Source organism: Kitasatospora sp. NPDC028961, assembly GCF_055564815.1.
Window position 1 is genome coordinate 43,728 of record NZ_JBVHVO010000008.1, and the last position, 57,671, is coordinate 101,398.

Sequence of the window (57,671 nt, forward strand, 5' to 3'; positions counted from 1 at the left end):
TACCCCCTCCCCCCCCCCCCCCCCCTCCCCCCCCCCCCCCCCCCCCCCCCCCCCCCCCCCCCCCCCCCCCCCCCCCCCCCCCTTCCCCCCCCCCCCCCCCCCCCCCCCCGCCACCGCGCCCGGAGTACACCGTTCGCCGCAGTCCGGCCTCACATCCGCAGGATCCGCAGGTAGCGCTTCAGGTCGGGCAGGCTCTGCCAGACCAGGGTCACGACCACGGCCGCGCCGGCCGCGCACAGCAGGTTCTTCAGCATGGTGATGACGCCTCTCTCTGCGCCTGCGCGTCCGATCCGACGATCCGCAGGACCACTTCGACCGCCTCCTCGACGGCTGCGGCCACCGGGGCACTGAGCCCGATGCCCTCCTCCAGCGACTCCGGCTCGCACCCCACCACGAGCACCCGTTCGGGCGCGGATCCGCCCGTCCCGGCGGCCAGCGTGGCGAGCAGCGCGAGCACGGCGTCCGGCCCCATCCGGTGCCCGTCCATGACGGGCGCCTCCACCGGGCCGGCGTCCGCCTCGATCAGGTACACCGTGCCCGGCTCGCCTCCGCGCGCGGTGGCGTCGACCAGCACGAGCGTCCGGTAGCCGTCCAGCAGCTGGTAGGCCAGGTGCACTCCGCGCACCCCGATGTCCACCAGCTCGACGTCGGCCGGCAGCGGGTGCCCGGCCAGTCGCCGGACCGTCTCCACCCCGAACCCGTCGTCACCGAGGAAGATGTTGCCCACCCCGGCCACCAGCACCCGGCCCGTGCTCACGACTCCTCCAGCGGGGTGACCTCGTCCGGCTGGAAGTACCGGAACCGGCCCTGGGCGCGCCACAGGTCCGCGCCCGGGTCGTCCTCGACCGTGACGGCGAGGTGCACCGAGCCGTCGACGTCGTGCAGCACGGCCTCGACCACGGCGGTCCGCCCGTGCAGGAAGAGGTCCTGGGCGTCGGTGCGCCGCCGGCCGGGCCGGAGCAGGACGCGGCTGCCGGCCCCGACCTCGCGGCCGTCGACCACCACCCGGTCTCGGTCCGGGTCCACCTCCGGGTCGTTGCCCGGGTCCCACCAGGGCTGCTCGGCGGTCGACCCGGTGATCTCGCGCAGGCCCCGGACGGCGCCGTGCAGCCGCTCCAGGACCTCCGGGGGCATCGACTCGGCGAGGTCGATCACGGCGCCCGCCCGCTCGTCCGTGCCCCGGGCCTCGCGCTTCTCGCGCTCGGTCAGCGCCGCCGTCCGCAGGGCGAGGATCTCGTCGATCTCGGTCGCGTCGTAGAGCGCGCCGAGGCTCTCCGGGGCGACCAGCGGATGGTCCTCCAGGATGATCGGCGAGGAGAGCAGCACCTGGTCGCGCCCGGGCGGGCCGGCCAGCACGGGCCAGGTGTGCTCGTTGCGGCATTCGGCCACGGCCGCCTTCGCCCATTCGGGCGGGTCCGTCACCGACAGGAAGGTGCCCCGGTCGAGGCCGAGCAGCAGGTGCGCCGAGACCAGCGCGCGGGGCAGCGCCGCCTCCCGCCGGTCGCCCGGTCCGGGCTGCCACGGCGCGGTGTTCTCCACCACGACCGCGAGCCTGCGCACCTCGTACGGTCCGGGGACGTCCCGGGCGGTCAGCCGCAGGAGGCCGTCGGCCTGTTCGCGCCGGCGCAGCAGCCGGCCGACCGTCACGCCGTCCTCGCGGAGCAGTTCCATCTCCTCGCAGGCCGGCAGCCGGAACGGCCGGACGATCCCGTCGCCGGCCAACTCGTCGACGGGGAGGACGAGTTCCACGCGCTCCTCGACGCCCTCGTCCCACGGGACGAGCACCCGGTCGGCCAGCTCCAGCTCGTCGACCGGCTCGAAGCCGCCGCCGGGGGTGGCGCGCTGGACGGTCCGCCGCTGCGCGCGGAGGAACCGCAGCTCCACCGCCAGCCGGTCGCCGGGGCGCGGCTCGATCAGGCACTCGGTGCGCTGGTGGGAGTGCTCACCGCTGTCCTCGCCGTAGCCGGGCGGGACGAGGACGCCGAACTGCCAGCGCAGCCGGTTCTTGGCCGCCGAGGCCCGGTAGGGGTAGAGCACGTAGCCCTCGAAGAGGACGGCGTCGGCGATCTGCCGGGCCTGCGCGAACCGGCTCTCGGTCTCGGCCGTGAAGGCGTTCGCGTTCACCGGGCGACCTCCTCGGTCCGGACCGCGTCGAGCAGCTCGCGCACGGTCGCGTCCCAGGACGGCAGGGCCCGCCGGGAGCGGTAGGCGAGCAGTTCCGCCATCAGGTCGGCCGGCAGCCGCAGCCACCCGCAGCCCGGGAAGTGCTGCTCGATCATCTCCCGCCACACCCGCACGGGCATCCGCACCGTCGCCTCCCGGTCCCAGGGCACCGGGGCCACCTGGAAGCCGCCCGGGCCGGTGAACGCGGTGCCGGAGAAGAGCAGCAGCAGCGGGACGTCGCCGCCGTCCAGCGCCGCGAGGTAGCGGGCAGAGGCCACGTCCATGTCGTAGGTGCACGGCACGGGCAGGTCCACCTCGGTCTCCCCGGTGAAGCCGGGCACCATCAGCGGCACCTGGGCGAACTGCACCGGGTGCAGCGTGCCGCCCCAGCGGGAGCGCTCGCCGAACAGGTCGGTCAGCCGCTCGCCCTCGGCCTCGCCGTAGGAGCGCCGCGCGGGTTCGATCCGCAGCTGGCAGCGGAGCGCCAGGGCGTGCACCCTGGTCCCTTCGGGGGCGGTGATCCGCAGCCGCAGGACCAGCGTGGGTCCGGCCGCGTGGGGGTCGGGCCGCACGCCGGTGCAGGCGAAGGACAGCGCGGTCACGAGGCCCCCTCCGGTTGGAGCGCGCGGGCCCGGGCGGCCACCCGGGCGAAGAAGGCGTCGAGTTCGGCCCGGGCCTCGGCCCCGCCGTCGAAGCCCTTCCAGCACCGCCGCAGCCGGCCGACCAGCTCGTAGCAGACGTCGATCGGCACCAGGAAGCACTGGACCGGGCTCGCCGCCGGGTGCCGCAGCAGCAACGCCTCGACGTCGGGCTCCAGTTCGGCGGCGAGCCGGCTGGCGCCGAGCGCGGCCCGCCAGTCGGCCTCGTCCGGTTCGCTCTCGGTCGCACCGCCCGGGCCGGGGTAGAGCAGCACCAGCCGGTCCTGCCGGGCGTTGCGGAACAGGAACGCCGTCTCGACCGGGATGCCGAGCGCCGCCCACTGCTCCTCGCCGAACCGGTGGTCCGGCTCGGCGAGGCAGCGGTCGGGCACGCCGCGGTAGCGGCCGCCGGCCGCGCCGGGCTGCTGGAACAGCAGCCCGCAGGCCGTGCAGACACAGGTGAGGGACTGCTCCTCGGTGTCCACCAGGTGCCGGTGCTCCCGCGGGAGCTGCTGGCCGCAGAAGGTGCAGCGCTCCGGCTGCGGGGGTGCGGGCTCGCGCAGCCGGCGCAGCAGGGCGGCGCCGGGGCGGGAGAGCTGACGGGCGCTCACCGCACCTCCGCCGAGGCCGGCGGCCGGATGCCGATCTGCAGCAGCTGCGGCGCGCGTTCCAGCTCCACGGCCGTCACCTCGGGGGCGTGACAGGCCAGCACGGCCTCGACGTCCTGCTCCCCGCAGCCGCAGCCGCTCCTGGTACGGCGCAGCCGCAGCGTGCCGGTCGCGGGGTCGAAGCCGAGCAGTTCGACCGGCTCGGGCAGCGCGGCGAGCGCGCGGGCGATCCGGGCGGTGACGTCCTCGGGGTGCAGGTCGTGCAGGACGAGCAGCCCGGCCACCGCCTGGTCGTCCAGCAGCTGCCGCAGCGTCTGCGGCGGCAGGGCCCGGACGAGCCGGGTGAGGCCGTCCCCGTAGAAGGCCATCAGCTCGCGGACCAGCTGCTCGCCGGCCCCCTGCCCGTCGCCGCCGGCCAGCTGGTCCAGCGCCTCCTGGATCCGCAGCCCGGTCTCCTCCGCCGTCATGCGGTGAGCCCGCTCAGGCCCGTGGGCACGTGCATCTTCTGGACGGTCCGGCCGCCGCCGACGTACATGTGGACGCCGCAGGGCAGACAGGGGTCGAAGCTGCGCACGGCCCGCATGATGTCGATGCCCTTGAAGTTCTCCGGCGAGTTCTCCTCGAAGATCGGCGTGTTCTGCACCGCGTCCTCGTACGGGCCGGGCGTGCCGTAGCTGTCGCGGACGCTGGCGTTCCACGGCGTCGGCGGGTACGGGTGGTAGTTGGCGATCTTGCCGTCGCGGATCACCATGTGGTGCGACAGCACGCCGCGCACGGCCTCGGTGAAGCCGCAGCCGATCGACTCGTCCGGTACCTCGAAGCGCTCCCAGGTCTGGCTGCGCCCGGCCCGGACCTCGGCGAGGGCCTTCTCCGCGAAGTGCAGGGCCGCCGCGGCCGCGTAGGCCTGGAAGTACGTCCGGGCGCGGTTGCGCTCGATGGCGTTGCTCCAGCGCGGGATCTTCCACTCGAAGGTGGTCTCCGGCTTGGTCATCGAGCGCGGCAGGTTGATCTGCACGCTGTGGCCGGTGGCCTTGATGTAGCCGATGTCGACCAGCCCGGAGAGCGCGGTGGACCAGAGGCGGGCAATCGGGCCGCCGCCGGTGTCGAGCGCGAGGTGGTCCTTGCCGTCGAACCAGCGGGGGGACATCACCCAGCTGTACTTGTCGTCGAAGTCGCGCTTCTGCGGCGCGGGGACGGTGTGCTGGTTCCAGGGGTGCCTGGGGTCGACCGGGTTGCCCAGCGGGTCGTGGGTGACGAAGAGCTCCTTGCCCTCCCAGTCCTCGTAGTAGGAGCTGCCGAGCAGGATGCGGATGCCGAGGTTGATCTCGGTCAGGTCGTTGGTGACCAGCTTGCCGTCGACGACCACGCCCGGGGTGACGAACATCTTCCGGCCCCAGTCGGTCATGTTCCGGTACGTGAAGTCGCAGTGGTCCGGGTCGTTGAGGCTCCCCCAGCAGCCGAGCAGGATGCGGCGCCGGCCGACCTCCTCGTAACCGGGCAGCGCCTCGTAGAAGAAGTCGAAGAGGTCGTCGTGGAGCGGCACGACCTTCTTCATGAACTCCACGTACCGCATCAGCCGGGTCAGGTAGTCGGTGAAGAGCTGGACCGTCGCCACCGTGCCGACGCCGCCCGGGTAGAGCGTGGAGGGGTGCACGTGGCGGCCCTCCATCAGGCAGAACATCTCCCGGGTGTAGCGGCTGACCTGCAGCGCCTCGCGGTAGAACTCGCCCTCGATCGGGTTGAGCGAGCGCATGATGTCGGCGATCGTCCGGTACCCGTGGTCGCCGGCGTGCGGGGCCGCGGTGCGCTCGGCCAGCTCCAGGACGCCGGGGTTGGTCTCGCGGACCATCTTCTCGCAGTAGTCGACCCCGACCAGGTTCTCCTGGAAGATGTTGTGGTCGAACATGTACTCGGCGGCCTCGCCGAGGTTGATGATCCACTCACCGAGGTGCGGCGGCTTCACCCCGTACGCCATGTTCTGCGCGTAGACGGAGCAGGTGGCGTGGTTGTCGCCGCAGATGCCGCAGATGCGGCTGGTGATGAAGTGCGCGTCGCGCGGATCCTTGCCCCGCATGAAGACGCTGTAGCCGCGGAAGACCGACGAGGTGCTGTAGCACTCCGCCACCTTCTTCTGCTTGAAGTCGATCTTCGTGTGGATGCCGAGGCTGCCCACGATCCGGGTGATCGGGTCCCAGGACATCTCCACCAGGCCGCTGCCGTCGCCGGCTGCCTTCGTCGTCGGTGCCATCGTGTCTGTCGTGCCCTTCTGGAAGCGGGGAGGGTCAGCGGCGGAGCGGGCCGCCGCACGGGAGTGCGGCGGCCCGCCTGGTCACCGCGGTGTGCGGTAACCGGTCGTCAGCGTGCGCCCCGGGTGGCGCCACTTCGGTTCCTTGTCGAGGGTCTTCATGGTGATCGAGCGCAGTCGCCGGATCACCGCGCCGTACGCGGAGCTGGCGTTGGCCGAGATGTGCGAGCCCGGCGGCGGGTCCATGAAGGGCATGAACTTGTCCGGGAAGCCGGGCATCGTGCAGGCGATGCAGATGCCGCCCACGTTGGGGCAGCCGCCGATGCCGTTGATCCAGCCGCGCTTGGTGACGTTGCACTTGACGACCGGGCCCCAACAGCCCAGCCGCACCAGGCACTCCGGGGTGCCGTACTCGGTGGCGAACTGGCCCTGCTCGTAGTAGCCGCCGCGGTCGCAGCCCTCGTGCACGGTGGCGCCGAACAGCCAGGTCGGGCGCAGCTTGTCGTCCAGCGGGATCATCGGCGCGGAGCCGGCCAGCTGGTAGAGCAGGTAGGTCAGGGTCTCGGAGAAGTTGTCGGGCTGGATGGGGCAGCCCGGCACGCAGACGATGGGCAGGCCGGCCTTGGACTTCCAGTCCCAGCCCAGGTAGTCGGGGACGCCCATGGCACCGGTCGGGTTGCCGGCCATGGCGTGGATGCCACCGTAGGTGGCGCAGGTGCCGATCGCGACGACCGCCGTGGCCTTGGGCGCGAGCCGGTCCAGCCACTCACTGGTGGTGATCGGCTGACCGGTCCGCGGATCGTCGCCGAAACCGCACCAGTAGCCCTCCTCCTTGATGCTCTCGTTCGGGATGGATCCCTCGACGACCAGGACGAACGGGTCGAGTTCCCCGCGGTCCGCCTTGAAGAACCACTCCACGAAGTTGTCCGCGCCCTGGACCGGCCCGCACTCGAAGTCGATCAGCGGCCAGTGGACGGCGATCTTCGGCAGGCCCGGCAGTGCGCCGGTGACGATCTCCTCGATGCTCGGCTGCATGGCCGCGGTCAGGGAGACCGAGTCACCGTCGCAGCTCAGGCCCGCGTTGATCCAGAGAATGTGCACCACGTCAGCGTCGGTGGCGCTCGTTGCTGCAGCACCCATGAGGATGCCTCCTCGGAACTGGGAGCCGGACAAAAAGGCTCAAACCAGTCATAGCAGCGGTTGCGGCGGCCCGCCGGTCCGCAGGGCCGGGCGAGCACCCGGACGGAGCGCAAGCCGGGGCGGCCGTTCGGAGCAGCCGGGCGGTCACCCCTGCGGGCGGCATGGAGGGCGGCGCGGGAGGCGGTGCGGAGCGGGCCGGAGGCCGTCCGGGCGGCCGGGCCCCGACATCGGGGCGGCGCCGGCGAATTTGACATGACTGAACCAGGCCCCGAGCGGGCATACCGTCAGTAGCCCGCCGAAGGGCCCCGGTTGAAGCTCCCCCACGAGCGCAACCGAGGCCCCGGCTGGCGACCGGGCCTGGACGTGACTCCCCCCACGGAGCGGCGGCCAGGCCCGCATGCTGTACAACCAGCGATACGCAGCGTACATGTCATATCCACGTACCGCTACCGGGCGGACGTCCGGAGGTCGACCGACGGCCCGTCAGGGCGCCGCCGCCGCGCCCGGGCGACCGGTCGGCGCCCTGGTCAGCGGCGCCCACCACAGACGGAACGGCCGGTGCACCGGGGATGGTTCCCGGTGCACCGGCCGTTCGGGTCCGTGGCCCCGGGCCGCCGGACTCAGGCGGGGAGCGGACGCTCCACCGGGGCGTGCCAGTCCGGGACGCTCGCGCCCGGCTCGGTGAAGGCGGCGAAGTCCGTGGTGCCGGTGAACGGCTTCCGCTGGTAGAGATCGCGGGCGTAGGCCCACAGGTGCGGGTACGCGGCCAGACCGGGGTTCACCGCGCGCGCGTGGTTGGGCCCGACGTCGTAGCGCACCAGCGTCACCCAGAGCCGCACATCGGCCTCGGTCAGCCGGTCGCCCAGCAGGTAGCGGCTGGTGGCCAGCCGGGCGTCCAGCTCCGCGAAGGTCTCCAGCAGCAGGGCGCGGGCCGCGAGCGCGGCGTCCCCGGTGCCGGCCGCCGCGCCCGCGCCGTGGTTCACGGCCGGGCCCAGCCGGGCGTCCAGCGCGTCGATCTCGGCCCGGAGGTCCTCCGGGTAGGTGTCGGCGCCGTTGCTCCACCGGCCGAACTGGGTCGCCAGGTCGATGCCTATGGTCCGGAAGTCGTTGCTGACCACCCGGCCGGTCCGGCGGTCCCAGAGCGTCGGCACCGAGATGTGCCCGTCGAAACCGGGCTCGGTCCGCTCGTACGCGTCGCGCAGCAGGGTGAACCCGTTCACCGGGTCCGGCCCGTAGGTCTCCCGGAAGGCCCAGCCGCGGCCGTCACGGCGGCCGTCGACGTAGGAGACCGAGACGACGTCCTCCAGCCCGTTGAGCGCGCGCTGGATGGTGGTGCGCTGCGCCCAGGGGCAGAACCAGCCGGCGTAGATGTGGTAGCGGCCGGGCTCGGCGGCGAAGCCGCTGCTCCCGTCGGCGGTGATCCGCCCGGTGAAGCGGTACAGCGGGCGCTCGTCGCCGGGAGCCCTGGTGATCCGGTACTCGCCGTGGACGGCGGTGTCGGCGGGGCTGGCGTAGGGCACGTTCTGACTCACATCGAACTCCTCGGACTCCTCGGAAGGGTGGAACGGTGCGGCTCGGCGGGTGGTCTCGGTGCGGAGGCGGGGCGCCGGGGCTTCGTCACGCGCCCGGGCCCCCGCCGGGCGTCCGCAGGCCCAGGAAGGTGACGTGCCGGCGCAGCCGGAACCCCAGCGACTCGTAGAGCCGGATCGCGGTGGTGTTCTCGGCGGAGGTGTGCAGGAACGGCGTGTCGCCCCGCTCACGGATCCCGGCCGCGACCGCCCGGACCAGCCGGGAGCCGAGCCCCCGGCCCCGGTGGGACTCGGCCGTGCAGACGGCGCTGATCTCGGTCCAGCCCGGCGGGCGCAGGCGCTCCCCCGCCATCGCGACCAGCGCGCCGCCGCGGCGGATGCCCAGGTAGCCGCCGAGTTCGATGGTCCGGGGCAGGAACGGGCCGGGCCGGGCGTGCTCCACCAGCGCCAGCATCTCCGGTACGTCGGCGGGGCCCAGCCGGACGGCCTCCTCGTCGGGCCGGGCCCGGACGCCGTCGTCCACCAGTTGGACGCCCCGGCCCCGCAGCAGGATCTCCCAGTCGGCCGGTACGGCGTCCGGGGAGCCGGTGGCGGCGACGACGGCGCCCGGGCCGTACAGCGCCGCGACGTCCCGCCAGGTCTCCCGGTCGGGGCGGTCGGGGAGGGCGACGAACGGCGACACGTCGGCCGGGTAGCGCAGCACCTCACCGCTTCGCTCGGCCAGGTGGGCGTGCGGGCCGAGCAGGGCGGCGCGGGCGGGGTTGTCCAAGGGGTGGCGCCGCTCGGCGGTGTCCGGGGCGTCGTCGGGGATGAGCACGGGGTACTGGGGCATGCGGGAGCCGTTCCTCGATCTCGGTCTTCTCGGTCGCTTCGGCCCGGGGCGTCGCCGGCCGGGGGCAGGACCTCGGGCGGCTGCCGGGAGGCCGGGCAGCCGGGACGCGCCACGGCGGAGCGGGGCTGCCGGGCGTAACGGGGCGCCGGGCGTGCGTGACGACGGGCGGTTACGGGCGGTTACGGGCGACAGAGGCCGGTCGGGGAGCCGACCCCGTCGATCCACCGGCGCCGCACCAGCCGGGCACCACCGGTCCGGGTGCCGGGGGTCCGGGTACCGGCGGCCGCGTGGGCTCCGGCCTGCGGGCGGAACGCCGCGCGCGGCCGCAGCGGGTGTCCGAAGACCACCCGCCCGCCCCGCAGTTGGCGTGCGTGCATCGCCCGTCCGTTTCGCGTCCGGCAACCGTGAAGGTCCACAGTACCGCTCGACCGGCCCGGGACCAGGGGCAATCCCGAATCGCCGGACGCCGACGCCGGGCCGAAACAGTGCCGTCGCACCGTGCTCACAGCGCGTTCACTGCAGGATGTTGATCGCCCGGGCGACGACCAGGGCGCCCAGCGCGAGGGAGGTCGCCGCCTGCGCCATCATCAGCAGCTTGGCCCACCGTCTGACGGCCGAGACGTCGGTGGGGCTGAAGGCCGTGGCGGTCCAGAAGGAGAGCGTCAGATAGTCGGCGAACCGCGGCACCCAGGCGGCCGGCGCGTGGTCCGGGTACTGCATCTCGGGGAACACGAACGCCGGGTTCGCGAAGGGCCGGTGGGCGCGGGCGGCGGCGCCGCCGCGGTCCAGGCTCCAGTACCAGAGCGCGAAGGCCACCACGTTCGTCACCCAGACCACGCCGCCGGTCGCCAGCAGCCCGACGGCGTTGTTCGCGAACAGCTTGTTGTCGGTCAGGATGTCCACCACCAGATGGACGCCCGCGAACACGTTGGCCACCGTGATGGCGCCGATCAGCAGCTGGGTGACGACCCGGAGCCAGGCCTTCTGCCGGTCGATCCGGCCCGGGTCGCCGATGATCAGCACCGCCAGCAACGAGCCCACGGCGACCGGCAGCACCCAGGCGGGGTCGACCCGGTAGCGGGCCGGCAGCGTCACGTGGAGCATCGCGACGACCGCGACCGCCAGCACCACCGGCCACCAGTGCTCGCCGCTCACCGCGGCCCGGGCCGGCGTCACCCGCCGCGGATCCGTCGGGTGGGGGCTGGAGGGCATGCCCCATTGTCACCTCGCGGCCCGGATCGCGGCCGCAGGCTCACCAGCCGGGGCCGGGGCGGGGCGGCTCCTACCGGGTGACGGCCGTCGCCGTTCCCTCCAGGCGCCCGACGATCAGCTCGCAGAGCTCATGGGTGCGCAGGGCGTCGTGGGCGTCGATCGTCTTTCCGGTCCGGACGGCGTCGAGGAAGGCGAGGACGACCTGCTCGATGCCGCGCTGGCGGGCCACCGGGACCCAGTCGCCGCGACGGCGGATCGTGGGCTGGCCGCGGTGGTCGATCACGTCGGCGAGGTTGTGGACCTCGCGCTTGGAGTCCCCGCCGGAGACCTGGAGGATCTCCTCGGTGGAGCCGGAGACGCGGTTCATGATGCCCAGGGCGGTGAAGCCCTCACCGGAGAGGGTGAGGACGACGTGCTCGACGAGGCCGTCGCGCACCCGGGAGCGGACGTCGACCTGCTCGATCTCACCGGGCGCCAGGAAGCGCAGCAGGTCCACCACGTGGATGAAGTCGTCGAAGACCATCGAGCGGGGCGCCTCGGGCAGGCCCTCGCGGTTCTTCTGCAGGACGATCAGGTCGCGCGGCCGCTCCTTCGCCTGCACGTAGCCGGGCGCGTAGCGGCGGTTGAAACCGACCATCAACGAGCGGCCCGTGCGGTCGGCGAGGTCGACCAGCCGACGGGACCCGTCCAGGGTCTGGTCGAGCGGCTTGTCCACGTAGACGTCGACCCCGGCCGTCAGCAGCTGCTCGACGATCGGGACGTGCTGGTCGGTGGCGGCGTGCACGAAGGCGGCCCGGATGCCGCTGCCGATCAACGCGCCGAGGTCGGTGAACCGGTGCTCGGGCGCGATCCGGTGGGCCTCGCCGATCCGGTCCAGCTTGGCCCGGTCCCGGGTCATCAGGCGCAGGTCGAGGCCGGGCAGCGTGCCGAGGACCGGGAGGTAGGCCTTCTGGGCGATGTCGCCGAGCCCGATCACCCCGACGGGGAGGAGAGCGTCGGGGGCGGAGGTCAGGCTCATCGGTGCTCCAGTGGTCCGGACGATCATCGGCCCGGCCCACCCTACTCGCCGCTCCCCCGGCGGCCGGCGGGGTGGCCCGGCGCACCCGGCGGACGCGTGCGGCGGTGCCGACGCGGTGGGGCCCCGACCGGTGGCCGGGGCCCCACCGTCCCCCGCTCAGTCGACGTCGAGCGCCCGCGTCAGCGGGCGGTCCGCCCCGTGGCGGCCGGCCGAGACGGTGGACCCGCCGGGGCGGGCCGCCCAGGCGCGCGCGGCGGTGCCCCAGGTCCGCACCGCCCGCAGCGGGGTGCTCACCCGGGCGGTCAGCCGGCCGAGGCCGATCGCCTCGCCGGCGGGCAGCGACCACCGGTCCGCCCCGCTCAGCAGGGCGGCCTCGGCGGTGAGGTCCCGTCGCGCGAGGGCGGCCTCGACGGCGGCCTCGCGCCTGGCGCCGGCGGTCACGGCGAACTCCTCGTCCTCGTCATGGTTCAGATCCAGCCGTCGAGCGCCGCCAGGAAGCCGTCGTGGTCGTCCCGGTGGACGGTGTGGCCGGCGCCGGGCACGGTGCGCACCTCGAAGCCCCGGGCGCGCAGCAGTTCGGCGTCCTCGGCGCTCACCAGGAAGCTCCGGTCGGCCAGGAGCACCAGCGAGGGCACGGCCGGTGCGGCCGGCAGACCGCACTCCTGGCCGGACAGGGCGAGTGCGGACTCCTCGTCCCAGGCCGCGAGGGTGGCGAGTTCGACGTCCACGTCGGCGGCCTCCCAGCGGGGGTTGAACCCGGCGATCTGCTCCCGGGTGGCGTGCCGGAACTCCACGAACATCCGCGGGTCGGCGCCCTCGATCCGGCCGAACTGCCAGGCCGGGTCGACGTACACGGCGCGGGCCGGCTTCAGCCGCTCGACCGCGCCCAGCAGGCTGATGCCGCCGAGCGAGTGGCCGACGGCCAGCTCCGCGCCGGCCGGCAGGGTCTCGACGAGGTCCTCGGCGTAGGCCTCCAGGGCGTACCGCTCCTGGGGGCTCCCGCCGGTACCGCGCGGGCTCCGGCCGTGGCCGCGCTGGTCGACGGCGATGACGCGGTACCCGCGCGCGGCCAGGGCCGGGCCGACCCGCCGCCAGGTGCGGTGGTCGGACATGATGCCGTGCACCAGCAGGGCGACGCGGTCGCCGGAACCCCACTCCTGGGTGTGCAACTTCACGAGATGGAAACCTCTCTGGGAACGCTCGGGTGGGCGGACGTACTCGGTCGGGTGGACGTCGTGGGTGTGCCGGGAGGTACCGGCGTACTCAGCGAACACCGCGGACCGGCTTCAGCGCGAGGGTGCCGAGCCCGGCGAGGGCCGCGCCGAGCAGGAACAGCGCGGTGCGGCCGCCGAGGCCGGGCACGACGGAGGCGACGAAGGGCGCCAGGATCTGCGGGCCGGCGTTGGCGATGTCGAGCCCGCCCATGTCCCGGGCGGCGTCCTCCGCCTTGGGCAGCACCATGGTGACCGGCGCGGTGTCGACGGCCGTGAAGCAGCCCCGAAGACCAGTCCGTTGACCACGGAGAAGACGATCATGCTGGGCCGCCCACCGGTCGGCCGCCCCTGCGGGGCGGGGAGGAACTCGCCGCCCTGGTCGTCCGGTCGGTGAACGAGCCCGACCAGGGCCCGCCACCCGGAACCTGCCGGGCGTGCGCATGGTCGTCCGCGAGTCGGCCTCACTCCGCCCCCGCTCCGGGCCTCCCCGGCGGGAGAATCCGGTTGTGACCGGGACGGCTCGTGGGCGAGGCTCTCGGCATGACCACTCCGCCCGAGTCGATCACGTTGGACGACCTCACGCTGCGCCGCTTCGACGGCGAGGCGGACCTTCCCGAGCTCTTCCGGGTGATCGAGGAGTCCCTGGAGCACCTCCGCCCGTGGATGCCCTGGGTTGCCACGCACAGCCCCGACGCCACCCGTGCCTTCCTGGCCGGCCGCGCCGAGCAGTGGGAGAGCGGCGCCGCGTTCACCTACGCGATGGTGACGGAGCGGGGCATCGTCGGCGCCTGCCAGCTCTTCCGCCGCGAGGGCCTGCCGGGCGACGGTATGGAGATCGGCTACTGGCTGCACCCCGCCGCCACCGGCCGCGGTCTGGCCACCAGAGCCGTCCGGGCCCTGGTCGACGCGGCGTTCCTGCTGCCCGGCGTCGACCACGTCGAGATCGTCCACGACCCGGCGAACCGGGCGAGCGGCGCCGTACCGGCGCGCCTCGGCTTCGCCGAGCACCTCTGCCGGCCCGCCGAGCGCCTGGCGCCCGCGCAGACCGGCGTGGACAAGGTCTGGCGGCTGACCCGGGCGCGGACAGGGCTGTGACGGGCCGCACCGGACGGGCGACCGGGGCGGCAGAGACAGCGCCGCCGGAGCATGGAGGGAGTGCCCGGCGCCGCTAGGGCAGACGGACGGGCCGGCCGCCGGAACTCCACGGCGGCACGGGTACCGGGGTCGGGCCGGTGCGGCGGGACAGCACCGCGCCCCCGGGGCCGCACGGCCCCGGGGCGCCCCGGGTGGAGGTCGAACCGCGGATCAGAGCTTGAACATGGCGGTGTACGGCTGGGTGATCCGTTCCTGCCGTGAACCGAAGTCGACCAGTACCGCGATGTCACCGCCACCCTCGACGGCGATGGCCCGGCCGAGGCCGTACGTGTCGTGGGTGACCCTGTCGCCGACGGCGAACCGTTTGAGAGGAGCTTCGACCCGGGCCTTGAAGGGGCTGGTGGGCAGAGTACGCCGGACTGCTGCTGATTTCGTCATCTCCCCCAGTATGCGCCGGAACTCGCCCCAGCGGGCCCTCCGGAAGGTCTCGAATTCGCACATAACCGGAATCCGTATGGTGCGGTTCACCACCGCGCCGACGGAATCTCGCGGCCGCGGACGGTCGGCCACCGGCGCGAACCGCGTCGGCGGGGGCGGGCAGCGCACCTGTGCCCGCCGCTCTTTCGAGCGATTCGCAGGCCTGGCCGGCCCCGCGCGCTGGGCCACCAACTCCGCCGGGCGGCCAGCCGGTTGGCGCTGCTTCCGCTGCCGCGACAGCCGGCCCCGGGCGGGGCCGCGGAGCCGCCGGGGGTGAATCGCTCCACCACGGAGACCCCCGGCCTGCTAGAGTCGAATGAGTTGCAGTAGTGGTTCCCATGAACTTTGTGTGGGCCTGCTGAGGTCTCGCAGGCGCATTTTTGTTTCCCGGCTCTTCCCCGGGTGGGTCATCATCGCGGCATCTCGGAGCACGCACCGTGCGAGCTCCGGACAGCCCCTTGAAGGAGATTTCTTTATGGCTAATGGCACTGTGAAGTGGTTCAACGCGGAAAAGGGCTTCGGCTTCATCGAGCAGGAGGGTGGCGGCCCCGACGTCTTCGCCCACTACTCGAACATCAACGCCAACGGCTTCCGTGAGCTGCTCGAGGGCCAGAAGGTCGAGTTCGACGTCACGCAGGGCCAGAAGGGCCCGCAGGCCGAGAACATTCGTCCGCTGTAGTTTCTGCCACGGCACCCGCCCGGCAGCGAGGGGCCCGCACCGCGTTCATGCCTGGTGCGGGCCCCTCGGCTTTTCGCAGGACCCACCGCTGCCCGGGCTTCATTCCCGGCTCCGCCACCGGCGGCCTTCCCCACGCGAGCTGCTCCGCGCCGCGTCCGGGTCGGCGCCCCGCCGTGATGATTCACGGTTCGAGGTTCTTCGCTCCCGCCCGCGCGGTGAGCGCCGACCGTAGGTGACGTGCCGCACGGTTTCACCGTCCACGCTCCGCCAGTTCCGGCCCGTTCCTTGCAGCCTCCGCCCGGATTACCCGTGGGCGCGGAGCCTTCCTCGTGACGTGCCACCTTGAGGAAGGTCTCCAGATGAATCGCTCCAGTCGCTCCTCGTACCAGAATTCCGAGTCCCGCTCCGGCGGCGGCTCCTACGGCTCCCGTTCCGGCGGGGGCGGTTCCTCGTACGGCTCCCGCTCGGGTGGTGGCGGCGGCTCCTACGGCTCGCGTTCCGGCGGTGGTGGCTCCTCGTACGGCTCCCGTTCGGGCGGCGGTCCGAGGCGGCGCCAGAGCTCCTCCGTGCAGGGCGAGTTCGCGATGCCGGTCAGCACCACCCCGGCCCTGCCGGCCGTCGAGACCTTCGACCAGCTCGACATGCCGAAGGCCCTGCTCTCGACGCTCACCCGCCAGGGCGTCACCTCGCCGTTCCCGATCCAGGCCGCGACGCTGCCGAACTCGCTGGCGGGCCGGGACGTCCTCGGCCGCGGCCGGACCGGCTCCGGCAAGACCATCGCCTTCGGCCTCGCGCTGCTGGCCCGCATCGCCGGCCGGCAGGCCGAGCCGGGCCGGCCGCTGGCTCTCGTCCTGGTCCCCACCCGTGAGCTCGCGCAGCAGGTCACCGAGGCGCTCACCCCCTACGCCCACTCGGTGCGGCTGCGGCTCGCCACCGTGGTCGGCGGGGTCTCGATCGGCCGCCAGGCCCAGATCCTGGGCCGGGGCGCGGAGGTCGTCGTGGCCACTCCCGGCCGCCTCAAGGACCTGATCCAGCGCGGCGCCTGCCGGCTCGACAGCGTCGGGATCACCGTCCTCGACGAGGCCGACCAGATGGCCGACATGGGCTTCCTGCCGCAGGTCATCGAGCTGCTCGACCAGGTCGAGGCGGACAGCCAGACGATGCTGTTCTCCGCCACCCTGGACCGCAACGTCGACCGCCTGGTGCGCCGGTTCCTCAAGGACCCGGTCACCCACTCGGTGGACCCGTCCGCCGCCGCGGTCAGCACCATGGAGCACCACGTCCTGCACGTACAGAACGGCGACAAGAACGCGACGATCGCCCACATCGCCTCGCGCGAGGGCGGCGTGATCATGTTCACCGACACCAAGCACGGCGCCGACCGGCTGGTGGACGAGCTGCTCGCCAGCGGGGTGAAGGCGGCCGCGCTGCACGGCGGGAAGTCCCAGCCCCAGCGCACCCGCACCCTCCAGCAGTTCCGCAACGGCCAGGTCACCGCACTGATCGCGACCAACGTCGCGGCCCGCGGCATCCACGTCGACGGCCTCGACCTGGTCGTCAACCTGGACCCGCCGACCGACCACAAGGACTACCTGCACCGCGGCGGCCGCACCGCCCGGGCGGGCGAGTCCGGCACCGTCGTGACGCTCGTCCTGCCCAACCAGCGCCGCGAGACGGCCCGGATGATGGCCACCGCCGGCATCACCCCCGAGTCCACCCGGGTCCACTCCACCGATGACGAGCTGGCCCGCATCACCGGCGCCCGCGTGCCCACCGGCGTGCCCGTGGTGATCGCCGACCCCGTGGTCGAGCGGCCCCGGCGCAGCGCCTCGGGCGGTCGCAACCGCCGCAGCCGCCCCACCTCGGCCGGCCGCGGCCAGCAGGGCGGCGGCACCGGCGGCCGCGGCCAGGGCGGCGGCACCGGCGGCGCCCGCCGTGGCGGGCCGCGGCGCGTCGACCTGGCCGCGTAGGCCCCGCGTCCGGTCGGTCCCGCCGCGCGTCGGCGGGACCGGCCGGATCCGGCCGGACACCCGCGGGCCGGGCCCAGCCGCGGCAGCACCGTCGAGCACCTCCCTGATCGCCGCCGTCACCGGTGGACCGACCCGAAGGAGCCCCATGACCATGGCCCTCGAACACCCCGCCGACTTCGCCGCCGACGTCCTGACCACGGTCGGCGACGTGATGACCCGACCCGAGCTGCAGATCAGTGACGACGTCATGGTCGACACCGCGCTGGACATCCTGCTCAGCTCCGGCGCCCCGCACGCCCTGGTCCGCGACGAGGAGGGCCGCTGCGCCGGGCTGCTGACCCGTCTGCACCTCGCGCCGTTCCGGGCCCGCTCCTGGTACACCGAGCGCACCCCGGTGCGGGCGGTGAAGCACGACCGCGCGCCGTTCGCCACCGCCGGGATGCCGGCCGCCACCGCGGCGGCCACCATGCGCGCCCGCGGTCTGGACACCTGGCCGGTCGTGGACGACGACGGGCACGTCATCGGTCTGCTCAGCATCTGAGTCCCACCCGGGACCCCGCCTCCCCCGGCCCACCGGGGGAGGCGGGGTCCTCGTGGTTTCCGGGACCGCCGCCCCGGGCGCGGTCAGCCGGTGGCGGCGGCCACCTCGGTGAGGGCCTCCAGCACCGGGCGGATCAACGGGTGGCCGTCGGCGCCGGCCCGGACGGCGGCGAAGACCCGGCGGGTGGCGAGCGCGCTGTCCACCGGCCGCACCGCGACCCGTCCGAGATCCACCCCGAGCAGGGCGGACCGGGGCACCAGCGCCACCCCCGCACCGGCCGAGGCCAGCGCCACGACGGCGCGGAAGTCGTCCGAGGAGTGCACCAGACGCGGCTGGAACCCGGCGTGCTCGCAGGCCAGCAGCACCACGTCGTGGCACGGATTGCCCGGGTAGGGCCCGATCCACGGCTCGGCGGCCAGGTCGGCGACGGCGATCGGCCCCTCCCCGGCGGCCAGCGGATGGCCGAGCGGCAGCACCGCCTCGAACGGTTCGGCGTACAGCGGCACCCGGGTGAGCCGGGCGTCGTCGGCCCGCGGCGCCCCCCGGTACTCGACGGCCACGGCCAGGTCGGCCCGCCCCTCCAGGACCATCGGCAGGCTGGCGTCGCCCTCCGCGTCCAGCACCTTGAGGCGGACGCCGGGCGCCCGGGCGGCGAGGGTCCCGATGGCGGGCGCCAGCACCAGGGAGATCCCGGTGGCGAAGGAGGCCACGGTGACCTCACCGGCCACACCGGCGCTGTAGGCGGCGAGATCGGCCTCGGCCCGTTCCAGCTGGGCGAGGACGGCGTCGGCGTGGCCGAGCAGGATCTCCCCGGCGGCGGTGAGCCGCACCCCCCGGCCCTCGCGGGCGAGCAGGTGGTGGCCGGTCTCCTGCTCCAGCGCGGCCAGCTGCTGGGACACCGCCGAGGGGGTGAGGTAGAGGGCGGCCGCCGCGGCGGTCACCGTGCGGTGGTCCGCCACGGCCCGCAGGGTCCGCAGCCGTCGTGCGTCGATCACACGCCAATTCTGCCAGCGTGCCGCGGGGTGCCGGAGCCACCGGGGGGACGTCCGGCGGCGCAGTGGGCGGAACAGCGGGCGGCGCCGTGGGCGGGCGGGTCCGCCGAAACCGCGAACGGGAGTGGGGCGTCGGCCGGGCCGACGTCCCACTCCCGGGCGGGAGGGTGGGGCAGTTGGTCTCTGGTGGTGCGCCGCGGCGCACCGTGCGGTGGCGGGGTGCCGAGCGGGCGTGGTGCGCCGCACGGCGGCCCGGGGGTGCCCGTGGCGCGTCCGGTTCCGGGCGGACGGGCCACGGGCGGTCCCGGGAGGTGCCCCGGCCGGGGGCTACTCCCCCAGGGCGGCGCGGGCGTCGACGAAGGCCGCCACCACGCGCTCGACGTCCTCGGTGGAGTGCGCGGCGGACAGCTGCACCCGGATCCGGGCGGCGCCGTGCGGCACGACCGGGAAGGAGAAGCCGATCACGTACACGCCGCGCTCCAGCAGCAGCTCGGCGAGCCGGCCGGCCTCGGCCGCGTCGCCGATCATGACCGGGGCGATCGGGTGGTCGCCGGGCAGGATCTCGAAGCCGGCCTCGGTCATCCGCGAGCGGAACAGCGCCGTGTTGGCGGCCAGCTTCTCGCGCAGCTCGGTCGAGCGCTCGACCAGGTCGAGCACCTTCAGCGAGGCGGCGGCGATCACCGGGGCGAGCGAGTTGGAGAACAGGTACGGCCGCGAGCGCTGGCGCAGCAGGGCGACGATCTCGCGGCGCGCCGCGACGTAGCCGCCGGAGGCGCCGCCGAGGGCCTTGCCGAGGGTGCCGGTGATGATGTCGACGCGGTCCATCACACCGTGCAGCTCGGGGGTGCCGCGCCCGTTCGGGCCGACGAAGCCGACCGCGTGCGAGTCGTCGACCATGACCATGGCGTCGTAGCGCTCGGCCAGGTCGCAGATCTCGCGCAGCGGGGCGACGTAGCCGTCCATCGAGAAGACGCCGTCGGTGACGACCAGCCGGCGGCGGGCGCCCTGGGCCTCCTTGAGCTGCTGCTCCAGGTCGGCCAGGTCGCGGTTGGCGTAGCGCAGCCGGCGGGCCTTGCAGAGGCGGATGCCGTCGATGATGCTCGCGTGGTTCAGCGCGTCGGAGATGACGGCGTCGCGCTCGTCGAGCAGGGTCTCGAAGACGCCGCCGTTGGCGTCGAAGCAGGAGGAGTAGAGGATCGTGTCCTCCTGGCCGAGGAACCCGGAGAGGCGGTCCTCCAGCTCCTTGTGGACGTCCTGGGTGCCGCAGATGAACCGGACCGAGGCCATCCCGTAGCCCCAGCGGTCCAGGGCGTCCTTGGCGGCGGCGAGCACCTCGGGGTGGTCGGCGAGGCCGAGGTAGTTGTTGGCGCAGAAGTTCAGTACCTCGCCGGGCTGCCCGCCGGCGGTGACGGTGACGGCGGCGCTCTGCGGGGTGCCGATCACCCGCTCCGGCTTGAACAGGCCGGCCTCGCGGATCTCGTCGAGGGTGGCGGCCAGGTCGTCGCGCACGTTGTCGAACACGGTGTCTCCCTAGAGGGGGTCAGACGGTCTCAGACGGTCCAGTCGAGGATGATCTTGCCGCAGCGGCCGCTCGCGGCCTCGTCGAAGGCGGCCTCGAAGTCGGCGGCGGCGTAGCGACCGGTGATCACGGGGCTGAGGTCGAGCCCGCCCTCCAGCAGGACGGACATCGCGTACCAGGTCTCGAACATCTCGCGGCCGTAGATGCCCTTGATGGTGATCATCGAGGTGACGACCGAGGCCCAGTCGACCGGGAACTGCTCGGCGGGCAGGCCGAGCATGGCGATCTTCCCGCCGTGGGTCATGTTGGCGATCATCGACTGCATCGCCTCGGGGCGGCCGGACATCTCCAGGCCGACGTCGAAGCCCTCGCGCAGGCCGAGCTTCTGCTGGCCCTCCTCGATGGTGTGCTCGGCCACGTTCAGGGCCAGCGTGACACCGACCTCGCGGGCCAGGTCGAGGCGGTACGGCGAGACGTCGGTGATCATCACGTTGCGCGCACCGGCGTGCTTGGCGACGGCGGCGGCCATGATGCCGATCGGACCGGCACCGGTGATCAGCACGTCCTCGCCGACCAGCGGGAAGGAGAGCGCGGTGTGCACGGCGTTGCCGAAGGGGTCGAAGATCGCCGCGACGTCGAGGTCCACCGGGACCCGGTGCACCCAGACGTTGGAGGCGGGCAGCGCGACGAACTCGGCGAAGGCGCCGTCCCGGCCGACCCCGAGGCCGACGGTGTTGCGGCAGAGGTGACGGCGGCCGGCCAGGCAGTTGCGGCACTTGCCGCAGACCAGGTGGCCCTCGCCGCTGACCAGGTCGCCGACCGAGATGTCCGCGACGGCCGCGCCGATCTCGGCCACCTCGCCGACGAACTCGTGGCCGAGGACGAGCGGGGTCCGGATGGTCTGCTGGGCCCAGCCGTCCCACTTGCGGAGGTGCAGGTCGGTGCCGCAGATCCCGGTGCGCAGCACCTTGATCAGCACCTCGCCGGGGCCGATGGCAGGCTTCGGGACGTCCATCAGCCAGAGTCCGGGCTCTGCCTTCTGCTTGACGAGTGCCTTCACTGCGGCGGCTCCTGACGCATGGTGGGGCGGCCTGGTGTGGGCAGGCCGACGGGGCCCGGCGGGGTGGCTGCTCCTGCCTCCTCGCACCGAACATGGAGCAATCTGCCTGGTGGGAGGGGGTGCGGTCCATCGAGGAATTCTTAAGGGGCGCCACAGCTGGGCTAAACGATCGTGCCCGAGCCGGGCCCGGCGACCGGCGCGGCGTGCCGGTGGCCACCCGTTCGGCGGAGCGCCGGGGGGCGCTCGACACGGGCGCGGCGGCCCGGCCGGGCATGAACCGGGCCGGGGTGACCGGGGGTTCGGCTGGTTCGGCGCGCCGGCGGTTCCGGGGTGACCGGGGGTGGGGCCGTTCGGGCCAGTGCGGCGGCGGCCCGCGCGCGGGCCGGTCGTGGCGCGCATACGGTGGCGATCGCTCCCCCATGGCCCCGTGGAGCGCCGCTCCGGGGCCGTTCGGCCCAGAGAGGCGCTCCGATCATGACGAAGACACGACGGCCGCTCGCCCCGCTCCCCCGCCGCTCCGTGCGGGCGGCCACCGCGGTACTGGCCCTGACCGGTCTGCTGGCCGCCGCGGGTTGCTCCGGCCGGACGGCGTCCGACCCCCCGCCCGCCGGCGCGGTCACGGCCGTCCCCGCCGCGCTCAGCCCCTCGGCGAGCCCGTCCGGCCCGTCGTCGGGTCCGTCGTCCGGACCGTCCTCCGCCTCGTCCTCCGCTTCCGGCTCGGCTTCGGGCTCGCCGAGCGCGTCCGGCTCCTCGCCGACGTCCGGCGGCACCGTGGCCGCGCTCACCCCGGACGTCACCGCCCGGCTGGACTCGGCGGTGCAGATGGTGCTGAGCGAAGCCTCCGTCCCCGGGGTGATGGTCGCTCTGACCACGCCCGACGGCAGCTACCTCAAGGCCTTCGGCGTCTCCGACAAGGTCGCCGGTACGCCGATGGTCACCGGGCTGAACATGCGGATCGGCAGCGAGACCAAGACCTTCACCGTCACCGGGCTGCTCCGGCTGGTCGACCAGGGCAAGGCCGGGCTGGACGACCCGGTCGGCAAGTACATCGCGGGCGTGCCCGGCGGGGACACGATCACCCTGCGCCAGCTCGCCGACATGCGCAGCGGCCTCTTCAACTACAGCGCGGACCCGGACTTCCAGCAGGCCGTGGTCAACGACCCGAACCGCGTCTTCACCCCGCAGCAGCTGCTCTCCTACGCCTTCGACCACCCCGCGGACTTCGCCCCGGGCAGCGCCTTCGAGTACAGCAACACCAACACCGTGCTGATCGGCCTGGTGGTGGAGAAGCTGAGCGGGCAGCCGCTCGACGTCTTCCTGAAGCAGCAGGTGTTCGACCCGGCCGGGCTGGGCCGGACGGTCTTCCCGACCGACGCGGCGTTCCCCCAGCCGCACGCCCGCGGGTACACCGACCAGACGCCGGACGGCTCGATCGCGGACGCCACCGACTGGAACCCGTCCTGGGCCTGGGCGGCGGGCGCGGTCATCTCCGACCTGGCCGACATGCAGAAGTGGGCGAAGGTGCTGGCCACCGGCACGCTGCTCAAGCCGGCCACCCAGGCCGAGCGGCTGGTGACGCCGCCCACCCCGCTGCCGGACGTCGGCTACGGGCTCGGGCTGTTCGTCAACCACGGCTGGGTCGGGCACAACGGCTCGCTGCCCGGCTACCAGAGCGCCGTGGTCTACCTGCCGTCGGCGCAGGCCACCCTGGCGGTGCTGCTGAACACGGACATCTCGTCCCAGGGCGAGGAGCCGTCGACGCTCTTCGCCAAGGCGATCACCGAGATCGTCTCGCCGGGGAACGTGTACTCGTTCCCGCCCGCGACGGCGAGTTCGTCGCCGTCCGCCTCGGTGACCTGAGCGGTCCCCCCGGTGGCCCGGGGAGCCGACCGGGGGGACCGTCGGCCGGTCAGCTCCCCAGGACCCGGGCCAGGTCGTAGGAGACCGGCTCCTCCAGCTGCGCGTAGGTGCAGCTCTCCGGGGTGCGGTCCGGGCGCCAGCGGCGGAACTGGGCGGTGTGCCGGAACCGGGTGCCCTCCATGTGGTCGTAGGCCACCTCGACCACCCGCTCGGGGCGCAGCGCCACCCAGGAGAGGTCCTTGCCGCCGGTCCAGCGGCTGACCGCGCCGGGCAGCCGGGCATCGGCGTGGGCGGCCTCGTCCGCCCAGCCGCCCCACGGGTGGGCGGAGACGTCCGTCATCCGCAACGGCGCCAGTTCCTCGACGAGTTCACGTCGGCGGGCCATCGAGAAGGCGGCGCAGACGCCGACGTGCTGCAGGCGGCCCTCGGCGTCGTTGATGCCGAGCAGCAGCGAGCCGACCACCGGTCCGCTCTTGTGCTCGCGGTAGCCGGCCACCACGCAGTCGGCGGTGCGCTCGTGCTTGATCTTGAACATGGTCCGCTCCCCCGGCCGGTAGGGCTGGTCCAGCGGCTTGGCCACCACGCCGTCCAGTCCGGCCCCCTCGAACTCGGCGAACCAGCTCTGCGCCAGCTCGCGGTCGGTGGACGCGGGGGCGGTGAAGACCGGGTCGGCGGCCCCGCCGAGCGCCGCCTCCAGGGCCGGGCGGCGCACCGAGAGCGGCTCGTCGAGCAGCGAGACGTCGCCGAGCGCGAGCAGGTCGAAGGCGACGAAGGAGGCGGGGGTGCGCTCGGCCAGCAGCCGCACCCGGCTGGCCGCCGGATGGATCCGCTCCAGCAGCTCCTCGAACCGCAGCCGGCCGTCCCGGGCGATCACCACCTCGCCGTCCAGCACGCAGCGCGGCGGCAGCTCCCGCTTCAGGGCCTCCACCAGTTCGGGGAAGTACCTGGTGAGCGTCTTTCCGGTGCGGCTGCCGAGCTCGACCTCGTCGCCGTCGCGGAAGACGACGGTGCGGAAGCCGTCCCACTTGGCCTCGTACTGCATTCCCGGCGGGATCTTGGCGACCGACTTGGCGAGCATCGGCGCCACCGGCGGCATCACGGGCAGGTCCATGGCTCCGATCCTCGCGCCAACCGTTCCGGGGCGCGCGCCGGGCGGAGCGCGTCTAGCGTGAGAGGCATGGGCGCAGCCGTGGAACTGGATGTCGCCGGGCGCAGCGTACGGCTGTCGAATCCGGACAAGGTGTACTACCCCGAGCGCGGCTTCACCAAGCTGGACGTCGCGCAGTACTACCTGGCCGTCGCGGACGGGGTGCTGCGCGGGCTGCGGGACCGGCCGACCACGCTGCAGCGGTTCCCGGACGGTGTCACGGGCGAGTTCTTCTACCAGAAGCGGGCGCCGAAGGGCCTGCCGGAGTGGCTGCCGACGGCCCGGATCAGCTTCCCGAGCGGGCGGTCCGCCGACGAGATCTGCCCCACCGAGCCGGCCGCCGTGCTCTGGGCCGCCAACCTGGGCTGTCTGACCTTCCACCCGTGGCCGGTGCGGCGCACCGACACCGACCACATCGACGAGCTGCGGATCGACCTCGACCCGCAGCCGGGCACCGACTTCCACGACGCCGCCCTGGCTGCCCACGAACTCCGCGCCGTGCTGGAGGAGCACGGACTGCGCGGCTGGCCCAAGACCTCCGGCGGACGCGGGGTGCACGTGTACGTGCCGCTGGAGCCGCGGTGGACCTTCACTGACGGCCGGCACGCGGTGATCGCGCTCGGCCGGGTGCTGGAGCAGCGGATGCCGGGCCGGGTGACCACCGCGTGGTGGAAGGAGGAGCGCGGCGAGCGGATCTTCGTGGACTACAACCAGATGGCCCGGGACCGGACCATCGCCTCCGCCTACTCGCTGCGCGCCCGCCCCCGGGCGACCGCCTCGACGCCGCTGCGCTGGGAAGAGCTGGACGACGCCGCACCGGAGGACTTCGACCTGCGGACGGTGCCACCGCGGTTCGCCGAACTCGGCGACCTCCAGGCGGAGATGGACGACAAGGCGTACCGGCTGGACGGGCTGCTGGAGCTGTACGAGCGCCAGCTGCGGGACGAGGGGCTGGGCGAGCTGCCGTACCCGCCCGACCATCCGAAGGCCCCCGGCGAGCCGAGCCGGGTGCAGCCGAGCCGGGCCCGGAAGACCTGACGGGGCGGCGGGCACCGCGCGGTGGTCGCATAGGCTGACGCTCTCCGAACGGGTGGAACGGGTGGAACGGGGGGCGTCGGGGTGGGCGGGCGCGGGCTGCGGGAGATCATGGCCGACGCGGCGGGCGGACTGTTCCCGCCGCCGGACGGCTCGGTGACGGTGGTGCCGCAGCCGTCGGCGCGCGAGGCCGGGGTGCTGGCGTTCTCCGCGCACGCCGTGGTGTTCACCGACGAGGACCCGGCCTGGGTGCGGGCCGCGCTGGCCGCCGTGCCGAGCGACCCGCTGGCCGCACCGCTCTGCCCGCTCTTCCTGACCGCGCTCGCCGAGCGGACCGGCCGGGTGGCCGGCACCATCGACCTGCTGACCGTGGCCGGCCGGCTGCCCGGCGCTCCCCCGCTGCCGCTGGCCGAGGTCCGCGACCGGGCGCACCCCCGGGTGGTGCGCGCGCTGCGCTACCGCGAGGACGTCCGGGTCTTCACGGTCGACGGCGGGGTCCTGGTGCTCGGGCGCGGGGTGGCCGGACGGTGGGAGTGCGCGATCGAGGTGGACCCGTCGGCGCGCGGCCGGGGCCTGGGGCGCGCGCTGGCGGCGAGCGCCCGGCATCTGCTCCCGGAGGGCGAGTGGATCTGGTCGCAGCAGGCGCCGGGCAACGCCACCAGCGTGCGGGCGTTCCAGGCGGCCGGCTACCGCCCGGTGGGCGCGGAGGCGCTGCTGGTGGTGGGGCGGCCGTGAACGGGGGCGGGGTGGTTCCGGGCGGGGCGGTTCCGGGTGACCTGGTGACGGTGCCGGCCGAGGTCCGGGACCGGCTGACGGTCCGTTTCGGCCCGGCGGCCGAGGCCTGGTGCGCGGCCCTCCCGGCGGTGGTCGAGGAGCTGGCCCGGCGCTGGGGCCTGGAGCTGCGCGCGGCCGGCGGCGGCGGGACGTCCCGGGTGTTCCGCTGCGAGCGCGGTGACGGCGCCGCGGTCTGGCTGAAGCTGACGCCCGATCCCGAGGTGGCCGCGCAGGAGGCGGTGGCCCTGCGGGCCTGGTCGGGGCTGCCGTCCGTGGTGCGGCTCCTGGCGACGGACCCGGCGGCGAACGCCCTGCTGCTGGCGGACGTGGAGCCCGGGGCGCCGCTGCGGCAGCGGGCCTGGCGGCCGGCGGAGGTGGCGCCGCTGCTCGGCGCCCTGCGCTCGGTGCCGGTGGACGGGCTGGCCCTGCGGCCGCTGGGCGACCGGGTGGAGTTCCTCTTCGACCTCACCGAACGGCGCGCGCCCGGCGCGGTGCCGCCCGGGGCGCGCGCCTTCGCCCGGGAGCTGGCGGCCGGCGGGCCGCTCGCGCTCGTCCACGGGGACCTGCACCCGGCCAACGTCCTGGACGGCCCGGCCGGACCGGTCGCGATCGACCCGCGCCCGTCCCTCGGGGACCCGGACTTCGACCTGGTGGACTGGGTGCTCGACGGCGTCACCGACCGGCCCGCCCTGGACCGGGCGATCGCCGACCTGAGCGCCCGCGTCCCCGGCGCCGATCCGGCCCGCGTCCTGGCCTGGTGCCGCGCCCTCGCGGTGACCGTCGCCGCCCCCCGCGCGGCAGCGGGCCGGCACGACGCGGAGACGGCGTTCCTGCTGGAGCTGGCGGGGTTCTGAGGCCCCGGCGCAGCACCGGACGGCGCCGGGGCCCTGAGGCCACCCTGTTCGCACAGGAAGTCGGCGGGTCCGACTTCCTGTGCGAGCGCCGAGGGCGGGGCTTCAGCCTGCGGCGAGGCCGCCCAGGAGGAAGGCGAAGGCGCCGGTGAGGAGGGCGCCGGTGGTGATCGCCAGGGCGGTGACCAGCCACTTCCAGGGGATCAGCGACTTCAGCAGCCGGGCGGCCAGGCAGGCGCCGAGGGTGATCGCCGCGAGGGCGAACAGGAAGAGGCTCAGCCACTTGAACAGCCCGGCCGTGCCCGCCAGGCGGCACTCGCCGTCCTCGCAGGAGACCCGGACCCGGTTGTGGGTGTCGACCTTCCAGTCGATCCGGGCGTACTCGTTCGGCAGGCCGCCGCCGTCGGGGTAGAAGGTGCCCCGGCAGTCGCCGGTCTCGGTCGGGACGGCCTCGGCGGAGTCGGTCCGCAGGCACCGGTCCGCCACCAGCACACCGGGGGTGCCGGAGAGGCCGGTCGCGTACCCGAGCCCCTCCCCCGCCGTCACCGCGCCCCAGCCGCCCACCCCGAGCAGCGCCAGCACGGCGGCGGCGATCGTCAGCGCCTTCACCAGTGCCCGCCGAATGTCCGGATCCATCGCCACCCCTGTTCCGTCGCCCCCGGTTGCAGGGACGCACCGACCGGCCGCCCGGTTCGGCTCCGGAGGCCGGCGGTCGGGAAGGGCGGCGGTCAGGAGTGCTCCGCGGCCTCGCCGGAGACGAGGAGGCAGCGGAAGGCGAGCGCGAGCACGCCGCCGGTGACCCGGGGCAGCCCGACGAACAGCCGCTCCCAGGAGTTCGGGCCGCTGAAGCCGACGACGAGCAGGAAGGCCGCCAACGGCACGGCGGCCAGTCCGAACAGGCTCATCGCCGGCCAGTGCGCCACCGGCTTCACCCCGCTCGCGCGGCAGACGCCGTCCTCGCAGCGGACGGTCCTGACGGCCAGGTGGCCGACGTCCTCCTAGAACGTGCAGGAGGAGACGGGTGCGCCGTGCGCGGGGTTGAACGTTCCCGGGCAGTTCTCGCTCGGACCCTCGTGCCACGGTGCGCAGCGTCCGCGAACGTACCGGCCGGGCTCCCCGGACCACCCGGCGGCCGGGGCCGCGTGCGGTGCGGTGCGGTGCGGCTCGGCGCCAGCGGGCCGACGCCGCACAGCGCGGCGGCCGCCGCATCCGCCGCCCCCGCTCCCCCGCAATTCGCTCCGCCCCCCGGCGGAGCGCACTGCCCCCGGGAGGGGACGCGGACCGACCGGTGCGTGGTTGCGGGGGGCGGGTGCGGTCAGGCGGAGTGCGCGCCGGCCGGGGCGAGGGAGGCGATGATCCGGACCGCGTCGGCGATCTGGCCGTCCGTGAGGTCCCCCCGGGCGGTGAGGCGCAGCCGGGAGACGCCGTCCGGGACGGACGGCGGACGGAAGCAGCCGACCGCGAGACCGGCCCGGCGGCAGTCGGCGGCCCAGGCCACGGCGGCCTCCGGGCCGGGGGCGCGGACCGAGACGACCGCGGCGTCCGGGGTGGAGGCCCGCAGGCCGGCGGCGGTGAGCCGGGCGGCGAGGGTGCGGGCGACCTCGCGGGCCCGCTCGGCGCGGTGCGGCTCGGCCCGCAGCAGGCGCAGGGCGCCGAGGGCGGCGCCGGCGGCGGCCGGGGCCAGGCCGGTGTCGAAGATGAAGGTGCGCGCCGTCTCGGTGAGGTGGCGGATCACCCGGCGCGGGCCGAGCACCGCGCCGCCCTGCGAGCCGAGCGACTTGGACAGCGTGACGGTGGCGACGGTGTCGGGCTCGCCGGCCAGGCCCGCGGCGGCCAGCGCACCGGCGCCGCCGGGGCCGAGCACGCCCAGGCCGTGCGCGTCGTCCACCAGCAGGGCGGCGCCGTGGGCTCGGGCGGCGGCGGAGAGTCCGCGCAGCGGGGCGGCGTTGCCGTCGACGGAGAAGACCGAGTCGGTGACCACCAGCGCCCGCCGGTGGGTGCGTTCGGCGAGCGCGGCCCGGACGGCGTCCGGGTCGCTGTGCGGGGCGCGGTGGACGTCGCCGCGGGCGAGCCGGCAGCCGTCGATCAGCGAGGCGTGGTTGTAGGCGTCGGAGACGATCAGGGTGTCCGGGTCGGTGAGCGCGGTCAGCGCGGCCAGGTTCGCGGTGTAGCCGGAGGAGAACACCAGGGCCGCCTCCACCCCGCAGAACTCGGCCAGCTCGCCCTCCAGTTCGGTGTGCAGGGCGGTGGTTCCGGTGACCAGCCGGGAGCCGGTGGCGCCGCCGCCCCAGCGCAGCGCCGCGTCGGCGGCGGCCCGGGTGACGGCGGGGTGCCTGGTCAGCCCGAGGTAGTCGTTGCCCGCGAGGTCGAGCACCGGGTCCTCGGCCGGGCGGCTGCGCAGCGTCCGGGTGAGGCCCGCCCGGGCCCGCAGCTCGGCCGTCTCGTCGAGCCAGTCGAAGACGGCGGCGGGGGCGGGAACGGCGTCCGCCGGAGTGCGGACGGGCGGTTCGGACGCGGTGCGGTGGGCCATGCCCGGCACTCTGGCACGGCGGGCGCGACCCGGGCAATGTGCGAAGCGGCACACGCCCGGGCGGCCGTTCCGGCGCCGTCTACCGGCGGATCGAGGTCGGCGGTGGCCTCGGGCTGCCGGCGCTGTCGGACCGGAAGCGGGCCCGGGCGTTCGTCGACCTCGCGCACCGGGCCGCCGGGGAGGCCGTCCGGCAGGAGGGGGGCGCCGGGGTGCGCCTCGCCGCGCGGGCGCCCGCGGCTCCGGGGAGGAGCTGAGCCCCGGGCTTTGCCCGGGGTGTGCGCGAGCAGGCAAGATAGCCGGGTGACCCTCCTTGATCTGATGCCGAAGCCCGCTACCCCCGACGCGCTGTACGAGACGTTCGCCGCCTGGGCGGAGGAGCGCGGGATCACGCTGTACCCGGCGCAGGAGGAGGCCCTGATCGAGCTGGTGTCGGGGAACAACGTCATCCTCGCGACGCCGACCGGGTCGGGGAAGAGCCTGGTGGCGGCCGGTGCGCACTTCGCCGCGCTGGCGGAGGGCAAGCGGACCTTCTACACCGCGCCGATCAAGGCACTGGTCTCGGAGAAGTTCTTCGACCTCTGCAAGATGTTCGGCACCGAGCAGGTCGGCATGATGACCGGCGACGCGAGCGTCAACCCGACCGCGCCGATCATCTGCTGCACCGCCGAGGTGCTGGCGCAGATCGCGCTGCGGGACGGCGCCCGGGCCGACGTCGGCCAGGTCGTCATGGACGAGTTCCACTTCTACGCGGAGCCGGACCGCGGCTGGGCCTGGCAGATCCCGATCCTGGAACTCCCGCAGGTGCAGTTCCTGCTGATGTCCGCGACACTCGGCGACGTCCGCCGCTTCGAGGAGGACCTGACCCGCCGCACCGGCCGGCCGACCACCGTGGTCCGCTCGGCGACCCGGCCCGTCCCGCTGTTCTACGAGTACCGCCGCACCACCATGCACGACACCCTGGAGGAGCTGCTGAAGACCGGTCAGGCCCCGGTCTACGTCGTGCACTTCACCCAGAAGGAAGCCGTCGAGCGGGCGCAGTCGCTGATGAGCATCAACATGTGCTCGAAGGCGGAGAAGGACGCCATCGCCGCCCTCATCGGCAACTTCCGCTTCACCACCAAGTTCGGCCGCAACCTGTCCCGCTTCGTGCGGCACGGGATCGGCGTGCACCACGCTGGCATGCTGCCCAAGTACCGCCGGCTGGTCGAACGGCTCGCCCAGGCGGGGCTGTTGAAGGTGATCTGCGGGACCGACACGCTCGGCGTGGGTGTCAACGTGCCGATCCGCACGGTGCTGTTCACCGCGCTGTCCAAGTACGACGGCGTGCGCGTGCGGGTGCTGCGGGCCCGGGAGTTCCACCAGATCGCCGGACGGGCCGGGCGGGCCGGGTTCGACACCGTCGGGCAGGTCGTCGCGCAGGCGCCCGAGCACGTGATCGAGAACGACAAGGCCGTCGCCAAGGCGGGCGACGACCCGAAGAAGAAGCGCAAGATCGTCCGCAAGAAGGCGCCGGAGGGCTTCGTCGGGTGGTCCGAGGAGACCTTCGAGCGGCTGATCGGGGCCGACCCGGAGCAGCTGGTCTCCCGGTTCAAGGTGAGCCACGCGATGCTGCTGTCGGTGATCGGCCGGCCCGGCAACGCCTTCGAGGCGATGCGCAAGCTCCTCACCGACAACCACGAGGAGCGCGGCGCGCAGCGCCGGCACATCCGCACCACCATCGCCATCTACCGCTCGCTGCTGGAGGGCGGCGTGGTCGAGCGGCTCCCGGAGCCGGACGCGGAGGGCCGGATCGTCCGGCTGACCCTCGACCTCCAGGAGAACTTCGCCCTCAACCAGCCGCTCTCCACCTTCGCGCTGGCCGCCTTCGAGCTGCTCGACCCGACCTCGCCCTCGTACGCGATGGACGTCGTCTCGGTGGTCGAGGCCACCCTCGACGACCCCCGCCAGATCCTCGCCTCGCAGCAGAACAAGGCCCGCGGCGAGGCCATCGGCGAGATGAAGCGCGACGGCATCGAGTACGAGGAGCGGATGGAGCGGCTCCAGGAGATCACCTACCCGAAGCCGCTGGAGGAGCTGCTCACCCACGCCTACGAGGTGTACCGGCGGGCGCACCCGTGGATCGGCGACCACGAGCTGCGGCCGAAGTCCGTGGTCCGCGACCTGTACGAGCGGGCGATGACCTTCTCGGACTACGTCGGCCACTACGACCTGGCGCGCACCGAGGGCATCGTGCTGCGCTACCTGGCCGGCGCCTTCAAGGCGCTGGAGCAGACCGTGCCCGACGACCTCAAGACCGACGACCTCAAGGACGTCATCGCCTGGCTCGGCGAGCTGGTCCGCCAGGTCGACTCCAGCCTGCTGGACGAGTGGGAGCAGCTGGCCAACCCGACCGATCCGCAGGCCCCCGAGGTCGCGCTGGACGACAAGCCGGCGCCGGTGACGGCCAACGCGCGGGCGTTCCGGGTGCTGGTGCGCAACGAGCTGTTCCGCCGGGTCGAGCTGGCCGCGCTGGAGAACTACCACGCCCTCGGCGAGCTGGACGGCGAGTACGGCTGGAACGCGGACCGCTGGGCGGAGGCGATGGACGGGTACTGGGACGAGCACGACGACCTCGGGACCGGGCCGAACGCGCGTGGCCCGAAGATGCTGCTGATCGAGGAGGAGGACTCCTCCTGGAAGGTCCGGCAGATCTTCGACGACCCGGCCGGTGACCACGACTGGGGCATCAGCGCCGAGGTCGACCTGTACGGCTCCGACGAGGAGGGCCGGGCGGTCCTGCGGGTCACCGCGGTGGACCGGCTCGACGGCTGACCACCCGACGGCGGCGGGGTCCACCACGGGTGGGCCCCGCCGCCGCGTCACATCCAGACGAAGGGCGCGCCCGCCGAGTAGGAGACCGCCCGGGTGGCCTCGTCGAGCGCCTGCTCGCCGCCGGCCGGGGCGGTGGACGGGGCGCCGACCGGGGTGGGCGGGCCGGAGGGGGCGGGCGGGGCGCCGTGCGGCTCGACGGGCCGCGAGCTGGTGACCGTCACGTACTGGCCGACCGCCGCGACGCGCTGCTCCGAGCCGGGCTTGGCGCTGCCGGCGGGCTGGGCGGGGGCGGTGGAGGCGTCCGGGAGGATGAAGGTGAGCGCGCCCGGCTTGGCCCGCAGGGTCTCGGCGGCCCTGGCGGCGGCGGCGTGGTCGGCGAAGCGCAGCAGGGTGACGCTGCTGAGCACCGGCTGGGCCTGGCCGGCGAAGCTGACGGCGAGGTAGGCCTGGCAGCCGCTGTCGCGCAGCAGGTCCTCGGCGCGGTCCTGGAGGGTCTCGGCGCAGCTCTCGCCCTGCCGGACACCGGCGCGCTTGCCCCGGTAGGCGCCGACCTCGATCACCCGCTGGGCGGGGAAGAGGGTGTCGACGTTGAGGCCCTCGGGGTCGGTCGCGGCGCGCGGCGGCGGACTGCCGACCACCCGCGGGGTGCTGGAGGCGTCCTTGCTGGCCGGGCCCAGGCCGGGTATCCAGTCGCCGGGCGCCGGGCGGGTGATGATCCAGCCGCCGGCCGCCACCACGCCGGCCACCACGACCCAGCCCACGACCCGGCGGGCGCCGAATCTCCCGGGCGGCTGTCGATGGGCCTCGGCCGGCCGGGCGGCTCCGTGCTGTTCCTGGTCACCCGATGGCGGGGTCCGCTCCCCCTGCGTGGTCATGGCGCAGATTCTAAGCAGTGCGCGGGTGGTGGAGATCACGGGGGCGGGCCGTTGACGATCACCCGTACTACCGGTCGGTAACCCCGGCCCCCGGGGGACGTGACCTGCACCACTACCGTGAGCTGTGACACTGTGACAACTCGCACATCCTCCCGGAGATCTTCTGGTGGGTTCCCTCTGGCGTCGCCCGACGGCCAGCAGGCAGGATCAGCCTCATGGATCTGCTCGATACCCTCACCGCCAAGGGCCTGCGCGGGGAAATCCCCACCCGCGAGGAGGCCCTGGCCGTCCTCGCCACCACCGACGACGAGCTGCTGGACGTGGTCGCGGCCGCCGGGCGGGTGCGCCGGCAGTGGTTCGGCCGCCGGGTCAAGCTCAACTACCTGGTGAACCTCAAGAGCGGGCTCTGCCCGGAGGACTGCTCGTACTGTTCGCAGCGGCTGGGCTCCAAGGCCGAGATCCTCAAGTACACCTGGCTGAAGCCGGACCAGGCCGCCGAGGCGGCGAAGGCGGGCGTCGCCGGCGGCGCCAAGCGGGTCTGCCTGGTGGCCAGCGGCCGCGGCCCGACGGACCGTGACATCGACCGGGTGGCCGACACCATCTCGGCCATCAAGGACGCCGACCCGGCCGTCGAGATCTGCGCCTGCCTCGGCCTGCTCTCCGACAACCAGGCCGAGCGGCTGCGGGCGGCCGGCGCCGACGCGTACAACCACAACCTCAACACCTCCGAGGGCACCTACGGGGACATCACCACCACCCACACCTACGCGGACCGGGTGGACACCGTGCAGAAGGCGCACGGCGCGGGCCTGTCCGCCTGCTCCGGCCTGATCGCGGGCATGGGCGAGAGCGACGGCGACCTGGTCGACGTGGTCTTCGCGCTGCGCGAGCTGGGCTCGGACTCGGTACCGGTCAACTTCCTCATCCCGTTCGAGGGCACCCCGCTGGCCAAGGAGTGGAACCTCACCCCGCAGCGCTGCCTGCGGATCCTGGCGATGGTCCGCTTCGTCTGCCCCGACGTCGAGGTGCGGATCGCGGGCGGGCGCGAGGTCCACCTGCGCTCGCTGCAGCCGTTGGGCCTGCACATCGCCAACTCGATCTTCCTGGGCGACTACTTGACCAGCGAGGGCCAGGCCGGCCAGGCCGACCTCGACATGATCAAGGACGCGGGCTTCGAGGTGGAGGGCGCCGGCGAGGCCACCCTGCCCCGGCACCGGGCCGACATCGCGGCCGCCGCCGAGGGCGGCGCGTGCGGGACGGGCGGCGGCTGCGGGCCGTGCGGCGGACACGCCGCGCCGGCCGAACAGCCGACCGCGGAGCAGGCCGGGGGCTGCGGGCCCTGCGGCGGGCACACCGCGCCGGCCGTCGAGGCGGACACCGCCGAGGCCACCGAGACCGCCGGGGCCGGGACGGCCGTCGCCGGGGCGAACACCGGCGACGGGCTGCGCAGCGACCTCGTCCGGGTCCGCCGGCGCGGTGCCGGTACCGAGCTGGCCCCCAACGCCTGACCGTCCGCAGGGAAAGACTCACCATGGCTCAGCTGACCACCGACACCCTCCTCGCCCTCGACCGGGCGCACGTCTGGCACCCGTACGGTCCGATGCCCGGCACCGCCACCCCCTACGTCGTCGAATCGGCGTCCGGGGTGCGGCTGCGGCTCGCCGAGCCCGTCGCGGGCCGGCGCGAGCTGGTCGACGGCATGTCGTCCTGGTGGGCGGCGATCCACGGCTACGGGCACCCGGTGCTGGACGAGGCGGTGCGCGACCAGCTGGGCCGGATGAGCCACGTGATGTTCGGCGGGCTCACCCACGAGCCCGCCGTACGGCTCGCCGCCCGGCTGGTCGAGATCACCCCGGAACCGCTGCGGCACGTCTTCCTGGGCGACTCCGGCTCGGTGGCGGTCGAGGTGGCGATGAAGATGTGCCTGCAGTACTGGCAGTCCGTCGGGCGGCCGGAGAAGCGGCGGCTGCTCACCTGGCGCGGCGGCTACCACGGGGACACCTTCCACCCGATGTCGGTCTGCGACCCGCAGGGCGGCATGCACCACCTCTGGGGCGGGGTGCTGCCCGACCAGCTCTTCGCACCCCAGCCGCCGGCCGGCTTCGACGCCCCGCCGGACGCCGGGTACGCGGCGCGGTTCGAGTCGCTGATGGAGCGGCACGCGGGCGAACTGGCCGCGGTGATCGTCGAGCCGGTGGTGCAGGGCGCGGGCGGGATGCGGTTCCACTCCCCCGCCTACCTGCGGATGCTGCGCGAACTCTGCGACCGGCACGGGGTGCTGCTCGTCTTCGACGAGATCGCCACCGGGTTCGGCCGAAGCGGCGCGCTGTTCGCGGCCGACCACGCCGGCGTCTCGCCGGACGTGATGTGCCTGGGCAAGGCGATGACCGGCGGCTACCTGACCATGGCGGCCACGCTCTGCACCGCCGAGGTCGCGGACGGGATCAGCCGGGGCGAGATGCCGGTGCTGGCGCACGGGCCGACGTTCATGGGCAACCCGCTGGCCGCGGCGGTCGCCAACGCCTCGATCGACCTGCTGCTGGGCCAGGACTGGCAGGTCGAGGTGAAGCGGATCGAGGGCGGTCTGCGGGACGGCCTGGCGGACGCCGCCGAGCTGCCCGGGGTCCGGGACGTACGGGTGCAGGGGGCCATCGGGGTGGTGCAGCTCGACCACCCGGTGGACGTGGCGGCGGCGACCGAGGCGGCCGCCCGGAAGGGCGTCTGGCTGCGGCCGTTCCGCGACCTCCTCTACACGATGCCGCCGTACGTGACGCAGGACGAGGACGTGGCGCGGATCGCCGCGGCCGTGACGGCGGCGGCGGTGGCCGGATGAGCGCGCGGATCCTGTTCGTCACGGGGACCAACACCGAGATCGGCAAGACCGTCGCCACCGCCGCGGTCGCCTCGGCGGCGCTGCGGGGCGGCGCGCGGGTCGCGGTGCTGAAGCCCGGCCAGACCGGTCTGGCCGCCGGCGAGCCGGGCGACGTGGACGACGTCCGCCGCCTCGCCGCCGACCCGGCCTCGGGTGCGCCGGCCGGCCGGCTGACCACGCGCGAGCTGGCCCGGTACCCGGAGCCGCTGGCCCCCAACACGGCGGCGCGGCGCGCCGGACTGCCCCCGGTGTCGCCCGACGAGGTGGCGGCGGAGGTCGCGGCGCTGGCCGCGTCGCACGAGCTGGTCCTGGTCGAGGGCGCCGGCGGACTGCTGGTGCACTACGACGACGAGGGCCGGACGCTGGCCGACCAGGCGCGCGCGGTGCGGCGGGCCGGTCTCGCGGCCGAGGTGCTGCTGGTGGCCTCGGCGGGGCTGGGCACGCTCAACATCGTCGCGCTCACGGCGGAGGCCCTGCGGGCGCGCGAGCTGCCGCTGGCCGGCGTCGTCGTCGGCTCCTGGCCGCAGCGCCCCGGGCTCGCCGAGCGCTGCAACCTCGCCGACCTGCCCCGGTCGGCGGACGCTCCGCTGCTCGGCGCCCTCCCGGCGCACGCGGGCGCCGCGCCGGACTTCGCCGCGCTGGCCGCCGCCTCGCTGGCGCCCGAGCTGGGCGGCGACTGGGACGCCGCGGCCTTCGCCGGGACGCACCGGCCGTACGCGCTGTAGGACGCGCGGGACGCGCGGGACGCGCGGGTGGCGCGGGTGGCGCGGGACGCGCGGGTGGCGCGGGACGCGCGGGACGCGCGGGTGGCGCGGGACGCGCGGGACGCGCGGGTGGCGCGGGACGCGCGGGTGGCGCGGGTGCCCGCCCGGGCCCGTAGGGGCGGGCACCGGGCGGGCACCGGGCTCAGGCGGGCACCGGGCTCAGGCGGGCGCCCGGCTCAGGCGGGCGTCGGGCCGTGCAGCAGTACCGGTTTGACGGCCGCTCCGGCGACCGAGTCCGCGACCGCGCGGTTGATGTCGGCCAGCGGGTACGAGCGGACGAGCCGGTCCAGCGGGAACCGGCCCGCCAGGAAGAAGTCCAGCAGCTGCGGGATCAGCAGCTGCGGGACGCTGTCGCCCTGGAGGATGCCCTTCACCGTGCGGCCGAGCAGCTGGACCAGCCCGACCGAGAGGTCCTGCCCGGTACCCGCCGACCCGACGATGCCGGCCGTTCCGCCGACCGCCAGCGACTCCACGGCGGCCCGGGCGGTCCGCGGCAGGCCCACCGCGTCGAGCGCGAAGTCGACACCGCCCCGGCTGAGCCGGACCACGGCGGCCGCCACGCCGTCCTGGGCGCCGTCGAGCACGTCGGTGGCACCGAGTTCGAGCGCGAGGTCCAGCCGGGCGCGGTTCAGGTCGACGGCGATGATCCGTGAGCAGCCGGCGATCCTGGCCGCCATCACCGCCGCCAGCCCCACCGGCCCGGCGCCGAACACCACGAGACTGCTCCCGGGCGGTGCCGCGAACACCCCGAGCACCGCGCCCGCGCCGGTCTGCAGCCCGCAGCCCAGCGGGCCGAGCAGTTCGAGCGGGGCGTCCTCACGGACCTTCACGACACTGCGCCGGTGGGCGACGACGTGGTCCCCGAAGGAGGACTGGCCGAAGAAGTGCCCGTTGATCTCGGCGCCGTCCGCGTCCCGGTAGGCAGTCGAGCCGTCCGCCCGCCGGCCGCGCAGGTTGAGCGGCAGGAACGACGCGCAGTGCATCGGGTGGCCGGTGAGGCAGGGGCGGCAGGAGCCGCAGCACATCGGGGCCAGCACCACCGGGTCGCCGGGGGCGACCGAGGTCACCCCCGCGCCGACGGCCGCGACCACCCCGCTGCCCTCGTGCCCGAGGACGGCGGGCAGGCCCGGCGGGAGGATCTGGTCCAGCGCCAGCAGGTCGGTGTGGCACAGGCCGGTGGCGACGAGCCGGACCAGCACCTCGTCGGCCCGGGGCGGCTCCAGCAGGACGTCCTCGACCGTGAACGGCCCGCCCTTGCCTCGGGCGACGGCGGCCTTGATGGACAGCATTCGGGTCCTCTCTCATGACGGTGGGCAGGGGCCGGCCCCGGGTCACCGACCCGGGGCCGGCGGGGCGGCGGGGGCGGCCGCCGGGTCACCGGGGCGGGCGCCGGGCGCGTCGCCCGGGGCGTCGTGGCCGCCGTCGTCGTGCGGACCGGCGGTGGTGCTGGTCACCCGGCCGTCGGCGAAGCGCAGCCGGCCCTCCCCGGCGACGACCAGGTCGGCGAACTCGAAGCGGGTGATGCCGGTGTCCGCCGCGACGACCCACGCCTGTCCGGTGCGCCCGTCCCGCACGGCTACGGCCATCGCGTCCACCACGAGGTCCGGGGCGGCCACCGCCACCCCCGCGGCCCGCCAGGCGGCGAGGCGCCCGGCGATCAGCGGCGTCTCGACCGCGCCCGGGCAGAGCACGTTGAGGGTGACGCCGTCGCCCGCGAGCGCCGGCGCCAGCGACCGGACCAGCCCCACCACGGCGTGCTTGGAGGCGGCATAGAACACGTCGGGCGAGGGACGCAGCCCGGTGGTACTGGCGGTGACCGTGATCGAGCCCCCGCCACGGGCCCGCAGCGCCGGGAGCGCGGCCTGCACCCCGTAGACCACCGAGTCGACGTTGACCGCGAGCAGCCGCCGGTAGGCCTCGGGATCGAACCCGTCGCCGATCGCGCTCCCGCCCAGGACACCGGAGTTGAGCCAGACGGCGTCCAGGCCGCCGAACCGGTCGACCGCGGCCCGCACCAGCCGCTCGTTGTCGGCCAGTTCGGCGGTGTCGGCCCGGACGAACAGGGCACCGGTCTCCCGGGCGACCGCCTCGCCGCGGGCCCGGTCGATGTCGGCCAGCACGACGTGACCGCCCTGGGCGGTGAACCGCCGGGCGGCGGCGGAACCGATTCCGCCGCCCCCGCCGGTGATCAGTACGACCTTGCCCGCGAAGCCCGCGAGGTCCGCGGACCTCGCGGGGCCCGCGGGGCCGGCCGTGTCCGGAGTCGTGTCCATGCGTCCCGGCTAGGAGAGCAGGGTCGAGAAGAAGACCAGCTTGGCCTCGGCGACCTTGCCGGGGTCGACCGGGCGCCACTGGCGGACCCCGGTGCGCCCGGCGTAGCTGCCGCTCACGCCGACCACCGGGCAGTAGAGCCACTCACCGGAGACCAGGTTGCTGAACCGCGCCCAGGCCTCGACGTGCACGTCGCCGTCGGCGAGCGCGATCTTCTCGGTGATGCAGGTCATCAGCTCGTCGTCGCTCTCGCGGCGCGTGACGATCTTGTAGAAGCCGTCGACCGTACCGATCGCGGCACCCGACGGATCGCGCAGCTCCGCCACGTAGGTGCCGCTCTGTCCGACCTTCGGGTCCTCGAAGTCGATGTCGTTGGCGAAGGTGACCAGGTGCTCACTGAGGTTCTCGAACATTGTCCATCGTTCCTTCGGTAGGGGTGCCGGGTGCTCCCGGCGGTCATGACGGGTGGGGTCGGGTGCCCTGGACGGTCGGGCCCTGGGGGTCGGGCCCTGGGACGGTCGGGTACCGGGACGGTCGGGTACCGGGGATGTCAGGCCTTGCGGAACACGTCCTTGACGAGGATCAGGCCGTCCTTGAGCGTGAAGAGGTCCACGCCCCGGTCCAGCACCCGGCCGGTGGCGTCGCGCAGGGTGAACTCGATGATCTGCCGGTCCCCCACCACCACGGCCGGCTCGAAGACCAGGGCGATCCCCTGGTCGCCGAACTCCTCGCGCTTCTTGACCAGGTCCACCAGGTAGTCCCGGATCTCGTCGCGCCGGTAGGTGGTGCCGGGCTCGGGCCCCTCGGCCACGCTCCAGACGCCGTCCTCGGCGAAGCAGGCGACCGCCTCGTCGAAGGCGTCCCGGGCGCACGCGTCGAAGAAGGCCGCGACCTTGCCCTCGCCCACCGCCGTGCCGGCTACCGCGTTGTCGGTCATCGTGATCTCGTCTCTCTCGGGTCGGAATCTGTCGGTCGGAATCTGTTGCTCGGGATGTGTCGGTCGGGATGTGTCAGTCGGGATGTGTCGGGCACGCTCGGTCGTACGGAACGGTCCGGGCGGGCCGGGCAGGCCGGGCGGGTGCCGGTCAGGACAGCAGGACGGGCAGGCTCTCCAGCCCGCGGAACTGGAGGCTGTGCCGCCAGACCAGCCGGTCGGCCGGCACCGCGAGCTCCCAGCGGGGGAAGCGGCTCAGCAAGCGGCCGAACAGCACCTCGCCCTCCAGGCGGGCCAGCGGGGCGCCGATGCAGTGGTGGATGCCGTGGCCGAAGGACAGGTGCTGGTTCCTGGTGCGGCCCACGTCCAGCCGGTGGGGGTCCGCGAAGACCGCCGGGTCCCGGTTGGCGGCGCAGAGCGAGACGAAGACGATCTCGTCCGCCGGGATGGTCACCTCGCCCACCTGGACCGGCTTGGTGGTCCAGCGGATGGTGGCGAGGTTCAACGGGCTCTCGTAGCGCAGGAATTCCTCGACCGCACCGGCCAGCAGGGTGGGGTCGGCCCGGAGCCGGACCAGCTGGTCGGGGTGCTGGATCAGCGCCAGCACGCCACTGCTGATCATGTTCGCGGTCGTCTCGTAGCCGGCGTTCATCAGCAGGAACAGGCTGGAGATCAGTTCGCCGCCGTCCAGCCGGTTGCCGTCGTCCTCGGCGTCGATGAGCGCGCTCACCAGGTCGTCGGCGGGCTCCTTGCGCTTGGCCTCGACCACCGCCGCCAGGTGGCCGTACGCCAGCCCGACCGCCTCCCGCTTCTCGGCGGCGGTGGACCGGACGCTGGTGAGCACGCCGTTCCAGCGGCGCAGATCGGCGAAGTCGGCCACCGGCACGCCCAGCAGGGCGCCGATCACGTAGATCGGGAAGGCCAGGGCGATCTGCTCGACCAGGTCGAACTCCGCGCCCGGCACGATGTCCTCGACCAGGTCGTCGGCCAACTCCTCGATCCACGGCCGCATCTGCTCGACCCGGCGCATGGTGAAGGCCTTGGAGACGATCCGCCGCAGCCGGGTGTGGTCCGGGGGGTCGCTGAAGAGCATGCTGCGCGGGTTGCTGCCCGCCGAACCGTCGGGGTGCAGGGCGTGCCGCTCGATGATCCGGGGCAGGCCGAGCGCGTCCTTGGACAGCGACTGGTCGGCCAGCAGCGCCCGGACGTCCTCGTGCCGGGTCACCACCCAGGCGTTGACCTCCGAGGCGAGCGTCTTCACCACGTGCCGGCCGACCGGCGCCTCGGTGCGCAGGACGTCGTAGGAGGGATAGGGGTTCTGCATGAACGTCGGACCGAACACGGTGTCGGCCTCCGGGGCCGGTGCGGGCGGGGTGGATTCGGTGGTCATCGCGGTGCTTCTTCCTCCGGTACCGATCCGGACAGCCACGACTCGACGGCACGGCCGGTCGAGGGTCCGGAGTCTCCGATGATGGTCAGGTGATCTGCCGGCACGTCGACCGTCGTGTGCCGGGTGGGCCAGGACGCCGCGGGGACCGGTCGGTCGGCCGCGGTGCCGGGGAGGGACTCGGTCGCCCGGACGAGCAGGATCGGGCTCGCCACCGGCGCCGGCCGCCAGTCGCGGAACAGGTCGAAGTGACGGCCCATCGCGCTCAGTCCGGCGTCCGTGGTCGCCTCCACCAGCTCGGCGCGGTCCGCCAGGGCGGTGAACAGCGTCGACTCCAGGGCGGTGAGACCCGGGCTGCCCGGCAGGTGACTGTCGAGCAGGACCACGGCGGCCGGGGCCGCTCCCTCCTGCGCCAGCGCTTCGGCCACGGCGTGCGCGACCCAGCCGCCCGACGAGTAGCCCACCAGGACGACGGGCCGGTCGCCGTGCTCCGCGCGGACGGCGGCCGCCTGGCGGCCGACGAACTCCGCCAGGGTGCGGGGCAGTGCCTCGCCGGCCGCGTACCCGGACGGCGCGAGCACGGTCAGGCCCCGGCGGCCCCGGAACGCGGTCGCGAACCGGGCGTACTGGTAGGCGTGCGCGGGTGCCACCAGCGAGGGGAAGCAGACCAGGGGCGGTCCGGCCGGTCCCTCGGCGAAGCGGGCGCTCCGTGGTGCGGGCGGCGCCGACGCCGGGGCGTCGGGGCCGTCCGGGCGGTCCGGGCCGTCCGGTTCGTCGCGCAGGTGGGCGGCGGCGGCGAGCAGGCGCAGCCCCTGGCCGGCCCGGCCGGCCAGGCTGGCCTGCCGGAACAGCGCCACCAGCGGGGTCTCGGGCCCGTTCGGGGCCGGAGTCGGAGCCTGAGTCGGAGTCGGAGTGGGAGTCGGACTCGGGTCCACCGGGGGCGCGTCGACGATCCGCTCGGTCAGCAGGGCGGCCAGCGCCGCGCCCGTCGGGCACTCGACGATCGCCGACGGGGCCAGCCGGACCCCGGTCGCCTCGTGCAGCCGGGTGCGCAGCTCCGCCGCGCCCAGGGAGTTGAGCCCGAGCTCGGTGAAGGTGTCGGCCGGCCCGGCGGGCGCGTCCGGATCGCCGAGCACGGCGGCGACCTGATCCAGCACCACCTCGGTCAGCAGCGCGGTCCGGGACGCGGGCGGCGCTTCGCGGAGCCGTCGGCGCAGCGTCTCGCTCCCGGTCTCGGCCTCGTCCGGCTTCGACTCCGACCCCGGCTGCGGGCTCGTGTGCGGGCTGCCGGCCGGCTCCTGTCCGGCGAAGGCCTCCCGGCCGGTGCCGTTCCCGGCCCCGGGCCGGCCGGTCATGGCGGTGGAGCGGGTCGCGGACAGCCAGTGGCCGCGGCCCTGGAACGGGTAGACCGGGAGGTCCACCCGGCGGCCGCCGCCCGGGGCGGTCAGGTCCACCGGCAGTCCCCGTACGTGGAGGCGGGCGAACGCGGCCGTCAGCGCGGCGCGGTCCGGGCGGTCGGCCCGCAGCAGCGGGACGGCCGCGGCGGCTCCGGGATCGGTGAGGCAGTCCTGGACCATCGCGGTGAGCACGGCGTCCGGCCCGAGTTCGACGAAGGTGCGCACCCCGCGCCCTTCCAGCGTCCGGACGCCGTCGGCGAACCGGACCGGCTCCCGCACGTGCCGCACCCAGTAGTCGGCGCCGGCCACCTCGGCCGGACCGACCGCCGCACCGGTCAGGTTGGAGACCAGCGGGATCACCGGCGGGTGGTAGGCGATCCGCTCGGCCTCGGCGCGGAACGCGGCCAGCATGCCCGCCATGTGCGGGGAGTGGAAGGCGTGGCTGACCCGCAGCCGCTTGGTCCGCCGGCCCCTGGCGGCCAGCACGGCGGCGACCTCCCGGACGGCGTCCTCGTCGCCGGAGAGCACGGTGGCGGCGGGGCCGTTGACCGCGGCCACCGAGAGCCGGTCGGCACGCTCGGCGACGAGCTCCGCCACCTCGTCCGGCCCGGCCTCGACGGCCGTCATCGCGCCGCCGGGCGGCAGCTCCTCCATCAGCCGCGCCCGGGCCGCGACCAGTGCGGTGGCGTCCGCGAGGTCGAACACACCGGCCACATGGGCGGCGGCGAGCTCCCCGATCGAGTGCCCGGCCACCACGTCCGGCACCAGGCCCCGGCTCTCCACGAGCCGGAAGAGGGCGACCTCCAGTGCGAACAGCGCCGCCTGGGCGTGCCCGGTCCGGTCCAGCAGGGCGGCCTCGGTGGAGCCGGGGCCGGCCTGCAGCACGCCCCGGACGGAGTGGCCGAGCCGCTCTTCGAGCCCGTCGCAGGCCTCGTCGAACGCCGCCCGGAAGACCGGGAACGCCTCGTACAACTCCCTTCCCATTCCCGGGCGCTGGCTGCCCTGCCCGGTGAAGAGGAAGGCCACCGCGCCGTCCGCGGCCACCCGGCCGGTGATCACCCCGGGCACCTGGCGGTCCGCCGCGAGTGCGGCGAGGCCGGCGTCGAAGCCGGCCCGGTCCTCGGCGAGGACGACCGCCCGGTGGGTCAGCGCGGCCCGGCCGGTGGCCAGGGACCAGCCGAGGTCGGCGAGCGTCTGGTCGGGGTGCGTGCCGAGGTGGGCGCGGAGCGAGCGGGCCTGGGCGCGCAGCGCGTCCGCGCCCCGGGCGGACACCGGCAGCGCGAGGACCCCGGCGGCCGCGGGGGCGGTCCCGGTGGTGGCGACGGAGCCGGTCGCGAGGCCCGCCGCGGGGGCGGGGGCCGGCCCGGGCTCCGGCTCGGGGGCCTCTTCGATGATCGCGTGCGCGTTGGTGCCGCTGACACCGAAGGAGGACACCCCGGCGCGGCGCGGCCGGCCGGTCCGCGGCCACGCCACCGGCTCGGTCACCAGTGACACCGCGCCGGACGACCAGTCCACGTGCGGGGACGGCGCGTCCACGTGCAGCGTGCGGGGCAGCACCCCGTGCCGCATCGCCAGCACCATCTTGATCAGCCCGGCGAGGCCGGCGGCGGCCTGGGTGTGCCCGATGTTCGACTTCACCGAGCCCAGGTACAGCGGCCGGTCGGCCGGGCGGTCCTGCCCGTAGGCGGCCAGCAGGGCCTGCGCCTCGATCGGGTCGCCCAGCCGGGTGCCGGTGCCGTGCGCCTCCACCGCGTCGACCTCGGCCGGCGTCAGACCGGCGTCGGCCAGCGCCTCGCCGATCACCCGCTGCTGGGCGGGCCCGTTCGGCGCGGTCAGGCCGTTGCTGGCGCCGTCCTGGTTCACCGCGCTGCCGCGCAGCACCGCGAGCACCGGGTGCCCGTTGCGGCGCGCGTCGGAGAGCCGCTCCAGCACCAGGACGCCCGCGCCCTCACCCCACCCGGTGCCGTCGGCCTCCGCGGCGAACGCCTTGCAGCGGCCGTCCTCGGCGAGTCCGCGCTGGCGGCTGAAGTCGACGAACACTCCGGGGCCGGACATCACCGTCGCCCCGCCGACCAGCGCCAGCGAGCACTCGCCCTGGCGCAGCGACCGGGCGGCGAGGTGCAGCGCCACCAGCGAGGACGAGCACGCGGTGTCCACGGTGAGCGCCGGACCGCGCAGGCCCAGGGTGTAGGCGAGCCGGCCGGAGAGCACGCTGGCCGCGTTGCCGGTGCCCAGGTAGCCGTCCAGGCCGTCCGGGATCTCCCGGACGAACGACAGGTAGTCCTGCCCGTTGGTGCCGATGAACACCCCGGTGCGGCTCTCCCGCAGACCGAGCGGGTCCAGGCCGGCGCGTTCCACCGCCCGCCAGGCGATCTCCAGCAGCAGCCGCTGCTGCGGGTCCATCGCCGCCGCCTCGCGCTCGCCGATCCCGAAGAACGCCGCGTCGAAGCGGTCGGGCCGGTCCAGGAAGGCGCCGTGGCGGGTGTAGCTGGTGCCGGACCGTTCCGGGTCCGGGTCGTACAGGGCGGCGAGGTCCCACCCCCGGTCGGTCGGGAACTCGGACACCGCGTCGCGCCCGGTGCGCAGCAGCTCCCAGAAGTCCTCCGGACCGGCGACGCCGCCGGGGAACCGGCAGTCCATCGAGACGATCGCGACGAGGTCCTCCGCGGGATCGGCGCCGGCCGCGGACCGGTCGGCCGGCTGCTCGGTGTCGTCCCGCAGCCGGGTGCGCAGATGGGCGGCGAGCGCCTGCGGGTTCGGATGGTCGAACGCGAGGGTCGGGGGAAGGGTGACGCCGAGGGCGGTGCCCAGTGCGTTGCGCAGTTCCACCGCGGTGAGCGAGTCCAGGCCGAGTTCCCGGAACGGCTTGTCGGCGACGACCGCCGTCGCGTCCCGGTGGCCCAGCACCCGGGCCGTGGTGGCCGCCACCAAGTCGCGCAGGGCCCGGTCGAGTTGGGCGGGCGGCAGGGCGGCGAGCCCGGTCGTGGCGCTGCCCGCGCCGGCCGTCGCGCCGCTCGGGGCGGGCTCCGGCCGGGCTTCGGGCAGGTCGGCGAGCATCGGCGGCAGCGGCGCTCCCCCGGCGGCCAGTCGCGCCCAGCGGACGTCGGCGACCACGGTGGTGGCGGCGCCGGCGTCCACCGCCGTGCGCAGCGCCGCGAGGGCGGGCCCGGCCGCCATCGGCTCGACCGCGAGACGGGCCAGCTTCTGCCGGGCGCCGTCGCCCGCCGCCATTCCGGCTCCGGCCCACGGCCCCCACGCGATCGAGGTGGCCGGCAGGCCGTCCCGCACCCGGCGCTCGGCCAGCGCGTCGAGGAACGCGTTGGCCGCCGCGTAGTTGCCCTGGCCGGCGCTGCCCAGCGTGCCGGCCACGGAGGAGAAGAGGACGAACGCCGACAGCTCGGTACCGAGGGTCAGTTCGTGCAGGTTCAGCGCGGCGGCGGCCTTCGCCCGGGCCACCTCGGCGAGCCGCCCGGGCGTCAGCGCGGTCAGCACGCCGTCGTCGAGCACCCCGGCGGCGTGCACCACGGCCGTGACCGGGGCCGGGAGCCCGGCCAGCAGGGCGGCGAGCGCGGCACGGTCCGCCACGTCGCACGCCTCGATGCTCACCTCGGCGCCCAGCGCGGCCAGTTCGGCGGCCAGCTCCTCGGCGCCCGGTGCGTCGGCGCCCCGGCGGCCGGTGAGCACCAGGTGCCCGGCGCCCTCCCGGGCGAGCCAGCGGGCCACTTCGGCGCCCAGCGCGCCCGTGCCGCCGGCCACCAGGACGGTGCCGGACGGCCGCCAGCGCGGCGGCGTCGGGCCGGGCCGGGCGCGCACCAGCCGGCGGGCGAACACCGCGTCGCCGCGGATCGCGGCCTGGTCCTCGCCCGTCGCCCCGGTGAGGAGGCCGGCGAGCCGGGCGCCGGTCCGCCCGTCCGGCGCGGCCGGGAGGTCCACCAGGCCGCCCCAGGTCAGCGGCTGTTCCAGCCGGGCGACCTGGCCGAGCCCCCAGAGCGGGGCCTGGGCGTAGCCGCCGAGGCCGTCCTGCGGGGTCGCCGGGACGGCGTCCCTGGTCGCCGTCCAGAGCGGGACGTCGAGGCCGAGGTCGGCGACGGCCTGCTGGACCGCGAGGGCGCCGGCGAGGCCGCGGGTGATCTCGGGGTGGTCCGGCTCGGGCCGCTCGTCGACGCCGGCCAGGCAGAGCACGCCGCGCAGGGCGGGGGCGGCATCGGCGGAGGCGGCGGGGGCGGCGGCGGCGAGGGCGGCCGGGGTGCCGGCGAGGGCGGCGCGGATCCGGTCGGCGAGTTCCGCGCGACCGGCCACCGGCACGATCACCGGCTCGACGCGCCCGCGCAGGCTCGCGACCACCTCCGCCGCCCACGGCCGGTCGTCCTCCCCCTCCGGGACGACGACCAGCCAGCGGCCGGGCGTGCCGGTGGGGGCGGTCGGGTCGGTCAGGGCAGCCAGGTCGGCCTGGTCGGCCTGGGGCAGCCGCTGCCAGCGTGTGCGGTACTGCCAGTCGGCCGCCCGCTCGCCGGCCTGCCGCGAGCGGTGCCAGGCCGACAGCGCGGGCAGCGCCCGGCTCAGTGGCACGTCGCCCGTCAACTCCAGTGCGGCGGTGAGCCCTTCGAGGTCGCCCTGGTCCACCAGCCGCCAGAACTCCGGGTCGGTCCGCCCGGCCGGGGCGGCCTGGTCGGCGCCCTCCTCGTGCGACAGCCAGTACCGGTCGGACCGGAACGTGTACGTCGGCAGGTCCACCCGCCGGGGGCTGCCGTCGGCCCCGGCCGAGACCACCCCGGCCCAGTCGACCGGGACGCCGGCCGTGAACACGGCCGCGGCGGCGGCCAGCGCGGCGCCGCGCTCCGGGCGGTCCCGGCGCAGCAGCGGCACGGCCAGCGGGGCGCCCGGCAGCTCGCCCGCCGGGCCGGCCGCGGCGGGCCGCCCAGCCGAGGCGCACTCCGCGACCAGCGCCGACAGCACCCCGTCCGGGCCGGCCTCCAGGCAGGTGTCGAACCCGTCCGCGAGCAGGGTGGCCGTCACGTCCGCGAAGCGCACCGGCGCGCAGATCTGGTCCACCCAGTAGGCGGCCGAGCCCCAGGACACCCCGTCACTCCACCGGCCGGTCACCGCGGCGACCCCGGGCAGCTCGGGCGACCGGGTGGTCACCCCCGCCAGCACCTCGCCGAACGCGTCGAGCATCGGCCGCATCAGCGGCGAGTGGAAGGCATGGCTCACCGTGAGCGCCTTGACCCGGCAGCCCGCCGCGCGGGCCACCCGGCCGACCCCCTCGACCGCGTCCGCCCGGCCGGAGACCACCACCGAGGTCGGGCCGTTGACCGCGGCGACCGCCAGCTGCCCCGGGGTCCGGGCCTCCTGCTCGGCCACCCAGCCGAGCACCCGGTCCGGCTCGGCCTGCACCGCGAGCATCGCGCCACCGGTCGGCAGCGCCTGCATCAGCCGGCCGCGGGCCGCCACCACCGCACAGGCGTCGGGGAGCGACCAGACGCCCGCGACGTACGCGGCCGTCAGCTCGCCGATCGAGTGGCCGGCCACGGCCGCCGGCCGGATGCCCCACGACCGGGCGAGCCGGACCAGCGCGACCTGGAGGGCGAACAGCGCGGGCTGGGCCAGATCGGTCCGGTCCAGCGACCGGCCGTCGGCGGCGACCCCGGTGGCCATCGCCTCCCGCAGCGGGACGTCCAGCAGCGGGTCGAACGCGGCGCACACCTCGTCGAGCGCCGCCGCGAACACCGGGAACGCCTCGGCCGCCCCGGTGCCCATCCCGGCCCGCTGGGCGCCCTGGCCGGTGAACAGGAACGCCACCCCGCGGCCGGTCCCGGCCGCGCCCTCGGCCCGAACTACGGCGGGGTGGGCCGTGCCGGCCGCGAGGGCCCGCAGGCCGTCGAGCAACTCCTGCGGGCTGTCGCCCAGCACCACGGCCCGGTCCTCCAGCGCCGGGCGGGTGGTGGCCAGCGACCACGCGACGTCGACCGGTCCGGGCGCGGACCCTGCGGCGGACCCGGCGGTCAGGAAGTCGGCGGTCAGGAAGTCGGCGAGCCGGGCCGCCTGGGTGCGCAGCGCCTCGGGACCGCGCCCGGACACCACCCACGGCAGCGTGCCGCGCGCCACCGCCCCGTCGGCCGGTTCCCCGGTCGGCCCCTCGGCCGGCTCCTCGACCGCCGGGGCCTGCTCCAGCACCAGGTGCGCGTTGGTGCCGCTGATCCCGAACGCCGACACCGCCGCCCGGCGCGGCCGCCCGGTCTCCGGCCACGCCACCGGCTCGGCCAGCAGCGACACGGCGCCGGAGGCCCAGTCCACGTGCGGGGACGGCGCGTCCACGTGCAGCGTCCGGGGCAGCACCCCGTGCCGCATCGCCATGACCGCCTTGATCACCCCGGCGACCCCGGCGGCGGCCTGGGTGTGCCCGATGTTCGACTTCACCGAGCCCAGGTACAGCGGCGGGCCGTCCGGGCGATCCCGGCCGTAGGTGTCCAGCAGCGCCTCCGCCTCGATCGGGTCGCCGAGCCGGGTGCCGGTGCCGTGCGCCTCCACCACGTCCACGTCCTGCGTGGTCAGCCGCGCGTCGGCCAGGGCCCGGCGGATCACCCGGCGCTGGGACGGCCCGTTCGGCGCGGTCAGCCCGTTGCTGGCGCCGTCCTGGTTCACCGCGCTGCCGCGCAGCACCGCGAGCACCCGGTGGCCGTTGCGCCGTGCCTCGGACAGCCGCTCCAGCAGCACCAGGCCGACGCCCTCGGACCAGCCCGTCCCGTCGGCCGCCGCCGCGAACGACTTGCAGCGGCCGTCGGCGGACAGCCCGCGCTGGCGGGAGAACTCCATGAACAGCGTCGGCGTCGACATCACCGTCACGCCGCCCGCCATGGCCAGCGAGCACTCGCCGGCCCGCAGGGCCCGGGCGGCCAGGTGGATCGCCACCAGCGACGAGGAACAGGCCGTGTCGACGGTGACCGCCGGGCCCACCAGCCCCATCGCGTAGGAGATCCGGCCGGAGACGACGCTGTCGGCGCTGCCGCTGATCAGGTAACCCGCCACCTCCTCGGGCACCGTGCTCTGCCGCAGCGCGTAGTTCTGGTACATCGCCCCGACGAACACCCCGGTGTCGCTGCCGCGCAGGGTCAGCGGGTCGATCCCGGCGCCCTCCGCGACGGTCCACGCGGTCTCCAGCAGCTGCCGCTGCTGGGGGTCCATGGCGAGCGCCTCGCGCGGCGAGATGTCGAAGAACCCGGCGTCGAACTCCGGTGCGCCGTAGAGGAATCCGCCCGCCCGCGCATAGGTGGTGCCCGGGTGGTCCGGGTCCGGGTGGTAGAGGTCGGCCGGCCAGCCCCGGTCGGTCGGGAACTCCGACATCGCGTCGCGCCCGTCCTCCACCAGTCGCCAGAGGTCCTCCGGCGACCGGACCCCGCCGGGGTAGCGGCAGGCCATGCCGACGATCGCGATCGGCTCGTGCTCGCGGTCCTCCAGCTCGCGCACCCGCTGGCGCGACCGCTTGAGGTCGGCGGTCACCCGTCGCAGATACTCGACGACCTTGTCCTGCTCCGACACCTGTCGTTCCCTTCCGTGCTGCGTCGTGTGCGGGTCGTTCCCCGGCCCGGCGACCGGGACGGTCACCGGTCCGGTCACCGCTTCGGCCGTTGGTCCGATCACCGGAGCGGTCACCGGTCCCGTCACCGGTCCCGTCACTTGTCCGGTCACTGGTCCGGTCACTGGGGGTCGAGTTCGGCGTCGATGATGTCGAAGAGCTCGTCCACCGAGACGCTGGCGATCCGCTCCGAATCCGCCGCCTCCTCGGGGCGGGCCATCGCGTCCCGCCACCGGGCGAGCAGCGTCTCCAGCCTGGTCGCGACCGCCCGGCCGTCCAGGTCCGTCACCGAGGTGGCGGCCAGCGCCGCCTCCAGCCGGTCCAGCTCCTCGCCGACGCTCGCCACCGGGTGGTCCTCCCGCGTACCGGGCAGCACCAGGCGCTCGGCCAGGTGGGCGGCGATCGCCGCGGCCGTCGGGTGGTCGAAGACCAGCGCCGTGGGCAGCCGCAGCCCGGTCAGCAGGCCGAGCCGGTTGCGCAGTTCGACCGCGGTCAGCGAGTCGAACCCCAGCTCCGAGAGGACCCGGTCCGGCTGGACGCGCTGGGTGCCGTCGTGACCGAGCACGGTCGCGATCGCCTCCCGCACGGCGTCCAGCAGGATCCGGTCGCGCTCCGCCCCGACGACCGCGGCGAGCCGGTCCAGCAGCGCCCCGGAGCGGCCGGCCGAGGCCTGCCGACGGCCGGACGGGCCCCGGACCAGACCGTGCAGCACCGACGGCAGGGCCGACCCCTGCGCACGCAGCGCGCCCACGTCCCAGCGGACCGCCGCCAGCAGCGGCTCACCGGTGCCGACGGCCTCGTCGAACAGCGCCATGCCGTCCCGCGCGGTCAGCGGCACCAGCCCGCCCCGGGCCAGCCGGCGCAGGTCCAGCTCCGAGAGGTGCCCGGTCATCGCGCTGGCGTCGGCCCACAGGCCCCACGCCAGCGAGGTCGCGGGCAGGCCGAGCCCGGCCCGGTGGGCGGCGAGCGCGTCCAGGAAGGCGTTGGCCGCCGCGTAGTTGGCCTGGCCGACGCCGCCCAGCACACCGCTGGCCGAGGAGTACAGCACGAAGGCCGAGAGGTCCAGCCCGCGGGTCAGCTCGTGCAGGTGCCAGGCCGCGTCCACCTTCGGGCGCAGCACCCCGGCCGCCTGCTCGGCGGTCATCGACGTGATCAGGCTGTCGTCCAGCACGCCCGCCGTGTGGACGACGGCCGTGAGAGGGTGCGCTGCCGGGATCGCGGCCAGCAGCCCGGCCAGCGCGTCACGGTCGGCGGCGTCGCAGGCCGTGAGGACGACCTCCGCCCCCAGCCCGGTCAGCTCGGCCCGCAGCTCCTCGGCGCCCTCGGCCCGCGGACCGCTCCGGCTGATCAGCAGCAGCCGGCGGGCGCCGTGGGCCGTCACCAGATGACGGGCCACCAGGCGGCCCAGCACGCCGGTGGCGCCGGTGACCAGCACCGTGCCCGCCGGGTCCAGGGCCGGGAACGCCCGGTCCGGGGCCTGTTCGGCCTGTTCGGCCTGTTCGGACCGGACCGCCGGGGCCAGCCGGGGCACCAGCGGCGCGCCGTCCCGGACGGCCACCTCCGTCTCCGCCCCGAGCGGGACCAGGGCCAGTGCGGCCGTGTCCGCCGCCCGGTCCAGGTCCGCGTCCAGCAGCCCGAACCGGCCCGGGTGCTCCGACCGGGCGGAGCGGACCAGACCCCAGACCGCGGCGGCCACCGGATCGCCGCCGTCGGTCGCCCCGGCGCAGACGAACACCAGCCGGGACTCGGCGAACCGCTCGTCGGCCAGCCACTCCTGGACGAGCGCCAGCGCCTCCCGGACCGCCGTGTGGGCGGCGGCCGGTACGTCGCCGGCGGGCGCCGTCACCCGGACCAGCACCACCGGCGGCACTGCCGTGCCGGTGTCGACCGCGGCGGCCAGCGCACCGAGACCGGCGAACGCGCGGATGCCCTCCGGGCCGCCGGGCCGGTCGCCGAGGACCGCCCAGTCGGCACGGTCCACCGGCGCCGCGGTGGCGGCCGGCTGCCACTCCAGCCGGAACAGGGCGTCCGGCTCGCCGCGCCGCCCGGCGGACGGCGCCGGCGCGAGCCGCACCGAACCGGCCGAGGCGACCACCATGCCGTCGTGGTCCGTCAGGACCACGGAGACGGTGTCCGCGTCCGTGTCCTGGTCCGACTCCGTCGCCCCCGTCGCCTCCGCGCGGCCGATCACGGCCCGGACGGCGGTGGCCCCGGCGGCGTGCACCTGCACCTCCGTCCAGGACACCGGCACCAGCGGCCCCGACGCGTCCCGGGCGACGGTCCACGCCCGGACCGCCGCGTCGAACAGCGCCGGGTGCAGGACGAACGCCCCCGGTTCGGCCAGTTCGACCTCGGCCCACACCCGGGCCTCCTCCTGCCAGACCCGCCGCGGCCCCGGGAACGCCGGTCCGTACGCGATGCCCTGGTCGGCGATCCGCTCCGCCACCGTGTCGGCGGCGAGCTCCGTGCCCGGCCGCCAGACCACCGGACCGGCCGGCTCCCGCTCGGCACCGACGGCGGCCGTCAGATGGACGGTCCACTCCTCTCCGTCGCCCGCCTCGGGGCACGACCGCACGACGACCGACCGCAGATCGGCGCCGTCCGCCGCCCCGACGACCACCTGGACCCGGATCGCGCCCTGCTCCGGCAGGGCGAGCGGCACCGTCGCCGTCGCCTCCGCCACCCGGGGCGCGCCCGCCCGGTCACCGGCGGCGATCACCAGGTCGAGCAGCAGCGAACCGGGGAGCACGACCACCCCGTCGATCGCGTGGTCGGCCAGCCAGGGGTGGGTGGCGAGGGAGATCCGCCCGGTCAGCAGCGCTCCGCCGTCCGGGAGTTCGGCCGAGGCGGCGAGCAGCGGGTGCCCGGTGTCGGACAGCCCCGCCGAGGACACATCGCCCCCGGCCGCCGGCTCCAGCCAGTAGCGCTCGCGCTGGAAGGCGTAGGTCGGCAGCTCGACCAGACGCGGGTCATGGCCCGCGAACAGCACCGGCCAGTCGACGGCCGCACCGTGGACGAAGGCGTGGGCGAGGGCCGTCACCGCCTGGCGGGCCTCCGGCCGGTCCCCGCGCAGCGTGGGCGCGGCAGCGTCGACGAGGGCGGAGAGCACACCGTCCGGGCCGAGTTCGACCCAGGCGTCCACACCGGCGGCTTCAACGGCGTCCGCGAAGCGGACCGTGCGGGACACGTGGTCCACCCAGTAGGCCGGGTCGCACCACTCGTTCTCGACGGGCAGGCCGGTGACGGTCGAGACCGCCGCAACGCGCGGCGGGTGGAAGGTCAGACCCGACACGACCGCACGGAAGGCCTCCAGCATCGGGGCCATCAGCGGGGAGTGGAACGCGTGGCTGACCTCCAGCCGCTTGGTACGGCGGCCCGGCAGCGCCTCGACGACCGCACGAACGGCGTCCTCCGCACCCGAAACCACCACCGAGGTCGGCGAGTTGACCGCCGCGACACCCACCTGCGTGAGCCCGGTGAGCAGCGGGAGGACCTCCTCCTCGGCCGCCTCCACCGCGACCATCGCCCCACCGGCGGGCAGCGCGTCCATCAACCGGGCCCGCGCCGACACCAGCGCACACGCGTCCACCAGATCCAGAACCCCCGCCACATGCGCGGCCGCGATCTCGCCCACCGAATGCCCCACCAGCACGCGCGGAGCCACACCCCAGGAGGCGAGCAGCCGGAACAGCGCCACCTCCAGGGCGAACAGCGCCGGCTGCGCCAACCCCGTACGGCCCAGCCCCTCACCCGAGGCGACGACCTCGGCCACCGGCGCGTCGAGCACCGCGCACACCTCGTCGAACGCTGCCCGGAACACCGGGAACGCCTCGTACAACTCCCGCCCCATGCCCACCCGCTGACCACCCTGGCCCGCGAACAGGAAACCGACACCGGTCCGCACCGCACCCGGCGAGGACAACACCGGCTCGGCCGCGACGAGTTCGGAGCCATCGGCGCCCAGCAGCACCGCCCGGTGCTCCAGCACCGCCCGCGACGTCGCCAACGACCACCCGACATCCACCGGGTCGACATCGCCCGAGGAGGCCAGCTCCGCCACCCGGGCCAGCTGCCCGCCCAGCGCCTCCGGCGAGCGCGCCGACACCACCCACGGCACCACCGGCATCGCCGGCATTGCCGCCCGGTCACCGCCCACGGCGACCGCCGCCGGATCCCCCTCTTCGAGGATCACATGCGCGTTGGTGCCACTGATCCCGAACGAGGAGACACCGGCGCGACGCGGCCGGTCACCCGGGAACCACTCCCGGGCCTCGCCCAGCAACTCCACCGCCCCGGCCGACCAGTCGACGTAGGGGCTGGGCTCGTCCAGGTGGAGCGTCCGGGGCAGGACGCCGTGCTGCATCGCCAGCGCCATCTTGATCACGCCGGCCATCCCCGCCGCGTGCTGGGTGTGGCCGATGTTCGACTTCACCGACCCGAGGTAGAGCGGCCGGTCCGCGTCGCGGTCGCGCCCGTACGTCGCCAGCAGGGCCTGCGCCTCGATCGGGTCACCCAGCCGGGTGCCCGTCCCGTGCGCCTCCACCGCGTCCACATCCGCCGCCGACAGCCCGGCGCTGGCCAACGCCTGCCGGATCACCCGCTCCTGCGAGGGACCGTTCGGCGCCGTCAGCCCGTTCGACGCACCGTCCTGGTTCACCGCACTGCCCCGCACCACCGCCCAGACCCGGTGGCCGAGCCGCCGGGCGTCCGAGAGCCGCTCCAGCAGCAGCACGCCGGCGCCCTCGGACCAGCCCGCGCCGTCGGCGGCCGCCGAGAACGACTTGCAGCGGCCGTCCGGCGCGCCGACCCGCTGCCGCGAGAACTCCACGAACAGGGTCGGGGTGGACATCACGATCACACCGCTCGCCAGCGCCATCGAGCACTCGCCGTTGCGCAGCGCCTGCGCCGCCAGGTGGATGGCCACCAGCGAGGAGGAGCAGGCGGTGTCGACGGTCAGGGTCGGACCGGTGAAGCCGAAGGTGTAGGCGATCCGGCCGGAGGCGATCGCGCCCGCGCTGCCGGTCAGCAGGTAGCCCTCGAACTCGGGGGCCTTGGCGAGGATCCCCGCGTGGTCCTGGCCGCTGATGCCGGCGAAGACGCCGGTCTGGCTGCCGCGCAGCGACTGCGGGTCGATGCCCGCGTGCTCGAACACCTCCCAGGTGGTCTCCAGCAGCAGGCGCTGCTGCGGGTCCATGCTGAGGGCCTCCCGAGGGGAGATCCCGAAGAACCCGGCGTCGAACCGGTCCACGTCGTCCAGGAAGCCGCCCTCGACCGTGTAGGTCTTGCCGGGCGCGTCCGGGTCGGCGTCGTACAGGTCCTCGATGCTCCAGCCGCGTTCGGCGGGGAACGGCCGGATGGCGTCCACGCCGTCGGTGACCAGCCGCCACAGGTCCTCGGGCGAGCCGACCCCGCCGGGGTAGCGGCAGGCCATGCCGACGATCACGATCGGGTCGTCGTCGGGCGAGGCCGCGGCCGGGACCGGGAGAGTCGCCGGGCCGGCCTCCGCCGCGCCGCCGAGTTCGGCGTCGAGGTGGGCGGTGAGCGCGGCCACGCTCGGGTAGTCGAAGACGAGGGTGGCGGAGGGCTTCAGGCCGGTCGCGTTCCTGAGCCGGTTGCGCAGTTCGACGGCGGTCAGCGAGTCGAAGCCCAGCTCGGTGAACGGCCGGTCCGCCTCGATGGCCGACCCGTCGCGGTGCCCGAGCACCTCGGCGACCTGGGTGCGGACGAGGTCGGCCAGGGCCCGGGTGCGGTCGGCGGGAGCGAGCCCGGCCAGCCGGCCGGCCAGGGCGGAGGCGCTCTCGCCCGTTCCGGCGGTGCCGCGCCGCGCGGTGGGCCGGACCAGCCCGCTGAGCAGGGGCGGGAGTTGGCTGCCGAGGCCGCGCAGGGCGGCCAGGTCGAGCCGGGTGGGCAGCGCCCAGGTGTGGCGTTCCCGCAGCACCGTGTCGAACAGGGTGAGGCCGTCCGCGTCGCCGAGCGGGCGCATACCGGCCCGGGCGATCCGTTCGCGGTCGGTGCCGGTCAGTTCGCCGGTCATCGCGCCGCCGGACTCCCAGAGCCCCCACGCGAGCGTCGTCGCCGGCAGGCCGAGCCGGCCCCGGTGGGCGGCCAGGGCGTCGAGGAAGGCGTTGGCCGCCGCGTAGTTGGCCTGGCCCGCGCCGCCGAAGGTGGCGGCGGCCGAGGAGTAGAGGACGAAGGCGGTGAGGTCGAGCTCCCGGGTGAGCTCGTGCAGGTGCCAGGCCGCGTCGGCCTTCGGGCGCAGCACGGCGGCGAACCGCTCCGGCGTGAGCGAGGTGACGAGCCCGTCGTCGAGGACGCCGGCGGTGTGCACGACCGCGCGCAGCGGCCGGTCGGCGGGGACGGCGGCGAGCAGGGCGGCGAGCGCGGCCCGGTCGCCGACGTCGCAGGCCGCCACGGTGGCCTCGGCGCCGAGCGCGGCCAGCTCGTCCCGCAGGGCGGCGGCGCCGGGCGCGGCCGGGCCGGAGCGGCTGACCAGCAGGAGGTGCCGCACCCCGTGCTCGCGGACCAGGTGGTGGGCGAGCCGGGTGCCGAGGGCACCGGTGGCGCCGGTGACCAGCACGGTGCCGTCGGGGTCGAACGGGCCGGCCCCGGCGGTGTCGGTAACGGAGTCGGTGTCGGTGTCGGTGTCGGTGTCGGTAACGGAGTCGGTAGCGGTGTCGGCGGCGGGCAGGCGGGCCAGGCGGGGCACCAGGACGGCGCCGTCGCGGAGCAGGACCTCCGGCTCGTCGACGGCCAGGGCCGCCGCCCAGGCGTCGGAGGACGCCTGCGCCGTCCCGGCGCCCGTCGCGGAGCCGTCGGCCGAGTCGACGAGCAGGAAGCGCCCGGGGTGCTCGGTGACGGCGGCCCGCACCAGACCGCGGACGCTCGCGGACGCCAGGTCGGTGCCGTCGACGGCCCCCCGGGTGACCACGGCGAGCCGGGTACCGGCCAGCCGCTCGTCGGACAGCCAGTCGGTGAGCAGGGCGGCCGTCCCGGTGACGGCGGTGTGGGTGTCCGCGAGCGGGTCGCCGGTACCCGGCGCGAGGCCGGTCAGGACCAGCTCGGGCACGGGTGCGCCGTCGTCCAGTGCCCGGCGCAGCGCGGCCAGGTCCGGGTGCCCGGTGGCGGTGGGGAAGGCCCCGGCCAGATCCGCGCCGGCCAGCAGGACCGGCCGCTCGGGCGCCGGCCGGGTGGCGGTGGCCGGACGCCAGTCGATCCGGAACAGCTCGTCGTGGTCGCGGCCCGCCCCGCGCAGCGCCGCCGGGTCGACCTCGCGCCAGGTCAGCGTGGCGACGGTGGCGACGGGCGCGCCGTCGGCGTCGGCGAGGGCCAGCGAAACGGAGTCGGGCCCCGTCGGGGTGAGCCGGACCCTGAGCCGGGTGGCGCCGGAGGCGTGCACCTCGACGCCGCTCCACGCGAACGGCAGGCCGCCGTGCCGGCCGTCGTCGACGACACCGCGCAGCAGCGGGTGCAGGGCGGCGTCGAACAGGGCGGGGTGGAGCACGAACCGGCCCGCCTCGGCAGTCTGTTCGGGGCTGAGCGCGGTCTCGGCGAACAGCTCGCCGTCGCGCCGCCACACCCGGCGCAGGCCCTGGAACTGCGGTCCGTAGCCGTGGCCGAGCCCGGCCAGCCGGGCGTAGACGCCGTCGAGGTCCACCTCG

At 75.2% G+C, this 57,671-nt stretch carries 44 protein-coding genes and 1 pseudogene (1 of these 45 only partly in view); 13 read left to right on the top strand and 32 right to left on the bottom strand.

The window, feature by feature from the left end; all coding sequences use genetic code 11:
- Positions 1-149: 149 nt before the first annotated feature.
- From ACZ4UX_RS17240 to ACZ4UX_RS17315, 16 genes are all read right to left on the bottom strand, one after another.
- Positions 150-254: a DUF6893 family small protein gene (locus ACZ4UX_RS17240; RefSeq protein ID WP_465707256.1), complete on the bottom strand. Its 105-nt coding sequence runs from the start codon at positions 252-254 to the stop codon at positions 150-152.
- Positions 248-757 carry a hydrogenase maturation protease gene (locus tag ACZ4UX_RS17245; protein ID WP_352292387.1) on the bottom strand — a complete coding sequence of 170 codons (510 nt, stop codon included), beginning with the start codon at positions 755-757 and terminating at the stop codon, positions 248-250. The genes ACZ4UX_RS17240 and ACZ4UX_RS17245 overlap by 7 nt, the downstream gene beginning before the upstream one ends.
- The gene (locus ACZ4UX_RS17250; RefSeq protein WP_465707257.1) at positions 754-2,124 is read right to left on the bottom strand and encodes a hypothetical protein; all 1,371 of its coding nucleotides are present in this window, start codon (positions 2,122-2,124) and stop codon (positions 754-756) included. The genes ACZ4UX_RS17245 and ACZ4UX_RS17250 overlap by 4 nt, the downstream gene beginning before the upstream one ends.
- Positions 2,121-2,765 carry a DUF6084 family protein gene (locus ACZ4UX_RS17255; protein WP_465707258.1) on the bottom strand — a complete coding sequence of 215 codons (645 nt, stop codon included), beginning with the start codon at positions 2,763-2,765 and terminating at the stop codon, positions 2,121-2,123. The genes ACZ4UX_RS17250 and ACZ4UX_RS17255 overlap by 4 nt, the downstream gene beginning before the upstream one ends.
- Positions 2,762-3,412 carry a DUF5947 family protein gene (locus ACZ4UX_RS17260; protein ID WP_465707259.1) on the bottom strand — a complete coding sequence of 217 codons (651 nt, stop codon included), beginning with the start codon at positions 3,410-3,412 and terminating at the stop codon, positions 2,762-2,764. Before ACZ4UX_RS17260 ends, ACZ4UX_RS17255 begins: the two co-directional genes overlap by 4 nt.
- Positions 3,409-3,876, bottom strand: coding sequence for a thioredoxin (locus ACZ4UX_RS17265; protein WP_465707260.1), 468 nt, complete (start codon positions 3,874-3,876; stop codon positions 3,409-3,411). The genes ACZ4UX_RS17260 and ACZ4UX_RS17265 overlap by 4 nt, the downstream gene beginning before the upstream one ends.
- On the bottom strand, positions 3,873-5,657 hold the full coding sequence (locus tag ACZ4UX_RS17270) for a nickel-dependent hydrogenase large subunit (RefSeq protein ID WP_329486183.1): 1,785 nt from the start codon (positions 5,655-5,657) through the stop codon (positions 3,873-3,875). The genes ACZ4UX_RS17265 and ACZ4UX_RS17270 overlap by 4 nt, the downstream gene beginning before the upstream one ends.
- An 81-nt stretch (positions 5,658-5,738) precedes the next feature.
- Positions 5,739-6,794 carry an NADH-quinone oxidoreductase subunit B family protein gene (locus tag ACZ4UX_RS17275; RefSeq protein ID WP_352294821.1) on the bottom strand — a complete coding sequence of 352 codons (1,056 nt, stop codon included), beginning with the start codon at positions 6,792-6,794 and terminating at the stop codon, positions 5,739-5,741.
- A gap of 620 nt (positions 6,795-7,414) precedes the next feature.
- Positions 7,415-8,326 carry a glutathione S-transferase C-terminal domain-containing protein gene (locus tag ACZ4UX_RS17280; RefSeq protein ID WP_396486497.1) on the bottom strand — a complete coding sequence of 304 codons (912 nt, stop codon included), beginning with the start codon at positions 8,324-8,326 and terminating at the stop codon, positions 7,415-7,417.
- 85 nt (positions 8,327-8,411) lie between these two features.
- The gene (locus ACZ4UX_RS17285) at positions 8,412-9,155 is read right to left on the bottom strand and encodes a GNAT family N-acetyltransferase (RefSeq protein ID WP_329486186.1); all 744 of its coding nucleotides are present in this window, start codon (positions 9,153-9,155) and stop codon (positions 8,412-8,414) included.
- Positions 9,156-9,334: 179 nt separating this feature from the next.
- On the bottom strand, positions 9,335-9,532 hold the full coding sequence (locus ACZ4UX_RS17290) for a hypothetical protein (protein WP_329486187.1): 198 nt from the start codon (positions 9,530-9,532) through the stop codon (positions 9,335-9,337).
- Between the two features lie 136 nt (positions 9,533-9,668).
- Positions 9,669-10,367: a hypothetical protein gene (locus ACZ4UX_RS17295; protein WP_465707261.1), complete on the bottom strand. Its 699-nt coding sequence runs from the start codon at positions 10,365-10,367 to the stop codon at positions 9,669-9,671.
- Positions 10,368-10,437: 70 nt separating this feature from the next.
- Entirely contained in the window at positions 10,438-11,385 is a 948-nt protein-coding gene (locus ACZ4UX_RS17300) for a Gfo/Idh/MocA family protein (RefSeq protein ID WP_465707262.1), read from the bottom strand.
- Positions 11,386-11,541: 156 nt separating this feature from the next.
- Complete coding sequence (locus ACZ4UX_RS17305) at positions 11,542-11,826, bottom strand: hypothetical protein (protein ID WP_465707263.1); 285 nt, start codon at positions 11,824-11,826, stop codon at positions 11,542-11,544.
- Between the two features lie 26 nt (positions 11,827-11,852).
- Entirely contained in the window at positions 11,853-12,560 is a 708-nt protein-coding gene (locus tag ACZ4UX_RS17310) for an alpha/beta fold hydrolase (RefSeq protein WP_465707264.1), read from the bottom strand.
- A gap of 88 nt (positions 12,561-12,648) precedes the next feature.
- Positions 12,649-12,846 carry a hypothetical protein gene (locus tag ACZ4UX_RS17315; RefSeq protein WP_465707265.1) on the bottom strand — a complete coding sequence of 66 codons (198 nt, stop codon included), beginning with the start codon at positions 12,844-12,846 and terminating at the stop codon, positions 12,649-12,651.
- Between the two features lie 293 nt (positions 12,847-13,139).
- On the opposite strand from ACZ4UX_RS17315, the gene ACZ4UX_RS17320 reads away from it, so the two are divergent.
- Positions 13,140-13,694 (top strand): GNAT family N-acetyltransferase, encoded by a 555-nt coding sequence (locus ACZ4UX_RS17320; protein ID WP_465707266.1) that lies wholly within the window; start codon positions 13,140-13,142, stop codon positions 13,692-13,694.
- Positions 13,695-13,904: 210 nt separating this feature from the next.
- Here the strand turns inward: ACZ4UX_RS17320 and ACZ4UX_RS17325 are convergent, their stop codons facing one another.
- Positions 13,905-14,132, bottom strand: a complete 228-nt coding sequence (locus tag ACZ4UX_RS17325) for a hypothetical protein (protein WP_329486196.1) — start codon at positions 14,130-14,132, stop codon at positions 13,905-13,907.
- Positions 14,133-14,646: 514 nt separating this feature from the next.
- Between ACZ4UX_RS17325 and ACZ4UX_RS17330 the strand changes: the two genes are divergently transcribed.
- The 3 genes from ACZ4UX_RS17330 to ACZ4UX_RS17340 all read left to right on the top strand — a co-directional run bounded on the left by ACZ4UX_RS17330 (position 14,647) and on the right by ACZ4UX_RS17340 (position 17,361).
- On the top strand, positions 14,647-14,850 hold the full coding sequence (locus ACZ4UX_RS17330; RefSeq protein ID WP_030918248.1) for a cold-shock protein: 204 nt from the start codon (positions 14,647-14,649) through the stop codon (positions 14,848-14,850).
- A 359-nt stretch (positions 14,851-15,209) separates the two neighbouring features.
- Positions 15,210-16,820, top strand: coding sequence for a DEAD/DEAH box helicase (locus ACZ4UX_RS17335; RefSeq protein WP_465707267.1), 1,611 nt, complete (start codon positions 15,210-15,212; stop codon positions 16,818-16,820).
- Between the two features lie 145 nt (positions 16,821-16,965).
- A complete protein-coding gene (locus tag ACZ4UX_RS17340) occupies positions 16,966-17,361 on the top strand; it encodes a CBS domain-containing protein (protein WP_465707268.1) in 396 nt (131 codons plus the stop codon).
- An 83-nt stretch (positions 17,362-17,444) separates the two neighbouring features.
- Here ACZ4UX_RS17340 and ACZ4UX_RS17345 read toward each other — a convergent pair whose 3' ends face one another.
- The 3 genes from ACZ4UX_RS17345 to tdh form a co-directional block, all read right to left on the bottom strand.
- On the bottom strand, positions 17,445-18,356 hold the full coding sequence (locus ACZ4UX_RS17345; RefSeq protein ID WP_329486199.1) for a LysR family transcriptional regulator: 912 nt from the start codon (positions 18,354-18,356) through the stop codon (positions 17,445-17,447).
- Between the two features lie 324 nt (positions 18,357-18,680).
- The gene (locus ACZ4UX_RS17350) at positions 18,681-19,874 is read right to left on the bottom strand and encodes a glycine C-acetyltransferase (RefSeq protein ID WP_465707269.1); all 1,194 of its coding nucleotides are present in this window, start codon (positions 19,872-19,874) and stop codon (positions 18,681-18,683) included.
- A 29-nt stretch (positions 19,875-19,903) separates the two neighbouring features.
- The gene (gene tdh / locus ACZ4UX_RS17355; protein ID WP_465707270.1) at positions 19,904-20,932 is read right to left on the bottom strand and encodes an L-threonine 3-dehydrogenase; all 1,029 of its coding nucleotides are present in this window, start codon (positions 20,930-20,932) and stop codon (positions 19,904-19,906) included.
- A 474-nt stretch (positions 20,933-21,406) separates the two neighbouring features.
- Between tdh and ACZ4UX_RS17360 the strand changes: the two genes are divergently transcribed.
- Positions 21,407-22,792 (top strand): serine hydrolase domain-containing protein, encoded by a 1,386-nt coding sequence (locus ACZ4UX_RS17360; RefSeq protein WP_465707271.1) that lies wholly within the window; start codon positions 21,407-21,409, stop codon positions 22,790-22,792.
- 49 nt (positions 22,793-22,841) lie between these two features.
- On the opposite strand, the gene ACZ4UX_RS17365 is transcribed toward ACZ4UX_RS17360, so the two are convergent.
- Complete coding sequence (locus ACZ4UX_RS17365; RefSeq protein WP_359839077.1) at positions 22,842-23,903, bottom strand: ATP-dependent DNA ligase; 1,062 nt, start codon at positions 23,901-23,903, stop codon at positions 22,842-22,844.
- A gap of 66 nt (positions 23,904-23,969) precedes the next feature.
- Here ACZ4UX_RS17365 and ligD point away from each other — a divergent pair, with 66 nt between their 5' ends.
- The 3 genes from ligD to ACZ4UX_RS17380 all read left to right on the top strand — a co-directional run bounded on the left by ligD (position 23,970) and on the right by ACZ4UX_RS17380 (position 26,602).
- Positions 23,970-24,977, top strand: coding sequence for a non-homologous end-joining DNA ligase (ligD, locus tag ACZ4UX_RS17370; RefSeq protein WP_329486204.1), 1,008 nt, complete (start codon positions 23,970-23,972; stop codon positions 24,975-24,977).
- A gap of 108 nt (positions 24,978-25,085) precedes the next feature.
- Positions 25,086-25,709, top strand: coding sequence for a GNAT family N-acetyltransferase (locus tag ACZ4UX_RS17375; protein WP_465707272.1), 624 nt, complete (start codon positions 25,086-25,088; stop codon positions 25,707-25,709).
- Positions 25,710-25,753: 44 nt separating this feature from the next.
- The gene (locus tag ACZ4UX_RS17380; RefSeq protein WP_465707273.1) at positions 25,754-26,602 is read left to right on the top strand and encodes an aminoglycoside phosphotransferase family protein; all 849 of its coding nucleotides are present in this window, start codon (positions 25,754-25,756) and stop codon (positions 26,600-26,602) included.
- Positions 26,603-26,704: 102 nt separating this feature from the next.
- On the opposite strand, the gene ACZ4UX_RS17385 is transcribed toward ACZ4UX_RS17380, so the two are convergent.
- The 3 genes from ACZ4UX_RS17385 to ACZ4UX_RS17395 all read right to left on the bottom strand — a co-directional run bounded on the left by ACZ4UX_RS17385 (position 26,705) and on the right by ACZ4UX_RS17395 (position 29,129).
- Complete coding sequence (locus ACZ4UX_RS17385) at positions 26,705-27,235, bottom strand: hypothetical protein (protein ID WP_329486206.1); 531 nt, start codon at positions 27,233-27,235, stop codon at positions 26,705-26,707.
- Between the two features lie 92 nt (positions 27,236-27,327).
- Positions 27,328-27,522 (bottom strand): hypothetical protein, encoded by a 195-nt coding sequence (locus tag ACZ4UX_RS17390; RefSeq protein ID WP_465707274.1) that lies wholly within the window; start codon positions 27,520-27,522, stop codon positions 27,328-27,330.
- A gap of 392 nt (positions 27,523-27,914) precedes the next feature.
- Positions 27,915-29,129 carry an 8-amino-7-oxononanoate synthase gene (locus ACZ4UX_RS17395; protein WP_465707275.1) on the bottom strand — a complete coding sequence of 405 codons (1,215 nt, stop codon included), beginning with the start codon at positions 29,127-29,129 and terminating at the stop codon, positions 27,915-27,917.
- A 38-nt stretch (positions 29,130-29,167) separates the two neighbouring features.
- Here ACZ4UX_RS17395 and ACZ4UX_RS17400 point away from each other — a divergent pair, with 38 nt between their 5' ends.
- Complete coding sequence (locus tag ACZ4UX_RS17400) at positions 29,168-29,383, top strand: hypothetical protein (protein ID WP_465707276.1); 216 nt, start codon at positions 29,168-29,170, stop codon at positions 29,381-29,383.
- A gap of 64 nt (positions 29,384-29,447) precedes the next feature.
- On the top strand, positions 29,448-31,940 hold the full coding sequence (locus ACZ4UX_RS17405) for a DEAD/DEAH box helicase (protein ID WP_465707391.1): 2,493 nt from the start codon (positions 29,448-29,450) through the stop codon (positions 31,938-31,940).
- Between the two features lie 47 nt (positions 31,941-31,987).
- Here the strand turns inward: ACZ4UX_RS17405 and ACZ4UX_RS17410 are convergent, their stop codons facing one another.
- Positions 31,988-32,815 carry a hypothetical protein gene (locus tag ACZ4UX_RS17410; RefSeq protein ID WP_465707277.1) on the bottom strand — a complete coding sequence of 276 codons (828 nt, stop codon included), beginning with the start codon at positions 32,813-32,815 and terminating at the stop codon, positions 31,988-31,990.
- Positions 32,816-33,030: 215 nt separating this feature from the next.
- Here ACZ4UX_RS17410 and bioB point away from each other — a divergent pair, with 215 nt between their 5' ends.
- From bioB to bioD, 3 genes are read left to right on the top strand one after another with little or no spacing between them, the layout of a single operon-like run.
- Complete coding sequence (gene bioB, locus ACZ4UX_RS17415; RefSeq protein ID WP_329486212.1) at positions 33,031-34,323, top strand: biotin synthase BioB; 1,293 nt, start codon at positions 33,031-33,033, stop codon at positions 34,321-34,323.
- Between the two features lie 23 nt (positions 34,324-34,346).
- Positions 34,347-35,648: an adenosylmethionine--8-amino-7-oxononanoate transaminase gene (locus tag ACZ4UX_RS17420; RefSeq protein ID WP_465707278.1), complete on the top strand. Its 1,302-nt coding sequence runs from the start codon at positions 34,347-34,349 to the stop codon at positions 35,646-35,648.
- On the top strand, positions 35,645-36,412 hold the full coding sequence (gene bioD, locus ACZ4UX_RS17425; RefSeq protein WP_465707279.1) for a dethiobiotin synthase: 768 nt from the start codon (positions 35,645-35,647) through the stop codon (positions 36,410-36,412). Before ACZ4UX_RS17420 ends, bioD begins: the two co-directional genes overlap by 4 nt.
- A 215-nt stretch (positions 36,413-36,627) precedes the next feature.
- Here bioD and ACZ4UX_RS17430 read toward each other — a convergent pair whose 3' ends face one another.
- From ACZ4UX_RS17430 to ACZ4UX_RS17460, 7 genes and pseudogenes are all read right to left on the bottom strand, one after another.
- Positions 36,628-37,740 (bottom strand): NAD(P)-dependent alcohol dehydrogenase, encoded by a 1,113-nt coding sequence (locus tag ACZ4UX_RS17430; RefSeq protein WP_465707280.1) that lies wholly within the window; start codon positions 37,738-37,740, stop codon positions 36,628-36,630.
- A 42-nt stretch (positions 37,741-37,782) separates the two neighbouring features.
- Positions 37,783-38,724, bottom strand: a complete 942-nt coding sequence (locus ACZ4UX_RS17435) for an SDR family NAD(P)-dependent oxidoreductase (RefSeq protein WP_465707281.1) — start codon at positions 38,722-38,724, stop codon at positions 37,783-37,785.
- A gap of 9 nt (positions 38,725-38,733) precedes the next feature.
- A complete protein-coding gene (locus ACZ4UX_RS17440; RefSeq protein WP_329486217.1) occupies positions 38,734-39,135 on the bottom strand; it encodes an allene oxide cyclase barrel-like domain-containing protein in 402 nt (133 codons plus the stop codon).
- Positions 39,136-39,272: 137 nt separating this feature from the next.
- Positions 39,273-39,659, bottom strand: a complete 387-nt coding sequence (locus ACZ4UX_RS17445; RefSeq protein ID WP_352294862.1) for a nuclear transport factor 2 family protein — start codon at positions 39,657-39,659, stop codon at positions 39,273-39,275.
- Between the two features lie 148 nt (positions 39,660-39,807).
- Positions 39,808-41,046 carry a cytochrome P450 family protein gene (locus tag ACZ4UX_RS17450; RefSeq protein WP_465707282.1) on the bottom strand — a complete coding sequence of 413 codons (1,239 nt, stop codon included), beginning with the start codon at positions 41,044-41,046 and terminating at the stop codon, positions 39,808-39,810.
- Between the two features lie 68 nt (positions 41,047-41,114).
- Positions 41,115-49,934, bottom strand: a pseudogene (locus ACZ4UX_RS17455) (type I polyketide synthase); the annotation flags it as partial.
- A gap of 200 nt (positions 49,935-50,134) precedes the next feature.
- A protein-coding gene (locus ACZ4UX_RS17460) for a type I polyketide synthase (RefSeq protein ID WP_465707283.1) crosses the window boundary here: on the bottom strand, positions 50,135-57,671 show its 3' portion. Its footprint extends 3,194 nt past the window's final position; the window shows 7,537 of its 10,731 coding nt (coding positions 3,195-10,731); the start codon falls outside the window, past its right edge; the stop codon is at positions 50,135-50,137.

Coding starts and splice junctions, on each gene's coding strand:
- ACZ4UX_RS17295 (WP_465707261.1), bottom strand. CDS start 10,367: ATGCCCTCCAGCCCCCACCCGACGGATCCGCGGCGGGTGACGCCGGCC.
- ACZ4UX_RS17285 (WP_329486186.1), bottom strand. CDS start 9,155: ATGCCCCAGTACCCCGTGCTCATCCCCGACGACGCCCCGGACACCGCC.
- ACZ4UX_RS17440 (WP_329486217.1), bottom strand. CDS start 39,135: ATGTTCGAGAACCTCAGTGAGCACCTGGTCACCTTCGCCAACGACATC.
- ACZ4UX_RS17430 (WP_465707280.1), bottom strand. CDS start 37,740: ATGCTGTCCATCAAGGCCGCCGTCGCCCGAGGCAAGGGCGGGCCGTTC.
- ACZ4UX_RS17290 (WP_329486187.1), bottom strand. CDS start 9,532: ATGCACGCACGCCAACTGCGGGGCGGGCGGGTGGTCTTCGGACACCCG.
- ACZ4UX_RS17240 (WP_465707256.1), bottom strand. CDS start 254: ATGCTGAAGAACCTGCTGTGCGCGGCCGGCGCGGCCGTGGTCGTGACC.
- ACZ4UX_RS17385 (WP_329486206.1), bottom strand. CDS start 27,235: ATGGATCCGGACATTCGGCGGGCACTGGTGAAGGCGCTGACGATCGCC.
- ACZ4UX_RS17445 (WP_352294862.1), bottom strand. CDS start 39,659: ATGACCGACAACGCGGTAGCCGGCACGGCGGTGGGCGAGGGCAAGGTC.
- ACZ4UX_RS17315 (WP_465707265.1), bottom strand. CDS start 12,846: ATGGTGCTGCCCAAGGCGGAGGACGCCGCCCGGGACATGGGCGGGCTC.
- ligD (WP_329486204.1), top strand. CDS start 23,970: ATGGGCGCAGCCGTGGAACTGGATGTCGCCGGGCGCAGCGTACGGCTG.
- ACZ4UX_RS17360 (WP_465707271.1), top strand. CDS start 21,407: ATGACGAAGACACGACGGCCGCTCGCCCCGCTCCCCCGCCGCTCCGTG.
- ACZ4UX_RS17300 (WP_465707262.1), bottom strand. CDS start 11,385: ATGAGCCTGACCTCCGCCCCCGACGCTCTCCTCCCCGTCGGGGTGATC.
- ACZ4UX_RS17270 (WP_329486183.1), bottom strand. CDS start 5,657: ATGGCACCGACGACGAAGGCAGCCGGCGACGGCAGCGGCCTGGTGGAG.
- ACZ4UX_RS17450 (WP_465707282.1), bottom strand. CDS start 41,046: ATGACCACCGAATCCACCCCGCCCGCACCGGCCCCGGAGGCCGACACC.
- ACZ4UX_RS17365 (WP_359839077.1), bottom strand. CDS start 23,903: ATGGACCTGCCCGTGATGCCGCCGGTGGCGCCGATGCTCGCCAAGTCG.
- ACZ4UX_RS17330 (WP_030918248.1), top strand. CDS start 14,647: ATGGCTAATGGCACTGTGAAGTGGTTCAACGCGGAAAAGGGCTTCGGC.
- ACZ4UX_RS17340 (WP_465707268.1), top strand. CDS start 16,966: ATGACCATGGCCCTCGAACACCCCGCCGACTTCGCCGCCGACGTCCTG.
- ACZ4UX_RS17420 (WP_465707278.1), top strand. CDS start 34,347: ATGGCTCAGCTGACCACCGACACCCTCCTCGCCCTCGACCGGGCGCAC.
- ACZ4UX_RS17335 (WP_465707267.1), top strand. CDS start 15,210: ATGAATCGCTCCAGTCGCTCCTCGTACCAGAATTCCGAGTCCCGCTCC.
- ACZ4UX_RS17375 (WP_465707272.1), top strand. CDS start 25,086: ATGGCCGACGCGGCGGGCGGACTGTTCCCGCCGCCGGACGGCTCGGTG.
- ACZ4UX_RS17395 (WP_465707275.1), bottom strand. CDS start 29,129: ATGGCCCACCGCACCGCGTCCGAACCGCCCGTCCGCACTCCGGCGGAC.
- ACZ4UX_RS17275 (WP_352294821.1), bottom strand. CDS start 6,794: ATGGGTGCTGCAGCAACGAGCGCCACCGACGCTGACGTGGTGCACATT.
- ACZ4UX_RS17320 (WP_465707266.1), top strand. CDS start 13,140: ATGACCACTCCGCCCGAGTCGATCACGTTGGACGACCTCACGCTGCGC.
- ACZ4UX_RS17405 (WP_465707391.1), top strand. CDS start 29,448: ATGCCGAAGCCCGCTACCCCCGACGCGCTGTACGAGACGTTCGCCGCC.
- ACZ4UX_RS17435 (WP_465707281.1), bottom strand. CDS start 38,724: ATGGACACGACTCCGGACACGGCCGGCCCCGCGGGCCCCGCGAGGTCC.
- bioB (WP_329486212.1), top strand. CDS start 33,031: ATGGATCTGCTCGATACCCTCACCGCCAAGGGCCTGCGCGGGGAAATC.
- ACZ4UX_RS17265 (WP_465707260.1), bottom strand. CDS start 3,876: ATGACGGCGGAGGAGACCGGGCTGCGGATCCAGGAGGCGCTGGACCAG.
- ACZ4UX_RS17410 (WP_465707277.1), bottom strand. CDS start 32,815: ATGACCACGCAGGGGGAGCGGACCCCGCCATCGGGTGACCAGGAACAG.
- bioD (WP_465707279.1), top strand. CDS start 35,645: ATGAGCGCGCGGATCCTGTTCGTCACGGGGACCAACACCGAGATCGGC.
- ACZ4UX_RS17325 (WP_329486196.1), bottom strand. CDS start 14,132: ATGACGAAATCAGCAGCAGTCCGGCGTACTCTGCCCACCAGCCCCTTC.